A 53966-nucleotide genomic window follows, 5' to 3' on the forward strand; every position below is an offset into this window, starting at 1 on the left:
GGAGGCTGTTGTCAAAGGCTCCTATGGTGTCAGCCTTGGTACCCCCAGCGGAAGGCTGAGTGAAGAACTAACCTCCGGAGCCCATAAGGATATCGAGCTTGAGGTGCACAATACCGGTACCTTACCATTGTCCTCACTGAGTATTTCCCCCCAACTGCCCAGCGGATGGGAAGCGAGTTTTTCGCCCAGCCAGATTGAAAGACTGGATGCGGGGAAGAAGATGACTGTCAAAGCAACACTAAAAGTACCGGATAAAACTATTGCCGGAGATTACAGCGCCACCTTTAGCCTTGGAGGAAATAACGCCAACGCCCAGGCCGCCTTTAGGATCTTTGTCAAAACTTCCGTGCTTTCAGGCTGGATCGGTATCCTGACCATCGCCCTGGCCGTTCTGGCCGTCTATCTGCTGATCCGTAAATACGGTAGGAGATAGGCCATCACTTTTTGGGAAACTTAAAAATCTTAATCCGGAAAGATGGAATTTATTATCGATCTACAGAACCTGTGCAAAAGCTATGGTTCACATATCGCCGTTGATAAGCTCAACCTGCAGATCCAGCGTGGCGAAATATTCGGACTGCTCGGCCCGAACGGTGCAGGTAAGACCACAAGCATACTCATGATGCTCGGGCTCACTGAACCCGATAGCGGCTCGGCCACCGTTTGCGGGCACGATGCGGGCCGCGAAGCTATCGAAGTAAAAAGAAAGGTAGGCTATATGCCCGATAATCTGGGCTTTTATCCCCAGTTAACGGGCCTGGAAAACCTGGTTTATATCGCAAGGCTGAACGGAATGGCCGAAAAAGGTATAGCTGAACATGCAAGGGATGTAATGGAAACCGTGGGGTTAAGGGCAGCTGCGGATAAACCGGCTTCAAGCTATTCACGTGGCATGAAACAAAGGCTGGGACTGGCAGAAGTGCTCATCAAAGCGCCTGAACTGATCATTCTGGATGAGCCCACGCTGGGAATCGACCCGGCCGGGGTAAAGGAGTTTCTGGAACTGATCAGCTCGCTCCGGGAGGAACAGGGGCTGACTGTGCTGCTTTCCTCACATCACCTCCACCACGTTCAGCAGGTGTGCGACCGGGTAGGGATATTCGTTGAGGGAAAGTTGCTGGCAACCGGCGATCTGGATACCCTTTCCTCCCGGCTTTTCGGAAACACGGGAATAGAAACCCTTATCCGGCTGACCCGCATACCGGAGGATGGAGAGGCCCTCACAGGTATTTTCAGCACCTGGCCTGAAATTAATAACCTGACTGTAACGGGGGACAGGCTGCAATTTAATACCGCCCAGGACATCACCCCGAAACTCATCCGCAGGATTATCGAACTGGGAGAAGACATCCAGGCGGTAAGCCGCAAACAATACGGACTGGATGAAATCTATGGGAAATATTTCGAAAACAACACAAATTTCAAAGTGGATAATGAAAGCATTAAGCGCAGGCCATTATTTGGCAAAAGACAAAAATAAATCGGGGAAAGCTCACCAGCCCAGTCCTTTTAAGGTGATGGTAGGGAAAGAAGTGTCGGACCATGTGCGCAGCTGGCGTTTTATCCTGCTGCTTGCCCTTGTGGTACTTACTTTTTTTGCCTCACTGTACATCTCCATGTCCAACATCCGGGCATCTTTTACCAATTCCAACGACCCGGACCATGCCTTTTTGTACCTCAAGCTGCTCAGTGCAACAGATGGCTCGATGCCACCTTTCCATGTGCTGATGGGTTTCCTGGCACCGTTGCTTGGCATCACCATGGGCTTTGATGCCATCAATTCCGAGCAGAACAGCGGTTCGCTTACCAGGCTACTGGCTCAACCAATATACCGTGACAATATCCTGCTTGCCAAATTTTACAGCGCAATGCTGATCATCTCCACACTGTTCATTTCCCTGACACTGCTGATGATTGGCGGGGGACTGCTGTTTACCGGGGTAAGGATCGAACCCCAGGAGCTTCTGAGGATCCTTGGCTTTACCCTGCTCACAATGGTTTATGTCGGCTTTTATCTGAGCCTTTCCATCCTGTTTTCGGTTGCTTTCCGGCAGGCAGCAACTTCTGCCTTGACTGCGCTTGGTATCTGGCTGTTCTTTACCGTATTTTATCCAATGCTGGTCAACCTGGTGATCAGGGCCTTTTTACCCGATCCGGCATATCTCAGCCAAAGTCAGATTATGGGCTATAATGAGCTGATCATGGATATTATGCGCATTGCCCCGGGCCAGCTCTACAGCGATGCTGCAACCACGATGCTTATGCCTTCCATCAGAAGTCTTGGTCCGATGAGTATGGAGCACCTTTCCGGCGCCATTCCCTCACCGCTTCCCTTCAGAGAAAGCCTGGTAATTGTCTGGCCACAGCTGAGCGGACTCTTGGCCGGCAGCATTGCCTGTTTTGCCCTGGCCTATTATATTTTCATGCGCAGGGAGATCAGAAGTTAACCAGAGAAAACTCCGGTAAATTATTCCCGGAAAAAAATGGTATTCCCGGAGAGGCAGTATGCTAAACCTGCCCCAGGCTACCATTAACCTTTTGGGGATAAAGCAAAAAAACAACAAAACAATTTACCCTTTTCCGGCTTATTATGAAAAAGCATACAACAAACCCATCCCAATATGAAACGCGTAAAAACATCCCTGCTTATCCTGAACCTATCCGCCCTCATCCTTACCATAACCATCAACTACCTCTCCAGCGCAGGGCTGCTGAGCGGAACCACGATCAGGGAAATCTCAGCAAAATACAACAATTACTTCACCCCGGCAGGTTACGCCTTTTCTATCTGGGGACTGATCTATCTTGGTCTGCTGGGTTTCACCTGCTATTCGCTGATCAATAGGAGAGATGCCCATATTGCAACAATCCTGAACAGGATCGGTCTTTTATTTTTACTTTCATGCCTGGCCAATTCCCTTTGGGTCATCGCCTGGCTCAATGGTTACCTGGGTCTTTCGGTTACCATCATGGTCCTGTTGCTCGGCAGTCTAATTGCCATCATCATCCGCACCAGAATGGAACTCGATCCCCATCCGCTCAAAAGCTACCTTTTCATCTACTGGCCTTTTGCCATCTATGCAGGCTGGATAAGTGTAGCACTGATTGCCAACATTTCAGCCTACCTCACCAAAACCGGCTGGAACGGCTGGGGCATTTCACAGACCCAATGGGCAATTACCATGATTATCATCGCCGGACTCATCAACATCACCATGGTCATCATCAGGAACCTGCGCGAATTTGCCTCGGTCGGCATCTGGGCACTTTTTGCCATTTCGGTCGCCAACCGGGCAGACCATCTCCAGGCCATCCGCTATGCCTGTTACCTCACCATAGCAGTCCTGCTGGCCTGCATCATCTGGAACGGCGCGCGCAGCAAAGCCCGGTCGGTCCATAGCATGTAAATTTAATCCGTGAACGATACTCCGGAATCAAAATATGCTGCATCCGCCTATTAAAGGCATAAAATTTTAAAGCCGCCCGGAAAAAGGCGTTCAGACTTTTCTGACAGGCCCAATTTTTGGCTGTCCATATTATAGTGACAGAAGGTGCTAAAAAACTTTCAATAATGGACAAATTAAAAAACAAGGTTGCCTTAACCGCGGGCGGCAGCAGTGGAATCGGTTTAGCGGGAGCCAAGGAATTTATTGCAAACCGTGCAAAGCTTGTCACTTTCGGAAGTAACCAGCAATTCCTTGAAGAAGCAACGCCAGTATTGGGCCGATGGCTTACGCGGTCCGTGGCGATGTGAATAACCTTTCCGGTCCGGAAAAATTGTATGCCCGAACAAAATCAAAATCCGGTGGGATAGATACTGTTTTCATAAATGTGGGACAGGGGAAGCTGGCACCGATTGCCGAAACCTCAGAGGGCCTTTTTGATGAGCTGACCAGTGTCAAGCTGAAAGGGGCATTCCAGTCATTTTTTTTCGGTGTTCCTTGCCCCATTTGATCATATGGAGGATAATATCGGCAAAGGAATGGCAATAGTCGGTAGGCGAATATTCGACCATGACAAGACTTGTTGGGGTTACCGTCCGCTTGAGCAGCTGATTGGCCTCCATTTCACCACGCGAATGCTCTCGCGTGAACTAAAGGAAATCTGCACACAAACTTCTGCAGTGTAAGTCCAGCGTATTTACCTTGTCCTTAACAAATTCACCTAATGGATGCGATCGTATATTTGCTATAATTTTGAAATTGTCGAAACAATCTGGCACTTGGCCTGTTATGGCTTAAAAAGACATTATGGAACAGATAGGGAATATGCTGGCATCGGTGGCATGCAGTTACGATGAGGATTTTGGGGAAATTACCTACGGGCATTTTGATCCCAATGGGAAAAAGAATCAAGATAGTACGGAGGTAGAACATGGCGAAGCTCTGAACTGATCTTTAACATCTTTAATTTTCTAAAAAATATTTCACACGGGATGATAACCCGCGGATAGGGTACATGTGCACGGGTTTTTTAAACCGTACCGCCTTATCACCGGGTCAACTGACCAGTTGGCTTCCTACAGCTATTCCGGGTAATGCTATAACCTTACACTTTCTCAGTCAGTTTTCAGAGCGGTTTTGGCCATGCTGAAAACGGGCATTTACAGCGGCTGTGGTGCGCTGGGGATAAAGTGCGGCAAAAAAAAGGATAACCAAATGAATGGTTATCCGCATTTAAATTAACGCTATCAACTTATTGTTGATGTAAGGCTCTCACCCCTTACATTTATTAATACACAAAAAATACCTAAAAGGTTTTCAGTGCAACAAATTTATCTGCATTCCGGAAAAAAAACAAGAGCGGTATCCTGCATGGACACTGCCCATAAAAGCAGTTTAAAAACGAAAACCGTTAATAAGGACCTTTTGCCTTAAAGCCGGGCAGATGCCAGGATTTAATATCATTTTTTGCTGTTTTTGCCCTGTCTATCCACTGCGGCGCTTTTTCTTTTAGCCCATCAAGTTTAGCATAACCCAGGGCATCTTTTTTGGTCAGCTACCTGATCGCTTCAAAAATCGCGGTGCCTATTAGTGCATTTTTATAAATCCTGTAATCTTATGTCTTTACATCTTAATATGGCCAATGTCCATTTAGTTTGCTTTACCGCTTTTTCGTTTAACAATCACGAATGATGCCTGCCTTTTAAAGCTTATGGTAAAAAGAACTCAGCTGACTTTCATGGCTATGCCAGCAGTGAACGGCCTATCCGGTTTTTGGACCTGGCAGCTATGCGAAAACCACCGGTAAAACGGGGATGGTGCTGATCTCGGCAAAACATCCTGACCAAAACAAAATGTGTTTACCGATGTATTACTGTTATGTTTGAACTCTCCGGCGCTGAAAAAAGGCTACTGATCAATGCAAGTCTGGGCCATCGTATTGGATATCGGTATGCAGCTATTCTCAATAGGCTGGTTCCATATCTCTGGCTAGCCTGTCTTGTTACTTTTATCTGGATACTTGATGTTTCGGGAATACTTAAAAGTTCTCTCGGAGAGCTGTTTTTCAGCTGAGATAGCGTTTCTGACCGATTGTGCAGAGACTGGATCTCAAACGATAAATGCCAGAAAAAAATAATAAACTGAAATCCGGTTATATTGCGCCAAATATCCGTGCGTCATTGAAAACTGGATATGACTATATTTTTGACCCGCTCCCAGATGGATGATTTCGATAAATGTGAAAAATACGGACAGCTGATTTTCGATGTACATGCGGGAAGCGTTGCATAGAGATCCAATGCTGTCCGTTTACTGCTTAAACTATCTGTTTTGTCTGATCCGGGAAGCTACTTTGCAGTTTCAACAAAAAGTGACAGGTTTAATGGATTTTCGCACGGGCAATCCAGGTATCACCGGGACCGCTACGTACTGGAAGGGGACACTGGCAGTCAGACACATCAGGTATAGCGCATTTAATGACAGGCCGGGTCCCCGGAAAATAATTAAAAAGTTCAAAAAAACGCCGTTAGTATCCTTTATGCCATAGACCAGGGACGGTGGGTTAGTTGTTATCAATTTTCCAAACAGTCACAGAACTGCCGAATGTGTACCCAAAATTGACATAATCAATGCGTTAGTGGAAAATTGAAAACAATTTGGCTAAGATTTGTATTTCAATGGTGTCAGCAGATAACATGCAGTTAACGCGTATAGATATAAGTCGGGAGAAAAATGGTGAAGTTGAAATCTCAGAAAGTCTTTGACCTGGAGTATTTTTTTGAGGCTGTGCCGGACCTATTGTGTATCGCCGGGTTTGATGGGTATTTCAAAAAAATCAACCCTGCCGTCTGCAGGGTTCTTGGCTATTCAGAACAGGAACTGTTGGCATCACCGATCAAGGATTTTATCCATCCGGATGACAGGGAGCGGACAGCGGAAAAACGGGAAGCTTTACTACAGGGCCGTTCACTGCTGAACTTTGAGAACAGGTACCTCAGCAAGGAAGGATCGGTGATCTGGCTGAGCTGGACTTCTGTACCGATCGAAAAGGACAGTCTTGTTTTTGCCGTTGGAAAGGACATTACTTTCCGCAGGCAGCTGGAGGAATATGACCGCATATCCTCCATTCTGGGTATGATTAAAGAAGACCACAATCTGAGGTTCAAATACCCAAAATCAAACATAGACAGGACATTTATTGCTGTCAAGGCTGACGAGGATGAAAAAAAAGTTGGTGGGCCTTCCCAGTCGGATCAGCTCTGGCTCAACAGTTTTGAGAAGATCGTCCGGGAAAATGCCGGTAGGACAGCGCTGAATCTGGAATTGATCAGTGACGCTCTTGCCCTTAGCCAGAGGCAGTTATTCAGAAGGGTACATGGCATACTTGGGATCACACCCAATAAGCTCGTCCGGATCATCCGCCTCCAGCTCGCCTGGGAAGCGATCGGTTCAGGCAGGTACCGCACGGTGAAAGAAATTTCAAGCATAGCCGGTTACAATTCCAGGGGACATTTTAACAGGTTGTTTTACGAGGTCTATGGAATACATGTTGCCGAACTGCTGTAGCACTTGGCAGCTTACGTTAAATTTTAAACCCCATCATTATAATCTTAAAAGCATAACAAATGGCAAAGCGTATATTAGTGATTGATGATGATCAGGACATTCTGACCATTTTGGATATTATCTTTGCTGAGGAAGGATATGATGTTGTCGCGCAGCGTACCGGCGCCAGTACCGATCAGATCAGGCTCATTTCACCTGACCTGATTCTGCTGGATGTCCGGATAGAGGGTTTTTATAAGACCGGTGACCAGATCTGTGCCGAAATCAAAGGGGAGGCTGAACTTACAGCTATTCCGGTACTGTTATTCTCCTCAGAGGACGATGTGCATGAGCGTGCTGGTGTATGCGGGGCAAACGGTTACATCAATAAACCCTTTGAACTCAACAAACTTCTGGAAAAAGTAAAAGAATTTATATCTTAGTGGCATAATGCGCTACGATGTCCCAAAAACCCGGAAAATCCCGTTCATGGAAAAAAATAGATCTTGGCTCTGATAGGCTAAAAGTTTTTTTTATAAAACATCTGGACCGTATTTACGGTGCTAAGCTGCACCTGGTTTCCAAATTGCCAAAACTCGCCGGTGAAGCGGAGTTTTCTGATCTCAAAAGTGCCATCCTCGAGACAGTTCAGGACGTTGAAAAACAGCTTGCAAGAATGGAAATGATCTATTCCCTCCTAGATGCGGAAGTTTCAGACGGAAGTATCCATGGAGTGACAGGTCTTATCCAGGACGCCTTCGAAGCAATCGGCGAACAGACCGGTGAGCCCGAACTGCGCGACCTTTCTATAATTTTCTATCTGCAGAATATCGAAAGTATCGAAATGGCCTCTTTCCAGATCCTACAGATGGCTGCGGTCAAGCTTAGGAACAAACATATCAGCCAGTTGTTGAAGGAAAACTATGATGAGGCCAAGGCAGACCGGACATTGCTTCTGCTGATCTCATCCAAATATATATCGAACTAGCGTCGAAGGATCTGGAGCGATAACTTCATCCTTGCTGAATCTATCTGTTATTCCAGGGGGAAAATGCCGGAACCGCTACATCCAATAGGCATTGATCCTTAGCCGGATACCCGGCCCTGACCATAATGCGCCAGAGAAAACTTAGGCCACCTGAACGGGCGGACCCGGAACTTTTTTCTTCCGGTTGACTTTGAACACCCCCAATGTGTAAAGCTTCAGTCAACCGCGTTATCGCCGACTGTTATACCCTAGGCCGTCCGATTCTATTTCTTTGCCGCCTTTGGTGCCAGGGTCAGAAACATCCTCTTGCCCTCGAGCTTAGGGAGCAATTCTACCTTTCCGACCTCTTCCAGGCACTGTGCAAATTTCAGCAGCAGAATTTCGCCCTGGTCCTTGTATACGATAGAACGGCCCTTGAAGTGCACAAAGGCACGTACCTTTTCCCCGTTTTCCAGAAACGAAACCGCGTGTTTAAGTTTGAACTGAAAATCGTGCTCGTCGGTATTCGGACCGAAACGGATATCCTTGATAATGGTCTGCTTGGCCCTGCTTTTGATTTCCTTTTGCTTTTTTTTCTGTTCGTAAAGGAATTTGCTGTAATCGATGATGCGGCAGACGGGTGGGATGGCCTTTGGGGAGATTTCAACCAGATCCAGATCCAGCGCTCTGGCCATATTGAGTGCCTGGGTGAGCGGGTAAATATCGCTTTCAACATGCTCCCCCGTCAGGCGGACCTCCGCAGAGGTGATCAATTCATTTATTTTATGTTCCGCTTCTTTCTTTTTGAAGGGCAAGCGTGGCCCCCTGTAAAATCCTGCTTTTTTTAATGCCAAATTTGAAAAGTTTTAATGAAAAATTCTGTTACCCGGAGCGGTTAAAAAGGATGATTAAGATAATATAGCATTTTACCTGGGAAAATCCAAGCCGATCGTGAAATCATGACATTATAAGTACGTTCAAGCTATGCATTTTAGGCATACATGTGGGAACTGTTTTGAGACCCTTGGGAGTGGTTATCCGCTCTTAACCTCTTGTGATACTACTTGTATTCCATTTTTTTCAGTTCTCGGCACTCCTAAGCGCACCGGGGTAATTTTCCCACGGACTCCAAAATCTGGATTTTGATATCATTTCACGGCATTGGGATTGCGGTTTACGGCGTGTAGTGAACAGCCGATGCGCGGCATGGACCGGGCCAAACCTGCTTGCCAATTCCGATTGGTGAACCAACTGTAACTTAAGGAAGCTTCAATTAAACCGGTTGATGATCAGTTCGGGCTTTAAACGTATCAATTAAGTTCCAAATTTCAACTGTACTCTGACACCTTAAAAAGTTCTCACCTTTTCTTTCTGATCATACTTAGGAACACAGGAGTAATGCCGAGATAGGAGGCTATATGTTTTTGCGCAATGCGTCGTTCGAGTTTAGGATAAAGGTGCTGGAACTGTCCATAACGTTCCTCTGCGGATCTGGAAATGATCGAATTAACACGACGCTGGTATAAGCTGAATCCATTTTGTGCCAGGATGCGGAAAAACCGCTCCAGCTTGGGCACCTCTATGTACAGTTGTTCCAGTGATTGATAACTGAAATACAGAAGTTCGGTAGCTTCCAGGGCAGCGATGGTATAATAGGCCGGCACCTGGCCCGAAAAGCTGGCCATGTCGGCAGCCCACCAATTTTCGGGACAGAACAGCACGTTATGTTCCGATCCATTTTTATCCTGGGTGTACACACGCAGACAACCGCTGTCGACAAAGTAGAGATTCCGACATATCTCGCCGGTTTTCAGCAGCAGTTCATCCTTATGCAGACATCTGGTCTGCACAGCAGAGGTTATCTGCTGCAGTTCCGGCACATCAAGTTTAATGTGGAGGGCAAAGTTTTCCAGTAGGCGATCAAAGATTGTCATCCCTACAATGTAGGCACAAATCCGACTATCTTGATCATCTTATTTTCATCATCATATTCCACATAGTCTGTGCCTTTGAATTTGCCTAAACCAGGAATGTTGATGGTCCAGGAATAATAACAGTGTCTGTCAAAATATTCTGGCCCGGTTAATAGCGAAAAGGTACGTCCGGGTATCTTTTCATGTGATGACATCACCAGATCAACAAATGCCTCAATTCCGGTCACTAAAGGTGTGTTCCTGTCCTGATAGGTGATCCCATCCGCTAAAATAGCTACAAATGCGGTTTTAACCTCTGCTCTGGTCTGCTCATTCCAGGCGCTTGTGTAGCGGTCAACTGTTTCTTTCATATTTTCCATGCACCAAAATTAGGGACTTAGGTTTAGCTAAAAATTAAAGTACTTTAATAAATGAAAAAAATGATGCTATATATCCGGCTTCAAAGTAGTTTACCCTCCGTGGATAAGCTGCGCGCCCGGGATGGTATAATGGAATCTATCGTGTTTTAAATCCTTGGGAGAACGTTTTTCACGATCATTTTGATCCTGGGCAGCAGGCCGCTGTCGGTGGAAGCGGATCCGAGCAGTGAACTGACCAGGGTGAGCAGTTCATCGATGTTGAAGGGTTTCTCCAGGATGGCATCACAGCCATATTCAGCCAAGGAAAGCAGGATTTTGGTATAGGCCGATGTAATGATAATAGGGGTCTGTTCAAAGCCGTCCATTCCCCTGATGGCCCCGCAGAGTTCCCCGCCGTTCCAGTCAGGCAGCATATAGTCGATGATAAAAAGATCGGGCTTAAAACTTTCGGCTATTGCGGTGACTGTTCCCGGGCGGTCGCAGCCCCTGCACTGGTAACCATCGTATGTAAGGATTTCGGTAAGGGTTTCCAGCAGGACCAGGTCATCCTCAACAATCAGTATTTTTTTGCACTCCATGGAGATTGCCGTTTTGTTTCCTTGTATTTTACATTAACACCAAATGGTGCCTTTGGTTTTTAGTGTGCTAGATCAGCGGACCGATATCTTTATTTTCAAGATGGGCGATGCGGAAGATTTCCTTTGATATCAGTGCAATGTTTTCCCTGAGTTGCTCCAGGGAGCAATGCAGTATACCGCAGGGCACGGGCAGGCCCATAACCTCTTCCAGGAATTCTATTTTCAGAGGAAGCCTCCCGGATTTCCCGGGATGGCCAGATAGTTTTGAAAAGATTTCGTGGGCTTGCTCGCGGTCTCCCCCCAGGCAGAACCTGCCATAGGTGATCTGTCTTCCGCCCGGCCCCTGCAGGCTGATATCAATGGTAAAACGCTTATCCATGGTCTGTTTTTTTAATTAGGTTTACTGGGTTGGCAAATAAGAAGTGCCGCATCCCGCGGCACCCTGAATTACTGTATTTCGATCTGTCTGGAGACCGCCCTGGCTTCTTCCTTTTTTGGGATATCAAGGCTGAGTACGCCATCTGTGTAGCAGGCCCGGACACCTTCCACATCCGCGCTTTCGGGAAGGCTAAATAAACGGGTGAATGGATAATAGCTGAATTCCCTGCGTTTATAGGTTTGTCCACCAATACTGTCCGCATTTTTTCGGTCCGCCGAAATGCTGAGTACCTCCCCGTACAGGGAAACCTTGAAATCTTCTTTTTTCAGCCCCGGGGCCGCCAGTTCGATGTGGTAGGCTGCGTTTGATACCGAGATATTGGCTGGGGGAAGGCCGGCCTGGTGGCGGTCAGTGAAAAAGGTGTCGGCCAGCACCGGTCCGATGATTTCGTTAAAGCCCGGCAATAACGGACTGTTCTTTGTTTCGGGATTGAATTTAACCAATGTCATAGTTTTTCTCCTTTAATGGTTTAATAATAAATGGACTATAAATCAATTAATTTTCTGTTGACCTTCTCACTCAAAAGATATATCCCATAGGGATCAAGTGCTGTGCCAATGTGTTTTAGACCCAATGGAGGGGGATTTTATGAAATTTTTTCATTTTTTCTGAAAAATTTTCAGTTCTGGTGCTGAAAAATTTTCAGTGGCATATCCGCGCCTGCCAAAGCGCGTGAAATTAAACTTTCAGTGGACGGTGAAGGCGGCAGTCTGCCTGCTGTCCGCCTGTCCGGTCAAATGCACATTGTTCAAACATCAGGCAGAAATCCTTTTAAAAAAGCTGCCTTTCGGGGTATCTTTGCGGCATGACAATGCAGGAAGTAAATGATCTGGAGGAATGGTTTAAGAATGTTGAGCTGCCCAAGCCGCCCGTGATGCTCTTTCTTGGCACCGAGATTGCCGATGTGGACAGGTTTCTGGAGGTCCAGTTTACCTCGCTAAGGGTGGATCCGAACAGCAAGACCAATGGGCCTGTTTTATACCGGCTGAAGGCTTTCAAGTTACTGATCGAATCCAATCTTTAGGTTTACCTATCCTTAGTGCCGGAACAACTGTTGCCCCCAAGGGTTTGTTTACAGAAAAACGGTCGGCAATCCTGGCTAATTACTGTTGGAAGTATATGGTTTCTGTATGCATCAGGAAAAAGATAAAATTAACGGGCATGGATAACAGTAAGAAAGAAGAGAAAAGGGGCAGGACAGGCCTGGTGCCCAATGAAGAAATCAGTGGCAGTGATGTTGATAAAGCCTATGATGAAAAAGGTGATTTTGGAAAGGGGACACCCTCACAGGTCCCTGGCTAGGGAACCCATTGACGTGAATCTATCTGCCTGCCCAGTTCTTCGATCCAGTTTTTCCTATGGTAATGGCCGCCACTGTGGTATTCCCATTTTCCGCCGGCTTTCACGATATTAAACAGGATATTACCCGAGCTTTTGCGGAAGCTGAAGATCCTTGCCGTCGGGGTATGCAATATGAGTAGCACGCAACCCAGGCGCCTACTTCCAAGACCAGTGTAAAAATATCCGGAAAAATCCATTGGAGCCATATGGTATGGGGTATAATAATCAACTGGATTCATGGCTACCGGGCCGCTTTCTTGCAATCAATATCTTACCGCTTTTATTATCATTTCCACTTGGGGATCAGTTAATCCACTGCGCGGGAAAGGTTATTGTTGACCGTGGCAAGGAGGTGGAAAATATCAAAGGGTTTGGAAACAAAACCGTCCGCCATCGAATATTTTTTTATCTCGTTGATGTCCGCATGAGCGCTCATCATCAAAACCGGTATTGCCCTGCTTTCGGGCGTGTTTTTGAGTATCTTGCAGACATCCAGACCATTCCCGTCAGGCAGCATCACATCGAGCAGGAAAATATGCGGAAGGCTTCCACAGTCTGCGTCCATAAATTCCCTTACCGAAGCAAATGTCCTCACCTCAAAGTCCTCCCAGAAAAGCATTTCCAATACCTCCCTGATCCCATGGTTATCCTCAAGTATGCTTATTGTTCTCTTCATCATATAAATGGTCAGGTTTCCCTATATAGACCATGGGTTCGGGCTTATGTTTTGGAAATAAAATAAAAGGAGTTGGAAATGGGAAGGGTGGGCTAAATTCCGCAGTAGTATACGGATTGCCAACCTTTTGCGCCCATTTATTCCAGAGTCTGATCAGCACTTTCCCGGACCTGATCTTCCGGGAGAACTCCGTTTTTCAGGAGTGAGGTACGGATCCTGCTGAGTGTTTCAAGCCGCATACCCAGAAAGGAGGCAATATATTTCAGGGGAATCCTATGGATAAGCTGTGGGTAGGCAACCAGAAAGCGCTCGTAACGCTTTTTCGCTGTCGGCAGCCTGCAGATGAAAGCTCGCTCGGAGGCACCCTTATAGTATATTTCGGTCATTTTCCTGCCCACATAGTTCGCAATGTGGAAATGGTCGTACAGGTAACGTGACATTTCATGCGGAATGGCTATGGCCAGTACCGGATCGATCGATTCGATATATTCTTCGGAAGCCTGCTCGGTCCAAAGGTTGCGGATGCTGCCTGCAAGTTCATTTTCCACCGCGATCCAGGTGGTTATCCTGTGCCCCCCCGATTTGATATACCCATGTACAGCACCTTTGATGATAAGGAAAATGTACCTGTTGCGCTTCAGCGGGGAGGCAAGGTGTTTACCTTTGGCAAAGATAACGGGAAAAGTTTCCCTGTTTATGATCTCCTCAATTTCCGGAGTCAGTTCATGGAATGATGTGAAAACGGCAATCAATGGTGAAATGCCCCCAAAGTTTTCCCATTTGTTTTCTCCAAATTCGTTCTTTAAGTTCATGCAGGTTCGGTATAGGCAGCTATAACTGCCACTTATTTTTCTAAAAGTTCCAATCTAACAACCGTTTTAGAACAGGGAAAATAGTGTAAATGTTTGGATCGATAAGGTGGTTTTTTGGATTCTTCAGTCACAAGCTATACTAGGGGTTACCGTCCCATTTGAGCGGCACTTTTAAATGTGGCGTGCGAACGACTAACAGTTGAAGTATGGGCAGCGTCCTAAAGCACTTTTTTTCCAGACAACCAGGTCAATGACCTGCTTGGATACCGCAGTGACATGGTGGGGGCGGTATAAGCCCACCTGTGCGTGCAGTTTTAGCCCATGCTGATCTGCGCATATTTTACGGGCAGCCTGGTTTTGTTGGCCGGGCAGAGATCCACAACTGGTGGAGCTGCATTCGCAAAAAAAAAATACGATGACGGAACTTTAGGCCTGTTTCCATCGAATAGTCCGCTGCCGCTGCCTTAAGCCGAAGCTCTTTAGCGTGTATGGATAGGGGGTAGGCCTGCATATAGGCAGGGGTAATGCGGACAAAATCATGCCCGCATTACTGTTAGCTTATTATTTATTTAGGTAACCTGTTGTCCGTTCGGTACATTCAGGACCCTTAGTATCACATTTAAGCTGCACCCCTGATCAGACGGAGTACCACTGCGATTACCGCTATGACCAATAGGGCATGGATAATCCCGCCGGTATAATATCCCCCAAAAAAACTGATTGCCCATATAATGACAAGTACGACTGCGACCAGATAAAGTAAATTTCCCATGTTTTCAAGATTTAAGTTGTACTGATAACAGGGATAATCCATTTTGGTTTTAACAATCTTCCGCATGCCACTTGTTCTTTACAGGAAAATTGACCAGTGAAAATATAAATGCAGAATCACAAACCGATCGGCCTGATCCGGTGTTCTACAGGTATAAAAGCATTTAACAACCGGCCGTTGGGAAAGTGGCCGGAAGGGTACGCTGGTACACTGCTTACCGGGGCTGCCATCGGGATTTCCCTGATGGCGTTTATTCTGGGGGGTCGCCAAAAGCGTAGGAAGCATTTAAAAAACAAAACTTCCGGATCAATATCCAAACTGAATATGGAAAGGTACATTTTTGATATAGCTACATCCGATGGAATTAAACAGGCCATTGTCGAGGGAAGTGGAGAGTGTTACAGCGTAAAGCTAGAAAATTCCTTTTTGGGTACAATGTGGCAGGATCCCGGGCAGGGTATGCAGTGGAAAACTGAAGATGCCCCAGTTCAGCAGTACCTCTGGGAAATTGCAGGGGCACTGTCCGAGGCTTTCTCAAGGAACGGATTTCCCACGATACTGAAAGGCGCCTATCCCGAAATCATCCAGACCGCATGGAAAAGCAGCGAAACGCTTGAAGTTACCCTTGATCCTGTTACCGACCTGGAGGTATTCAGTACATTTCTCCGTGACGAGGTAAGTAATCTGGTTGATTTTGAGGAACAGCTGGATCTGGTGGTCAAAAAGAAGGGAGATGCCTATTTCAAATTCATCGGAATCAACCGATAGGCAGGGACAGGAGGAAATTATGCTATGGTATAACGGGGATTACCCTCCATCATATCAAGGCAGTAAGCTCTCAGATATCAAAGAATACCTAAAAACCTAAAATTATGGCAGAACTACCGGATTTGGAAGTGTTTTCCAGGATCCTTCCGCGGCGCTACGCAGGTAAGGTGCTGGAGGAAATTGATGTGGAAGTGGCAAAGAAACTCAACGTCACGGTCAAAACACTAAAATGCAGTAAATAACCTTTGGTCCGGATTATCGTTACGGTCTTAAAATATGGTCGTCGGAAAAACCGTATTTCATTGGTTAGTGGATAAAACAGAATGCTCAGCGTTATGTTTAAGCTTGATCGGGCAAAAGTTAAACAAAACCGCCATTATACTCCAGACCAACACCATCCAGGTTAAATTTTTGTTACAAAAGCGAAATAGAAAAGATATACAATGACCGCGTTTAAACCCGCCAAATATCGGCCAACTGAAGCTTTAGGGAACTTTTAGCAAGGACTAAGATATCAGCCTATCCACTACAGCAACCAGATGGTCAAAGTCGAAAGGTTTGGAGATGTATTCGCTGGCCCCTGCAGCAAGGGCAATCTCCTTACCGTCACGGCTGGCCGACATCACCAGTACCGGCAGGGAAGCTGTTTCCGGTGAATTCCTGACCGCCTTTAGGATCTGGTCGCCGGAAATCACCGGCATCCAGAGGTCCAGCACCACAAGGTCGGGCCGGGTAGATTGTATCAGACCAATGGCATTCATGCTGTTCTGCTCTGCAATAACGGTATGACCGGTATCTTCCAATATCATTTCCAGTACATCCAGAATCCCCTCATCATCATCACAGATCATTATTTTTTTATTCCCCATCCTGCAAAGCATTTTTTTTTGGTACCGTAAAACTGAAAGTTGATCCATTGCCCACTTCACTCTCCACCCATAGGGTTCCCCCATGGTTTTTGATGATCTGGTCACAGATATAAAGTCCTATGCCCATGCCCGGAAAACGCTTCTGAATGTCCCCTGCACGGAAAAAGCGCTCGAAGACCTTCTTTTTATCCTCTGCGTTCATGCCAAGGCCAAAGTCCCTTACCGAGACCTTAACATAATCACTCACATTTGAAACCTTCACCTCAATGGTCTTTGATTCGGGAGCGTATTTAATGGCATTGGAAAGCAGGTTGTTGATCACCTGAATAATATGAGAGTCATCGCCGAACACCTTTGAATTTGCTTTCCCTTCCAGATTAATCTGATGGTGGTGGGATGAGGTACGGATCCCTTCAATGGCCTCAGTGAGCATCGCATCGAAGTCAAAATAATTTTTATGCAGTTCGATGTTGCCCGTCTGGATCCGCGAAACGTCCAGAAGTTCCTCAATGAGATTGTTCAACCGCTCAACATAAGAGGCTACCTTGCTGAGTGTACTGTTGAATTTCACGCTTGCTTCCTTTGGCACGCTGCGCTGGAGCACCTGGATATAGCCTTTGATCGTGGTCAGGGGCGTTTTAAGCTCGTGACTGGCAATAGATAGGAAATCATCTTTCCTGCGTTCGATCTCTCTGCGTTCGGTAATATCTTCAATAGCAAGCAGGATCTGGTCCTTATACTGCCCTTCAAGTTCAATCCTATAGGCATTCAGCAGCATCAGTTTTTTTCCTATATGAGGGAAATCATGCTCTACCTCAAAATCAACCACAGGATTATTGGTCGGCAGGATCTTGATTAAAAGCTCTTTCAGCGAAGGAATATCCCACTGGTGGTTACCCAGCTCATATAAAGGTTTTCCAACAGTTTCTTCCGAAGATACCTTGAAGGTATCCAGAAAGTGGTGGTTGGCACTGATTACATTAAAATCCGGGTCAAGCACTAGCAGCCCTTCGCGTACCGTTTCTATGATACTCGACAAAAATGATTCACTCTCACGGAGCTCCGCGGTACGCTCTTCCACTTTTTTTTCCATCAGGTGTTTCTGCTGCCTTAAGTCCTGTTCCGCTTTTTTGCGTTTGGTGACTTCATTCTGCACACCGATGAAATGGGTTACTACTCCCGAGGCGTTTTTCACAGGGGACATATATAGCTCGTTCCAGAAAAGTTCGCCGTTTTTCCTGTAGTTACGGATCTCCACTTTGCAATCGGTTCCGTTACGGACACATTTCGCCAGTATTTCCCGTTCCGGCTGCGCCCTGTCGTCGCGTTGCAGGAACCGGCAGTTATGGCCGATGATTTCTGCCCTGTCATAACCAGTCATCAGCTGGAAAGCGCGGTTGCAATAAACAATAGGGTTATCATCCTGTAGATTATCGGTAATGATTATCCCGGATATGGATGCATCAAGTGCCTGGGTAAGGAGTTCGAAGTTTTGGGACAGGGATTCCCCTGAAATATTGAACCTGCCGTTTTTAAAGTTACTCAAGGGTATGAAGAAAATTTATTTTTTAATATTATCTGTTCTCTACAAAACTATTAAACATTCACCGTTAAAAAAAAGTTTTCCTACCCCGGAAACTACTAAAAAAAACATGGAACCCAAAAATGGGAGGCGATTTGTTTTAGTAACGCTTTAAATAAACGTTATCCCGCACCAAAGACATATATAATCTAAATATCTAAAAATTCAGTCATTTGATTGACAGACCCTTGAACCAGCTCGTAATGGTGAGGCCTGTAATGGTGAAGGTTGTCCAGTCAGGTTGCAGATGGTTGATTATCTTAATGGTTTCAGCTTATGCTTTGTTATTAAAACAGATGGTGTATCTTTATGATATTGATTTCTACCGATAGCATCCATTACCCATTTGAAAAAAGTTCTTCGTCCACTTGAAAAGCCGTTTCTCATCGCATATATTTCCATTTGGTTGGCCGTGTATGTGCTTTCAAGATTTTTTCTGGAGATTTATACCGATAATGCCCCATTGTGCGTATGGATATTTTCGCTCATTTTCGTAATCCCGATTAGTTGCTATGCGGCTGCAAGGACAGTGGTAGTTAAAAAGGAAAACTGGTACGGTGTTATCGGTTATTTTATTATGTATACCGCACTGTGGCTGCTCACAATCAATTACATTATCGTCAATGGTGATCTTTGATCAGTTCAGCAATCAACCGTAAAGTCCGTAATAGGGCAATGGTGACCGATGTGCGAAAGGTTTTTTATAAAAGCGGCTTTGACCATACTTCAGTAACGTTGAAAATGGGGGACAAATCGATTACCCTGCAGGGCAGGCCTTATATCTACTTTTATCTTAATGGTAGGGAGCACATTTCCATGACTTCAGCTCATTCTTTTTTAGGAAATGCATATGTCTATACCGATGGAATATCCAGCAAAGAAAAGCTCAGGGCCAGATGGCTGCATCTTAAAGACCAGGTGCACCGCTTACGGGTTTTGGCTGCTATCATCCTCTCCATAATACTCACCGGATTTTTATGGCCCCAGAGAAAGCTGACAAACGGTCAAAGGATTTCTGCGAAAATGGGGTTCTGGAAGATGATGGGTATCGTGATGGGCATTCTCCTTGCCCTCGCAATCTTGTTTTACATCGGGCTTTTTTTGTATATCAAGTTCTTTCCTATTTGATGCTTACTACGTAAAGGATAGCGATTCCGTTCCTTTTTTGTGGTAATGATAATCAGTCTAAATATTTTCTTATCCGGACTTGAAATGCGTCCACCGATTTTATCGACCCGGCTTAAACAGGATTGTATTACCCTTTGATTATTAAAAGACCACATACCGCCAATTTTTCTGGGTTATTTCAAATTCAAAAAAACATTATCCGTTTCTGTTTGTCGCTATGGTATGACAGAGTATACCGATTATTTTTCCAACCTTCAGCTTGCGGGCATCGTATTTGTATTTTTTGGAATGGCGCTGGTCGTCCTGGCAAGCCGCAGAAGACGTCTGCGTGGGAGGATTCAGGGCCTGCGAAGGTTCGCTTTGACTGACAGGGCCCCGTTTACCAGAAAAGCAGAAATGCTGATCCTGCGTTTCGGCCTGTTTATGGCAAGCGGAGGCGTGCTACTGATTATCATTATGGCCTTGCGTCAGGAAACGCAGATTGGCTAAGGGTGATCGATAAGGGGAAATATTTATTCCAAACTTGCTTCTACCACAGTACAACCCCATCCGAAAGGATAAATCCGGCCAAGCCCAGAGCATGTGGACCCCATTCAGGCTGTTTCCGGACGGGGTTTTTCCATTCTTGGAAATTCAAACATCAACTGCCCGTTATCTTCATAGATATAAGTGAGCTGGCCGGTGAGTTGGTTGGATACCGGATACTTGGCACCCATCTTCTTCAATGATTCAGTGAGTTCTGAGATCAGGTTATAAACCTGATTGCGGTATTTAGTGCGTTTCCACCTAAAATCTTCGATGTCGTTTTCGGTGATACTTGCATCGATATCGTGTCCCAGTCCGTGCATCTTCCCCAGAAGTTCCAGATAGCGGTCGAACTGCTGCTGTATAGTTAATTGACTCATAGGAATAATTAACCCAATTGCACCTAAAAAGTTCTAAAGAATATCATTTTTGACGCTTTCAGGTGGTAAGCGGGGGAAGTTTTGGGAAAAGAAAATATATGGAGCTGAATGATAGGTTATTAAATGGCCTGCTGCTTCTGAGCTTGAATATGTCTGTAACGATTTCAAATAATCACCGTCTTTGACTTGTACTTCAGGCTTTTATTTTTATATGAAATTTTTAACCCGTACCTCCGCTTTCGTAATCTTATCCAGTCTTTTCGGTTCATATTCGTACACACAGCAATTATCCGTTTCTGACAGTATCGATGTTTTCTTGAAATGACGATACCAAGAACCAAATTTCAGTTTAAAGAAGTAGATTGCAACAAAATCAGCGATATTAAGAATTTAAAAATGAAGTTATTTCAGCAGATCAGCCGTTTTTGCTATTGTTTAATCCTGTTATCCAGCAGTAAAATAGCCCTTGCACAACAAAAGCCTGTTAGGGTGGAGATAGATCCAAAAATACAATATCAGACCATCGATGGTTTTGGTGCCTCTGATGCCTGGACCTGCCAGTTTGCCGGTTTATGGCCTGATGAAAAACGCAGTAAAATAGCTGATTTGCTTTTCAGTACAAAATTATCAAAAACAGGGCAGCCTGTTGGTATCGGATTAAACATCTGGCGTTTTAGCATAGGCGCTGGCAGTGCAGCCCAGGGGCGAGCAAGCGATATTGGAGATGAATGGCGTCGTCAATTGGCTTTCTTACAGCCAGATGGTAGTTATGACTGGAATGCAATGCCCGGACAAAGCTGGTTTTTAAAAGCAGCTAAAACACGTGGTGTAAATCAGTTTTTGGGCTTTGTAAACAGCCCCAATGTGCTGTTTACAAAGAATAAAAAAGCCTATTCAACCGATGGTAATTGCAACCTCGATTTTGATCAACTGGATGCATTTTCGGCCGATATGGTAGCTACGGTAAATGGTTTGAAAAAAACAGCAGGTATAACGCTCAATTATTTAAGCCCTGCAAATGAACCCCAATGGAAATGGAACGAACATAACCAGGAAGGCTGCCCTTATACCAATGCCGAACTGGCTAAACTATACAGAGGTGTTAATGCTGCATTTTCCAAAAGTAAGCTTCAAACCAAAATCCAGATAGGCGAAGCCGGTCAGCTGGATTACCTGTACAACAATGGCAATGCAGCAAAGGGAAATCAGGTTTTTGAATTTTTTAACGCATCATCGCCCAATTATATAGCTAATCTTTCCAATATAGATCAATCCATTTCAGGGCACAGTTATTTTACCACCAGCCCTAAACAGAAGCTTATCGATGTACGCAGAAAAACTGCCGATGCAGTAGCGACTATAAAAGGTTTAAAATATTGGATGTCGGAATATTGTGTATTGGGTGACGATACACTCAAAGGGGAAAAGCGCGACTTAGGTATGGTTACCGCGCTTTTTGTAGCACGGTTAATCCATCATGATCTTGTTTTATCAAATGCTTCGAGCTGGCAGTGGTGGCTGGCCGTATCGAATGGGGATTATAAGGATGGTCTGGTTTATATCGACAGCAATAAAAGCGATGGCCAGGTGTACGAGAGTAAACTGTTGTGGGCTTTAGGTAATTATAGCCGTTTTATTAAACAAGGGAGTAAACGTGTCGATGTTAAGATGCCAGAGGAAAACATTGATCAGTTGTATATTTCCGCTTATATCCATCAAAATAACCTCGTTACAGTTGCTGTAAACAATACAGCGAAAGATATTGAGCTTGATATGGTGGTAAAAAATGGTAAAGAGACGAAGGTGGAAACCTATGTAACTTCCAATGAGTACAGTTTAACGCCCTATAAAAAATATAAAAACACCGGCAAAATCCTTATCCCGGCTAAATCGGTTACGACCATAGTAAGCAACTGATGCCCTGGTAAACGGTTTTTCAATCCGGTTAATATTGTCCAAATTGATTTGATTTAAAGTGCCAAAGGCCTGCAAAGGTTGAATTTGTCGTTTATCATCGACACGTAAATTGCTGTGTAGTGTTCAGTTCTCATGTGGTGCCTTTTTTTCAAGTGCGTCGGAAAAAAACTCACTGGCCCTGGCAAATCCAGGGCTAATTTGAATATTATCGATATGCGGTATATTTGAAATAAAATCCCACTGGTGGGAAGGATGGGGTGCAAGGGAAACAAAAGCGGATATTTAAGCGAATATGAAAGAAATGTTACGGGCACATATAGAGAAAGTTGTGGAGCTGAGCGATGAGGAGTATAGCTTTGTAAGGAGTCACTTTAAGGTCCGGAATTTCCAGAAGGGAAGCTTTTTAATCGAAAAGGGCAACCCTGTCCGCAACGCATACCTGATTATTTCAGGGCTGACCAAACTGGTGTACCATAATGCGGATCTCAGAGAGCACATCATTTCATTTGCAATGGAGGATTGGTGGGAAACCGATTATCCTGCATGGTTTGTGGGTGGCGAGGCGACGCTGAGCCTGCAGTGCATCGAAGATACGCAGGCCTACTTGCTGAGCCTGGAGGACTTTCGGATGATCTGTTCCAAAGTGCAGAAAATGGAACATTTCTTTTTGGAGAAAGCCAACCGCGGCCATGTCGCTTCAATGGAACGCATATTATCATTTTTAGCCTCAACGCCCAGGGAAAGATATGAGCTCTTATTAAAAAAGCAGCCCGCTTTAATGCAAAGGGTTCCCAAGGCCATGCTTGCTGCCTACCTGGGTGTATCGCGGGAAACCTTAAGCCGTTTGTGGCGTAGCGAGCAACAGCGCTGAAGAATCAAAATGTGATCCACCTCACAAAAATAATTTTATCGTCTTCTCAATTTTACCTCCATAAAAAATAAGATTATGGTAAAAAGAGAAATCAATCCCTGGACATGGCAGGATGAGAGAAGTTATGTGCAAGCAGTAGAGGTAAAAAATGTTGAAGGTACGCTTTATGTGGCAGGACAGGCGGCGGTGCACCCAGATGGCAGGTCCAGTACGGCAGATATGCGTTCCCAGCTTAGCCTCGCCATTGAAAACCTGGAAACGGTTATTGGTGAGGCGGGATATGCATGCGGTAATATTGTAAGGCTGACCGTATATTCAACATCATCGGATGAATTTATGGACAGTTGTTTTGATCTGCTCCAGGCATTTATGGCAAGGCATGGGGTGAAGTCTGCAATAACGTTAATGCAGGTAGTAGCGCTGTTTGAAACCTTGAATGTCGAACTGGAAGCTACGGTAGTGAAATAAAATCAGTCTGGAAGTTGGCTGCTTTACTAAAAGAAAGCGGCCAGTTTTGATTGATCGGACTTGTGGGTAATTGGATTTTTATAGCCCTGAGAGTTTGCGGTATGTCTTTAGAAGGGGTCATTGCGGGATAAAGGCAATAGCACGTAGCCATGCCAGCTGCAATTGTTTGCGGGGCAGTGACCAAAACATTTTTGAGCTTTACCCTGTTAAAAAAGGAGTACTAAACCATATACCATGAAAATCAGTTATCAGGATCTCAGAAATAAAACCGTTGTCATTACCGGAGCATCCAGCGGGGTAGGCCTGGCTACAGCAGAAGCTTTTGCCAGAGCAGGATGTAAATTGATCCTCGCTTCCAGGGGAGAAGAAGCGCTTAATAATGCTGTTGAACGCTGCAGGGCATTAGGCGCGCAAAGTTTGGGTGTGCCGACAGATGTTTCGGAGTATGAGCATGTGGAAAATCTGGTTAACCGTGCATTGGAGTTTACCGGATCTATTGATTACTGGGTGAACAATGCCGGAGTGATGGCCAGCGGGAAATTCGAGGAGATACCTATCGAGGTATCGCATCAAGTGGTAAAGACCAATCTTTTTGGTTATATGAACGGTGCGCATGCGGTGATACCGGTTTTTAAAAGGCAAGGTTACGGTGTGCTGATCAATAATGTTTCCATTGGTGGCTTTATGCCGGCACCTTATAGCGCTGTATATTCATCGACCAAATTCGGCATTAAGGGAATGATGGAATGTATACAGGGCGAACTATCTGATGAGGCTGATATCCATGTATGTAACCTGTATCCGCAGATCCAGCGTTCGACCGGAAATATGCATTCGGCAAAATATTCGGGGCTTGATTTTAAGATCCCGCCATCTGCGGCCGATCCGAAGGATACTGCGAAGGCATTATTAAACCTGGCATTGAATCCGAAAAAGGATAAGTTTCCGGATTTTAATTCCTGGGCATTGAAGACCATGCATGATATATTCCCCAAACTGCTGGTCAATACCGCATCGGCTGGAATGCGTGTGCTGATGAAACTCAAAGATGGGGCGCCGACAGATGGTAATGTATTGCGGCCTTCGGGATTTCCGCACAGGATTTATGGTGAGACACTGCTTCCGGTGCCTTCAAAAAGGACCAAACTCGTATTGGGGCTTGGGGTATTGGCGGCGGTGGGTCTGATATTCGCGGGTAAAAGGGGATAGGCTATCATAGAAGGATTGCCGGGTTTTCAGGATGTTTTTTATATGCGGGTATGCCGTTCACTGATGGTCTCTCTACCGACGCTACAGAATTAAATTTTTCTTTTTTTTAAGATCAGGTTTATTTTCATAATATCCTATCAGCTAGTTCCTGTAAAAAAGCCGGTTTTACTGTTTTATATCTTCGCGATGCTTATTTCTGATAAGCTGCGTAATTTTGGGCCACATGTTGAGGATTGTTATGGCTGAGGTAAGCAAGATCCATTTTACCATCCGCATTAGGTTTGGCCTGTGGAGCTTGCATTTTCCAAAAGCCCGGGCCTGACTTGTGCCCCGAACAGTTATTGGAAATTTCGAATGATTAGACCGGAACAGGCTTATAGATGAACTTAGGCAATGACCTTGAAATTGTGTAAAGCCCGGTCCAGCATCGAAATTATCTAATGACCCCTTCCAGGTGGAATTATAAACAGTTCAAGGCTTCGGGCCTAAAAGATGATAGAATACCTGGGTGGATCGGGGTTACTTTATTTGTGTTATCCAAGCGGTTTATGAAATTCAAATATTTTGTGGGTGTTGATATATCAAAACTGAAGCTCGACCTGACACTTTTATCCGGCAATAATTTCCTGGTACATAAGTGTATTGAAAATGAGGGACATGCCATAAGGGATTTTATTGATGAACTTATGAAGGTTAGGGGGCTGACATTCAATAATACTGTTTTTGGGATGGAGAGCACTGGGATTTACTCCTCGAAACTTGTGGGATTTCTTCTCGGGAAAAAAGCCAATATCGTTGTCGAAAACGCCCTGCACCTCAAGAACTCCTTTGGTTTGATCAGGGGGAAAACGGATAAGGATGATTCTGAAAGAATTGCCATGTATCTTTACAAATCGAGGACTGAGCTCAGGCTTTTTGCAGTCCGCAGGGATATCATCGACCATCTTGCCGGTTTACTTACTTTGAGAAGAAGGCTCATTGGTTTGCGTCTCTCGTTGTCTGTTCCGTTGAAGGAGCATACAGGTTTTGTCAAGAAGGGACTCATATTGGAAAGCAACCGACTCTGCTCAGGGAGTATGGGTGCATTGCTGACAGATATAAAGGACATAGATGCATCCATTGACGCGACATGGAAATCCGATGAACGCCTAAGCCGTTTAATGGAGATCCTGCTGTCCATTCCCTGCGTAGGCCCGGTGATCGCCCTTCACGTGATTATCGCGACCAATGAATTTACCACAATTACCTCGGCCAAACGTTTTGCCAGTTACTGTGGGGTTGCGCCGTTCCGTTACCGGTCGGGAACAACGGTGAGCAAAAAAACGCAGGTTTCAAATGCTGCAAATAAACGGATTAAATCGTTGTTGCACACCGCAGCAATCCTATCGATACGGTTTGTACCAGACCTTAAAGAATACTACTACAGAAAAGTTGGAGTAGAGGGCAAGAACAAAATGGCAGTCGCCAATGCGATCCGGTTCAAGATCATTACCAGGATGTTTACCTGTGTTTCCCAGGACAGGCTTTATCTGCAGAAATATGTTCCTAAACCAGGGAGCCGGCGCATGCAGTCGCCATTAGTTGAGGATCATCTACATGATGTTTGTGGTTAAGGGTTGTTTGTCACCTGGACAATAAATGCCTAAATGGCGGAAAAATTGGTTTAGGGAATTTGACCGGGATTGTTATTTTTGTGGGACAACATGACTTATGCAGGAAGAGATCAAGGCAGTTTACGGGGATATTGATATTTACTTATTTGACCAGTTATTAAAGGGAACCTATTCGGGGTGCAGATTTGTGCTGCGGGTTGTGGGACGGGAAGAAACCTGGTTTACTTTTTAAGGCAGGGGCTTGATGTTTATGGGGTGGATCTGGACACGGAAGCAGTTTCACACTGCAGGGAGGGAGCAAGGAAGCTTTCGGGTTCTGGAACATCCCGTGTATAAAAACAATATCTTTCATAGTGATGTATTTTATTGAATAACATGGCAGGAGCTTTTGGGGTTTGATAAAGCCCTCACCCTACAGGAATATTCCATTTAATTTCTATAAAGCGGTAAATCCGGTCAGTCAGCGGAATAATATATGTTTTTGTTATCGTCAATGTAGAAGCTGTAGGTTTTCTGCTGGTAGTGGAGGCGGTATGGGCTTATCTTTGACGCACCGATGCTTTCAAGATAAGGGCATAGTGGGGTAAAGGCTTTCTGCATGCATTCAATTGTTTTTTTTAAGCGGTCCTCGGCATCCGGAATCTGTTTTTCAAGTGCTGCAGCCTTTAGTTTTCGGGTTTATCCTCTTCAGCTTCTTTAAGTGCCGGCTTTAATTCCATATCGATAATCCTGCGCTGCTCCAGCGCTTTTTCCTTTTCTTCCAAATATGCAATAGCAAGTAAATTGTCTTTCATACTTTTTTGAACCCTGTTTTTTGGAGTGGTTTGCCGGAAAATATGTTGCAGGACTTTGTCTGGCGGGATGAGCGATACCAGCCTAGGGTTAGTTTTCACGCTCCGCCAGGCTTTAGATACCGGAAGCCGGGGGACTAAAATAACAGCCGTTGAAATATATCAGGGTACTGCCCCGGTTTTACCTGGTATCGGTCCGCCGGTGGGGCAATTTTGTACTGTCGCCAAGGCAATGGGGCCCGGTGAATAATTCAGGATTATGTTGGCACAATTTACATGGGGACAGTTTTTATGCTGTTATGGGGCAGTAAGCCTGCTGTGGTATCTGGGACTATTGTTTACCGCATACCGAAAAGAGGCATTGGAAATGCTGGGCATGGATGCGGATGCAGGCCATAGAGAGGGGATCTTAAAGTTTAAGTCAGGGGAAGAAAAGCCCGTAGGGCATCGATCAGGTGATGCTGCTATGGAAGGAAAGGTGGAGGATTTTGAGGCTGGGATGAGGACCGGTGCGGAACGGGTAAAAGACAATAGTGGAGAAGTTCCGGAAAAGGACCAGGACGATGGGCTGATGGGCAAGGTGATGCCGCAACAGGGGCTGGAGCGGATTGAAACAGGATGTCCTGCGTTTGCACAGGCCGAAAAGGAGCGTGATGGGGAAATAGTTGAAGAGGCAGGTCAGGTGTTAGGTGGCGGGCTTTATGAAGACCTGGTTGGAGGGATCAGGGAAATCTATTCCATACTGGCGGCCAATGATGGGAATAAACAGGACTTTTTCGGGATGGTTTCGCAGCTAAAGGAGGAGATGGGACCGGTGGGATCAAGTCCTTGTATACTGAAGGTGAATGCTTTTATCAGGGATAGTGCACCCTTTGCCATTAGCAAGCAGGAACTGGAAAGTCTGTGGGACTGACCACAAATGCCCGTTTCATAATAAGTTTCAAACCAATTATCGTGAGTAGAATATTTTCTGACCAGGTTATTTCCTGGTGTAAGGAGAAAAGACCGATTGAAACATGTTTGGGACTTGGGTGAAAGCAGGAAATAATGCAGGGGTGTAAGGTCCTAAACGCATGATTAGCTTTTGAGACCAGGTTGATACCGGGTTTAAGAACAGGGGTAAAACGTTCGGTAGATAGAAATAAAAAACAACAAAATTTTTAAGGATAACATTTAGGTTTTGAGAAATGGGATATAGGTATAAGGTGAGGAAAAAGCAAAAAAGGGGATATTTTTTAAGGATGATCTACATTTTCTCCATGCTGCTTTTTGTGGTGGCAATAGGCGTACAGGCGCAGGATGGGAATGCAGGGATACAGGAAGCGGCGAATAAGGTGAAGGGGTATTTTGATACAGGTTGTGACCTGATGTATGCCATCGGTGCAGTGGTCGGGATCATAGGCGCTGTCAAGGTCTTTAACAAGTGGAATGCGGGAGAGCCGGATACGAACAAGGTGGCGGCGGCATGGTTCGGGAGCTGTATATTCCTGGTGGTAGTGGCCACGGTGCTGAAATCATTTTTTGGGATATAGTGATGGCCAGGGTATTTCAGATCAATAAGGGTGTTTCGAGGCCGATTGTTTTTAAGGGTTTAAAAGCACAGTATATCGCATATCTCGCTTTGGGGCTGGTTTTGCTGCTGATTGCTTTTGCGGTATTGTATATATCAGGGCTGTCGCTGTATGTGATCCTTCCGGTGATATTGGGATTGGGGACGCTATTGTTTTATTCGGTGTTTGCACTGAGCAGAAGGTTTGGGCAGTATGGGCTGATGAAGTATCTGGCGAGGAGGTCGCTGCCGAAGGTGATTGTTTTCAGATCGAGGAGGGCTTTTACTTCGCTCAAAAGGAAGATATAGCATATCGATTTCTGCTAAAAGTATAGCTTATTTTTTTATTTACTGGGTTTAGACTTGGTGCCAACCTATAGCAAAAAAAAGGTGAATTCCCGGATGATCGTGGGACTAGGTTGGAACCTGGTTTTGACCGGGCAAATAAAGGCAGGATTAAGGTGAGATGAGGGGATGGGACTGGGTTAGTACCTGGAATAATACCAGGCAAAAAATTAATAAAAGTTTAAAGGCATTTAAAAAATGGTCTCATGATCGAATCAGCAAACATATTTCCAATTTATAAGATCGAAAACGGTTGTATCCTATCACGCAAAGGCGACATCACTTATGCCTACGAGCTGAAACTGCCTGAAATATTTTCGCTGTCGGCCAGTGATTATGAGGCTTTCCATGAAGCGTGGGTGCGGGCGGTACGCGTGCTGCCGGAATATTCTGTGGTACATAAACAGGATTGGTTTATAAGGGAAAAGGTGGGTGCGGATTTTGATGCCTGTGGTGAGGGGTTTTTATCACGGTCATCCGAGCGGTATTTTGCCGAAAGGGAGTATCTGGAACACAGTTGTTTTTTGATGCTCAGTAAAAGGCCGGTGGGTAAAAGGCTTTCGAGTTCTGCTTATAGTAATATCCTGCGCAGGAGCCTGGTTCCTGTTGAGGTTGTGGACAAGGTTGCGGTTGAAGATTTCAGGGACAGGTGCAGTCAGTTCTGCCAGATTTTGATGGATAGCGGTTTTGTGGAAGTTAAGGCGCTGGGGGATGATGAACTGGCGGGAACTGCTGTTCGGCCTGGGTTGCTGGAAAGGTATTGCTTTTTGCTGGGCTGGAATGAAATGAGCGTAGTGCGCGATATCAGGGTGAAAGATGGACTGATGGTAGGAGAACTTCCTGTTGAACTATATACTTTGGGTGATGTTGAATCATTGCCGTCTATCTGTGGCAGCAGGATCGATTATGATGCCTACTCAACCGATAGAAGCCGTTTTTCGATTGGTTTTGCCGCACCCTTGGGCCAGCTGCTGGATTGTGAGCATATCTGCAACCAGTATGTGTTTGTGGGGGATGCGCAAGAAACGATCAAACGGCTGGAGGCGAAGAAGTTGAGGTTGGGTTCACTGGCAGGATATTCAAGGGAGAATGCAGTGGCCAGTGATGCGGTCAATGATTACCTATCTGAGGCGGTAGCGATGTCGAGGATACCGGTGAAAGCGCATTTTAATGTCCTGGCCTGGTCAAGGGATATGGCAGGGAGAAGGGAGATCAGGAACAAGGTAGCTTCCGCTATGTCACGTCTGGATGCGGTGGCAAAGCTGGAGAGTGATGGTGCAGCCCAGATCTGGTTTGCGGGGCTTCCGGGCAATGCGGCTGATTTTCCGATGAACGACAGCTTTGATACTTTCCCAGAGCAGGCGGCTTGCTTTTTTAACCTGGAGAGTAATTGCCGCTCGTCACTTTCCAGCTTTGGATTGCGTATGGGGGACCGGCTTTCAGGGCGGCCATTGCATGTCGATCTATCGGATGAACCGATGCGTAAAGGCTGGATCACTAACCGCAATAAGTTCATTATCGGTGGTAGCGGTAGCGGGAAAAGCTTTTTTACCAATCACATGGTGCGGAGCTATTATGAGAAAGGCACCCATGTACTGATCGTTGATGTGGGACATAGTTACCGTGGGCTTTGCGATCTGGTGGGCGGCTATTATTTTACCTATAGTGAATCCGATCCCATTGCCTTCAATCCGTTCTTTTTGGGAGAAGGAGGATTGCTGGATACCGAAAAGAAGGAAAGCCTGAAAACGTTGCTCCTTTCGCTATGGAAGAAGGAAAATGAGGAGTACAGGCGTTCGGAGTATGTGGGCTTGAGTAATGCGCTGACCATGTATTTCGAACATTTATCGGTCTCAGCTGATGTTTTTCCATGTTTCAATAGCTTTTATGAGTTTTTAGGGAGCGGTTATTCCAATGCGCTGAAAGATCGTGGTGTAAACAGCCGAGATTTTGATATCCAGAATTTCCTTTATGTGCTTGGCCCTTACTATAGGGGTGGTGAATTTGATTATCTATTGAACGCAAGGGAGAATCTGGATCTGTTACAACAGCCCTTTATTGTCTTTGAGCTGGATGAGATCAAGGATCATCCGATACTGTTTCCGGCAGTGACACTGATCATTATGGAGGTTTTTATTTCCAAGATGAGGAAGTTGAAAGGTGTGCGCAAAATGATCCTGATCGAGGAATGCTGGAAGGCAATTGCAAAGGAGGGTATGGCGGAATACATCAAATATCTTTTTAAAACCGTGAGGAAGTTTTTTGGGGAAGCGGTAGTAGTGACGCAGGAGGTGGAGGATATTATTTCGTCTCCCATTGTAAAGCAGGCGATTATCAATAATGCGGATTGTAAGATCCTGCTGGACCAGAGTAAATACCAGAACAGGTTTGAGCAGATTCAGTCATTGCTGGGCTTATCGGATAAGGACAGGTCACTGATCCTGTCGATGAACAGGGCCAATGAGCCTGGAAGGAAGTATAAAGAGGTGGCTCTTGTGCTGGGAAACCATTCGCAGGTGTACCGGACAGAAGTGTCGGTCGAGGAGTACCTGACTTATACGACAGAGGAATCGGAGAAAATGCGCGTGCAGGAGTATGCGCAGCGATATGGATCGATGCGTAAGGGGATAGAAATGCTGGCGAAAGAGATGTGTGAAGATAGTTAATGGCCACTATTTTAATCGAAAGGCAATTTTCATTTAATGACCAGGATTTAACGGGGTTTCTTTTGGGCGGATGAAGGAAACCAGGTTTAAACCAGGTAAGAAATAATAAAGATGATGATTTAAATATTGAAAGATATGAAAGGGAATTTTTTATGGCCAGGAATAATGCTGGGATTAGTTCTAACGGCGTGTAGCGCACTAGTAGGTAAAAGTGTGCTCGAGGGTACTTACGTTAACCACAGTCAAGGAAAATACAGTATTGCCGATGATACGCTAGAGGTAGAGAATGGTGAAGGCAATCTGGTAATGATCCACCGCAGGACTGGTTTCAGAAGGTTGACCGATGGTAAACCGGGCAAAAAAGAATATGAAACAGAGGAATGGAAAGCGGTATGGGACAAGGATGAGGGTGTTTTAAAGGAACTACGGAAGGGTAGGCTATTGTATCTGGATCAGGATTCAGCCGGACTTGTGTTGGGAAAACGGGTTTACAGGAAAGTAAAGTAAGAATTTAAACAGGATGGTGTAACATGAATTGGATCAGGAAGATGAAAAAGTATATGGTGATCCTGCCGGTGAGCGCGATGACGCTGTTTGTGTCGGTGCCTAAAGGTGCCAGTGCGCAGATTGCGGTGCTGGAGGTTATCAAGGCAGGGGTTAAAAAGGTGATCAAAGCGGTGGACCTGAAAGTGCAGCGTTTACAGAACGAAACGATCTGGCTGCAGAATGCGCAGAAGGTGCTGGAGAATCAGTTGTCGAAGCTGAAGCTGACCGAGATCGCGGATTGGACGGAAAGGCAGCGGAAGTTATATGCGGAGTATTACGAGGAGTTGTGGAAGGTAAAAGCGGCCATCAGTTATTACCGGCAGGTGAAGTCGCTGACGGAAAAGCAGGTGGAGATTGTGAATGAGTATAAATGGGCCTGGGGGCTGTTTTCTAAGGATAAACATTTTAAAGTGGATGAGCTGGAAAAGATGGGGCAGGTGTATTCGGGGATATTGGAAGAGAGCCTGAAGAACCTGGATCAGATCCTGCTGGTGGTGAATGCCTTTAAAACACAGATGAGTGATGGGGCGAGGCTAGAGATTGTGTATAAAGCCAGTGAACAACTGGAAGATAACCTGCGTGACTTAAAGCAGTTTAATACACGGAATGCGATGGTCAGTATCGAGCGTGCGGCATCGGCAGATGAGGTGGTGGTACTGAAAGAACTGTACGGTGTGCAGTAATAGATTGAGGTTTGTTGCAAAATATTAATGATATGCCTGGTGGATCTGGGTTCGTTTCCGGCACAGTAAAAGCGATAGGATGGGCAGCGTGCGGATAATGAGCCCAGTGAAATCCAGGTCAATAATGGTCAAGCTGGTGTTTAGCTTATTGATTGTATAGGCTTAGGTATAAGTGTTTTTTGATATGCAAGGAGTAATTAGCTGATCAATAATCTTTAGCGAAACATTCAATGTCTTGCGATCAGAATTTATGCTGAGTTTTTGATATGCCAGGAGAAATACTGGTTCTAAAATGGTGGAAATAATATGAGTGGAAAAATAGGTTTGGGTCAGGAACCGGGTTTAAAGCCAGGTCATAAAAAAAGAGCAATAGGGGTTGGTTGCATCCTATTGGTATTATTTAGCATGAGTGGTTGGGCTTACGGCCAGACCTTCGGGGAGTTTTTTAACCAGAAGAAAACACAGCGGAAATACTTTGCTGAACAGTTGGCTGCAATTCAGCTATATGCGGGTTATATCAAAAAAGGTTATGAGATCGGCCGTAACGGAATCCAGGCGGTAAGGGATATTACCAGTGGTGAGTTCAGTCTGCATAATGCTTTTATTTCTTCGCTTTCAAAAGTAAGCCCGGTGATATCCAGGCATCAAAAAGTGGCAGAGGTGATTGCCATGCAATTGGAAATGGTGTCCGTCTTTAGGTCGCTGGCAAAGCTGGATAAAATCGAGCCCATGACAATGGCCTATGTCGCATCAGTTGGTGGTAGCATGCTGGAATCGTCGCTGTCGGATATAGAGGTGTTGATAGTGATTATCACCTCAGGAAAGTTGGAATTGGATGAAGAGGAACGCCTTAGAAGACTGGATGAACTGCGTGCATCGGTCGAAGAAAAGTGCCGTTTTTTAAGGTGGTTTCGTGATGAGGTAATTTCACTTAATCATCAAAGGGATAGAATGTTGAAGGATGCCAGTACAATTGGAGGTTTATATGAAAGGTAAGAAATTGGTTTGGTTTGAGGTGTCTTATGGCTGGGCGGAGTGGTCCGCCGCCCGGCATAAGATTAGGGGATTGCTGTCATTTTTTTTGATGGTATTGTTTGCGGGTGTTTTTGTGCCGGGTAAAGCCAGGGCACAAAGCGTGGAGGTTGAGCAGCTATTGATCAATGTCGAGAAATTGACCCAGTTCAAAAACATACTGGAAGATATGAAGAAAGGCTGGGAGGTGGTATCCAAAGGATATCAGGCCGTGAAGAACATTTCTGAAGGGAATTTTTCATTACATGAGGTCTTTCTGGATGGGTTGATGCTGGTGAGTCCCGAGGTCAGGAAGTACCATAAGGTAGCAGATATTATTACGGCGCAGGGGCGGATTGTGAAGGAATATAGGGCTGCCTTGAAGGCCTTTAGGATTTCTGGGGTATTCAGGGATGGGGAACTGGATTATTTTGCCAGGGTGTATGGTGGATTGTTTGAGCAGAGTGTGGCGAATCTGGATGCCTTGGTGACCGTGCTGACTGCCTCGGAGCTGAGGATGAATGATGATGAGCGCCTGAAGGTAATCGATAGGCTGTTTGATGAGATCGAGGATCAGCTGGGTTTCCTGCGGAGTTTTAACGGGCAGGTCGTGCAGTTGAAAATGCAGCGGGAGCGGGCAAAGAAATCTATTGAGGGGATGCAGTCGGTGTATGGGCAGTAGTTTGCCTGCTATTTATTCTCTTGTTTTTTCTCTTTCTGCTCGGTTTAGACTTGGTTCCGGTATGGAGAATGAAAGGGGCTAGGTTTGAATCCTGGTCAATAATATTTAATAAAAAGGTATGAAAAACATTTTTACGCTTGGACGGAGTAGGGCTCCGCTCATGGTGCTCATGCTCATTTGTATAGCGACGGTTGCGAATGCACAAGGTGTGGCGGGTACGATCAATGGCATGCAGCCAGTATTGGATCGGGTCTATTCAGAGATGTTGCCGATGTGTTCACGGCTGATCGGAGTGGCAAGGGGGCTTGCAGGCTTTGGTGCCATGTGGTATATCGCTCACCGGGTATGGAGAAACATTGCATCGGCAGAATCGGTGGACTATTATCCGCTGTTGCGGCCTTTTGGACTTGGGATGTGCATTATCATGTTTCCTACAGTAATTGGGATCATGAACGGGGTATTGCAACCTACGGTTTCTGCGACAGGACAGATGGTTTCGGATAGTAATAGAGCAATTGAAAGGTTGTTAAAAGCAAAGGAAGAGGCGATCAAAAAGAGTAAATACTGGCAGATGTATGTTGGAGAGAGCGGAATGGGGGATTCGGATAAGTGGTATAAATATACCCATCCCAAAGATCCTGGCCGTGATGAGGAGACTTTTTTGGATGGGCTGGGCAATGACCTGCAGTTTTGGATGGAAAAACAGAGTTATAATTTTCGCAACTCGGTGAAGACCTGGCTCAGTGAGGTGTTAGAGGTGCTGTATGCAGCAGCTGCATTGTGTATCAATACCATCCGCACTTTCTTTCTGATCGTGCTGGCGATACTGGGCCCATTGGTATTCGGTTTTGCGGTCTTCGATGGCTTTCAGCAATCGCTTACGATCTGGATAGCGCGCTACATCAATATCTTTTTGTGGCTGCCAGTGGCAAACATCTTTGGGAGCATTTTGGGGAAGATCCAGCAAAACATGTTAAAACTTGATCTCTCGCAGATCGAGGCGCAAGGCGATACCTTTTTCTCCGCTACTGATACCGCATACATGGTGTTTCTCATTATTGGTATTGTAGGCTATTTTTCTGTTCCAAGCGTGGCCAATTACATTGTCAATGCCGGTGGTAGCAATCCCATTTTGAGCAAGATGAATGCTATTGTCACTGGTACGATTTCAACAGGGACTAAAGTGGTTACGGGGGCTGGTGGCATGGCTATGGATGCTTATGGGGATATGGCGCGTAGGCAGGCCGGGGGTTATAGTTCGGATGCTTCGGGCGATTATTTTAAGGATAATGGTGCAGGGTCGGCGCAGCAGAAAAGGATTTGAGGTAAAAGCTAAAAAAAAAGGAGGAGAGATGAGCTTTGAGCAGTTGAGGAATATCGACAGCGCTTTTAAACATGTAAAGGCTTTGAGTATCGGTGCTATTGTGGTCAGTTTTTTATGCATGGTATTCTGCATTTACAAGAGTTACCAGTTGGTGGGTAAATCAGCAGAGCGGATTTATGTACTGCATAATGGTAAGGTGCTGGAAGCATTGGCAGCGGACAGGAGGGCGAACCTGCCAGTAGAACTGCGGGATCATATCCGCACCTTTCACGGGTATTTCTTTTCGGTCAGTCCTGACGATGGGGCGATTAAAAGGGATATGGATAAGGCGCTTTACCTGGCGGACGAGTCGGCAAAAAAAGAATATGATAACCTGCGCGAATCCGGTTTTTATAACCGGATGATTGCGGCCAATATTTCACAGGAAATCGAAGTGGATAGTATTGCATTATCGCTGGATAATTACCCTTATAAGTTCACCTGTTTTGCCACTGAAAAATTGGTGCGCAGTAGTGGCATTTCCTATCGCAAACTGGTGACGGCGGGAGAGGTCAGGGCGCTGGAAGATCGGAGTGATGAAAATCCGCATGGCTTTTTGATCCAGAAGTGGCAGACGCTGGAGAATAGGGATGTGGTGCAGAAATAGGGATGCTAAGATCGTATAGTTTACAGATATCTTGTTTGATAACAATTTATTGGGTTGTCATAATTGAAGTAGATTATGTTTGTATGTTTTGTATGTGGCTGATAATTAATATTTTATTTTGTAAATGTGAAATGTTTTTTGCCTGGTTGGACGTGGGAATAACCCAGTCAATCCTGGTGAATATAAGTCGTAAGATATTATATAATAAATAGTTAATGTGTTTAATAGATGGAGAAAAGTAAGCAAGATGTTTTAAGAGAGAATCCTATGGCTGACCGGGCCAGTAATCATTTGGGTAGCATTATCCGGTCGTGTTTGCTTCGGTTGGAAAGACGATTTGCAGACTATTTAAATCGTAAATGCCGAGAGGTATCGGGAAGGATTTTGCTGTTCGGACTAATCGCTTTTTGTGCGTTTGTAACATTAATCTGCCTGGGGCTCGTCCTGGGCAGGATCAAATAAATCAATAAAAGAATAGGTATGGAAAATCATGGAAAGAGGGATGCCAGGAAGATTTTGCTGGCGCTTCCCCTATTGGGCTTGCCGTTTATGGCGCTGGGCTTTTATGCACTGGGCGGTGGTAAAAAAACGAGGTCGGATGTGGTTGCTGCCGGGATCAACACTACTTTGCCCGATGCGAAGCTGAAGGAAAAGGAATCGGAAGGAAAGATCGGTTTTTATGAGGTGATGCAGGCCGATTCGGCTAGGCGTGTTAGGGAAAATGGCTTTGGAGAGCAGGTATCAGTGACTAATAGTGGGGAAGCGCAGGCCAAGGAATTGGAAGATAAATTGGGGTTGCTGCAAAAGTCACTGGCAGCACCAGCCACTGGTACCGAAAGGGTAGACAGATCGCGCAATATTGAGGTGCCAGGTATGAAAACAGATGTGGACCGATTGGAGCTGTTGATGAAAAGCATGCAGGATAAAAAGACCGAGGATCCGGAAGTGACCCAGCTCAATGCGATGCTGGAAAAGATCATTGAGATCCAGAATCCCGGCCGAGTAGAAAGCGCAGCGCCGGTTGTTAAGGAGGGTGAAAAGCTGTTCGCTGCTATTCCTGCCCTGATTGCTGAGAAGCAGAAAGTGCGGGAAGGTGCGGTGCTGAAATTGATCTTACTCGATAGTACTGTTCTTAGTACTTTGATGGTGCCGGCAGGGCATGAGCTGTTCGGGCTTTGCAAGATTACCAATCAGCGCTTGCTGGTGGATATCAAGACGGTGAGGCTTGGAAAAATGATATTGCCCGTGGACCTGAGCTTGTATGGGCTGGATGGGATTCGTGGTCTTGAAACTGGTGAACCGGTGGTGGCCCAGTCGGCATCAGCTGGAGCAGACGATGCAGTGCGCGGTCTGCAGCTTTTGGGGATGGACCAGTCTGTGGGGACGCACCTGGCCAGTGCGGGCATTGATGCAGCCAAGGGGCTGGTCAGCAAAAAAGTGGGTTCGGTGCGGGTCAGGATACCAGGGGGCATACAGGTGCTGCTCAGGGATAACACTAAAAAATAATTAATGAGATTTCTAACCAAAAATAAATGATGATGAACGAAAACAATATCAGGGGGCTAAAGGAGGAACTCATAGCCCTTGGTTTCAGTCAGGAGATTGGCGACAGAATGCACGAAAGTATCGCGCTCGGTATCAGTTCTTTTACCTTGCGTGAGCAGTTGCAAGGACTCAACGGTCCGGTGGATCTGGACCTACATTTCCGCCAGTCCAATAAATCTGAATATTACTATTTCAATAAGTTCGAGGCTACGCAGAGCAAAGGGTGGAGCTTAAATGAAGGGGAACAATATTTTGTAATAGCCCCCTTAGCAGAGGGGAATCTAGGATTAAAATTACAGACACCAAGGGTGGCAGAGGCATTACAGGAGTTTAAAAGGCACGAACAGACCGCGCAGCTAGGTTTTGGCCAATCACTGGAAAAAGCGCAGCTGATCGTAGAGCGGGTAAATGGAAAACTCTCTGAAATACCAGCCGAATTTATTGCCACTTACCGCAATCCGCCTGTGTCCCAGACCATGTGGGTGGATCGGGGAAAAGGGTTTACCGCCCAGCATGCCGTAAACCTGATAGAAGGAAGGAGCGTTTACCGGGATGATCTGATGAGTCAAGCCGGTACACCCTACAAAGCATGGGTAAAACTGGATTTGGATGGTGAGCGAGATAAATACCAGAACTATTCGATGAATACCTATAACGATCCTTCATATGGCTTTGATCTCAGGGCGTCATTGGGCAGTTATCAGATCAATGGGATGGAAAATAAGACCATTTCAGATGGGATCATGGAAGCCCTTCGTAATGGTGACCGCGCACTGGTATCCATTGAAAAGGGAGGTAAGCTGGAACCTGTCTATCTGGAAGCAGCCCCGCGCTTCCTGCAGTTGAACCTATACAATAAGGAGGGAAGATCACTCAAACGCGAGGATTACCAGAAACAATTGGCGCCACAGGTCGCGAAAGAAAAGAGTAAACACCAGAAGCAGTCTGTTAACCGCCAGATGGGGATTTAATAAAATTTATTACTTTAGCTGGCTGCAAAAGGCAGTGAGACCTATTGTTAAACATTTAATCAAAATCAAAAAATGGAAAAATTTGAAAAAGTTAAGGAGCTTGTAGCAGCTGTTGAGGCAGATGCGGTAAAGTTTTATGAAAATGGCAATGCGGCCGCAGGAACGCGTGTGAGAAAAGGTATGCAGGACCTAAAGAACCTTGCGCAGGAAATCCGCGCGGAGGTGACAGAGAAAAAGAACGCGAAATAAACATTAACTGTTTTGGGAATAGATGCCTTGGCCTGATTATAGGCCAGGGCATTTTTTTTGCATTCTGGTAATTGTCCTTATTAGGGACCTTAAAAAACATAATTATGGCCATTGTCATTTATGAGATCCCCGACATTGCGGCCTCATGTTGTAAAAAACAAACCGGTTGGATTTTTAATTTTACCGATCTGATGCTATATTCGCACCAATTAACACTCTATCATGCCAATCCCAGTTAATCTAAAGGAAACCCCTGCCCAGCTCTTTAAGCGCCTTCAACAGGCTGACGATAATCTCAATGGCCAAAATATCTCCAAGACAATGTCTTTTGGGTTCAGTCCATCCACTGAAATCAAGAACCTTTTGGAACCGGGGCCGGTCAATATTGGGGGGATTGAGTGGGATTTCGAATGGAACAACGGCATTAGATCCCTTGTAAGACAGGGATTTTATAAAATAATAGGTACCCCATTTGTGAGAGATATTATCGATCTTGAAACAGGTGAAAAAATACCGACATGGAGCAGTGAGGTGATCTATTGCCCACATCACAGCCATCATCATTTGTATTTCAGGTTCTTGGCCAATATAGGCCCGATGTTAAATGTGGAGGCTATTGGCTACGATTTTAGGGCAGATGATTTTAAAATGGTGACCTCCAAAGCATATCCCGATAAAGCTGCTTTTTTCAAAAAAATGTTAAATAAAGTATTTTATGTATCCCAACAACAGTATGTAAATGGGAGATCAAAACAAACCGTCTGGTTCGTATTTAAATAAATCAACTAGAGTAGGCCACTGCTGAAAGCATTTGGTATTACAAAGAAAGATAGCTTGAATCCCTCTCAAATTTTCACCATGCCAAATAAACATAAATACCAGGAGCATAACTTCGGAAACGGGTTTGAAACCCACAATTCTATTTTGGATACTGTTCCTTACGATCCTGAAGTAATATTCATTGGTACCTATAATCATGGTTGGTCGTGGAATCCATCGGACTTTTTCTATGGTCGCGGTATGTACATGTGGACAATACTTGGTAATCTATTCCTGAATAACGGCAACCATTGGACCGCGCCGAGGACCGCTTTAAATGATATACCCAGCCTTGAAACGATTTTCAATATATGTTCAAAAGGAAAGATTGTTTTCGCTGATATAGTCAAAGGTGTAAACGAAGACGTTTTGGCAATAGAGCTAGAAGGTGAAAGGTGTGTGCTAGTAGACAATGAATACCGGTGGGAGTCGAGGTTAATTGGAAATAAAAAAGTTGGGGAATACTCAGATACCCACTTGGATAATCTTGCTGCCAGTGGCTACCTGGATGATAACGTAGGGGCAATCAATGATTACATCAATAATACAAAATCCATCAAACATGTTTACTTCACGTTTAAATCAGGTGCTTGGATTGTCGAGAAGTTAAATGCTATCAGAGGTGGAATAAGAGAAGGGGTATCTGCAAATCCTATATTTTCTCCTACTGGAAATGGGTTTGGAACAAATATCGGGTTTCCTTTTAATGAAAGAGCTTGGAGCCTGGCACATTGCTGGGTACGGAACGGGCTCGGACATCACGTAGATATTGACAGGCCCGGATACGGACATCTGGATCATCAATGGCTAATTGAGGCAGGGGTAAATCCTGATCATTTTTAGGATGCTGGACCTAGCAAAATTTACCGATTTGGAACTGATCGATATGTTTATCCAAATCAATAGGGAATTCAAAAGAAGGCAGTTGACCAGGAGTGGTAATTTTACAGGTGATTATGGAGAAAACATTGCTTTAAAATATTTCTCTGCCCATAAGGATTTACCCAATCTGGTTTTGGAAAAACAGGGCAACCAGCACGTTGATGCCCGTGACGGACAGGGAAACAGATATGCAATCAAGACGATTACCGGTAAAACCACGGGCGTTTTTTACGGCCTTAACCCACCAAAGTCTTTGAAGCCTCACAAGATCATATTTGATTATGTGGTAATTGTGAAGCTGGATAAAAATTTCTTGCTTGAGAAGGTACTGCTCCTGGACTGGAGTGGCTTTATTTTGAATATGGGATGGCATAAGACGATGAAGGCCTATAACCTAACACTGGGTAAAAAGCTGGAACAGTATTGTAAAATCTACTATGGAACACCAATTGTCGGGAGGCAGCAGGATTAATTTATTTCAAAAAAAAACATACGGATGCAGGGTTATTGGAAATATTACGATCCAAAATTTGATTGGAAAACCAGATCTTCTATTTTAAATGCCGATCTAAAATCAACAATTAGAATGTTGCAAGAGCAGGGCTTTTCGGCGGAAGAGTCCCTCAAAATATTTAATTCCGGATATGTCGGTTTTGAAAATGAGGATATCATTGTTGATAGGTTTTATGGCGGAGCATTTTCCTCTTATGACAATATCACCAGATTCTCGATCACTGGGATCAAAAATAATATTTTACGCCCACCAAGTTCCCGGATTAAGGTGCAAAAGGTTAAATCTTTCGACGATCTGAAGGTAGTCATTGCGAATTCTGACTATACAAATGGAAAAGTTGTTTTTCGTGGTCAAAACCAAAACTACTTTGTTAACAGGGAAATTAACAATCCTTATTACACTATTGAGGATTACGGGGAAATTTCACTTTTACCATCCATTTGGAGAAGGATGTACGAGGTAAACCCCCAGTCATTTACCGATTTTTCAACGTTGTCATTACTTGAATGGACGAATATTTTTTACTCGGCTTTTGATTTAGACGAGATTGAAAAACGGCACAAGCAATTGATAGAGGAGGGGGAATCAATATTCACCATGTCTGAAATGGAAGATTGTAGTGATAAACTTTTAAGAGAATTCGGGAAGTTCAGGTTAGATATCTCGATGGGAATGAATCATAATCTAGCAACCAAATTAACTACACTTTTGCAACATTATGGACTTTATTCTCCCGTTCTTGATTTAACTGAATCTTTAGAGGTTGCTATTTTTTTTGCAACACACAAATATGAAAGAAAAGCGCCATATTCTACATACCAGTTCATTGGTTCCAATAATAGGCAGTCCGTTATATATTTACTGAGATTTGATAGACGTGAAATGGAAAGGCACGATGAGCGTGACAATTTTTTAAAATATTTAGAACCACAACGTCCAATTAAACAGAAATGTGTGATATGCCAAAGTGACCAATATGCTATTAACCGGCCAGCGTGTTTTATAGAGAAGGTGCTGGTTTTGGATTTTGATATTGAAAAAAATATTTCTGGAATAACTGCAGAAGATATTTTTCCGAATCACAAAGTGGACAAATTTCTAAATGCTATATATGATAAATCCTTTAATAAAGAAATGATTACGCGATTTTGATAACTAATGCCTGTTCTTATGACGGCTAATATTGTCAATGGAATTATTTGAAATTCCTACCTCCAGGAATAACTGATGCTGTTATGCTTGATTTTTGCTGGCTATCTTTACTGCCTGTGGGATATGGTGCAGTCCGTTCGTCCGACCTGGAAAAAGACACTGCCGGGAAATCGCTGTTTTCTTCCCTGTCGATTGATCTGAGCATAGCAGTAAGGTCAAAGCAGCGTTTGACAATCACATGGATTACTTCCCCTTCGATCTGCAATTTGCCCTCAACCATAAGCAGGCGGGATTGGATGATCTCTTTGCGGTATTTTTCGAACAGGTTTTCAAATACAACCAGATTGTTAAAACCTGTCTCATCCTCTATCGTAATAAAACATACCCCTTTAGCCGTTCCGGGCCGCTGACGGACCAGGACCAGTCCGGCTACCTTTACGGTCTGGCCATCTTTTGCGTGGGCTAGATCCTTTGTGGGAAGGACGCGTAAGAGGTTTAACTGCTCACGTACGAAACTGACCGGATGTGCCTTTAGTGAAAGGGAGGTTGAGGCATAGTCCTGGATCACATGTTCACCTTTGCCCATCAGGGGAAGGGTAGCCTGAACTTCCATAGTACTTTCTGAAGGCTGGTTTTCAAAAAGGGCCACAGGGCGGTCTGCCATTGCCGAAACTTCCCAAAGGGCCTGTCTTCTGTCCAGACCAATGGAGCGGAAGGCATCAGCATCGGCAAGTCTTTCAAGGGCAGACAGGCTGACCCCAACATCCATCAGCTGGTTGATGTGACTGTAAGGAGATTTCCGGTTTATCGTTAAAGCCTCCATATCCTCTTGCCTGATGCCCTTAACCTGGCGAAACCCCAGTCGCAGAGCATGGTAGTTGCCGGATTTTTCTTCGAGTACATTATCCCAATAAGAATGGTTGATATCAACCGGCCTTACCTTTACGCCGTGCTTTTGCGCATCGATTACGATCTGCGCAGGCTGATAAAAACCCATGGGCATGCTGTTGAGCAGGGCGGTAGCAAAGACATCGGGGTAGTAGCACTTTAACCAGCAGGAAACATAGACCAGTAAAGCGAAGCTCGCGGCATGGCTCTCGGGAAATCCATAACTGCCGAATCCTTCAAGCTGTTTGAATACCCTTTTGGCGAAGTCTTCTGTATAACCTTTGCTGGTCATACCTGTTATGAGTTTTTCTTCAAATTTGGTGACCATACCTTTGGCTTTAAAGGTGGCCATGCTTCTGCGGAGTTCGTCCGCTTCAGCAGGAGTGAAGCCTGCGGCAACAATGGCGATTTTCATGGCCTGTTCCTGGAAAAGCGGAACGCCGAGTGTGCGGTGCAAGATTTCTTCAAGTTCTTTGGAAGGGTAATCTATCTTTTCTTCACCATTACGCCTTCGAAGATAGGGATGAACCATGTCGCCTTGGATGGGGCCGGGACGGACGATGGCCACTTCGATCACCAAATCATAAAACTTTTTTGGCCTCAGGCGTGGGAGCATGGACATCTGGGCACTGCTTTCGATCTGAAATACGCCCAATGTATCTGCGTGACTAATCATTTCATAAACCTTTGGATCTTCCTTTTCATTAATCTTAGCCATGGTCAGGTCCAGGTTGTAGTGCTGCCTGGCCAGATCGAATCCTTTGCGGATACAGGTGAGCATGCCCAGGGCAAGCACATCAATTTTGAGAAATCCTAAAGTGTCGATATCGTCCTTGTTCCACTCGATATTTGTACGGTCTTCCATTCGGGCATTAAGAATGGGGCAGAGGTCAGTCAATTTGCCCCTTGTGATCACAAATCCCCCTGTATGCTGGCCGAGCTGCCTTGGAAATCCCATCATCTGCGCGGTAAGGCTGAGAACTTTCCGAAGTAAGGGGTCATTGGGGTTGAGTCCCTGTTCGGTCAGTTTTCCGCCCTCAAACCATTCATCGGTAAATTCCCAGATCGAGCTAGAGAGGCGGTTAATGGTATCGACCGATAGTCCCATCACTTTGCCTACATCACGGATGGCACCTTTTTGCCTTTGCTGGGTGACGGTGGCAACAATGGCTGCACGGTCCCTTCCGTATTTATTATAGATATATTGGATCACTTCTTCCCTGCGTTCATGTTCAAAATCCACATCGATGTCAGGCGGTTCGTTTCGGGCCGAAGAGATAAAGCGTTCAAACAGCAGGTCGAATTTGGTGGGATCGACAGAGGTGATACCCAGGCAGTAGCAGATGGTGGAGTTCGCGGCAGAGCCACGTCCCTGGCATAGGATTTTTTGCTCCCTTGCGAACCTGACAATGTCATAAACGGTAAGGAAATAGGAGGCATAGTTCATTTCCTTCACGAATTTCATTTCGTGGTTGATATTGTCGGTTACTTTTTTGGGCAGGCGTTCACCAAAGATTTCATGTGCGCCTTTGTAGGTCAGGTATTCCAGTTCCTGTTGCGGGGTCCTGCCTTCTGAAGTGATTTCTTCCGGGTAGATGTATTTTAGGCTGTCAAGACTGAAAGTGCATTTCTTTGCGATTTGTACGGCATTTTCAAGCGCATCGGGATATTGCCGAAACAGTCTTTTCATTTCCTCTTCCGGCTTTAAATGCCGTTCAGCATTCTGGAAAAGCAGGAAGCCTGCGTTGTGGATGGTGCATTTTTCCCTCACGCAGGTCAGCACATCCTGAAGTTCCCGCCTGCGGGGATGGTGATAGTAAACATCATTGGTAGCGGCCAGAGGAATGCCTGTTTTTTTGGAGAGCTGGGACAACCGGAACATTCTTTTCTGGTCTTCCCCCTGATAGCTTCTGCTAATGGCCAGGTAAAGGTTTTCGCCTAAACCATCTTTGTAGCTTTGCAGGTCAGCATAAAAGCTGGCCTGGAAATCAAAACCATCGGAAAGACTGTCCGGGGGTAGGGCAATAAAAATAATCCCCTTAGCATGTTCAAATACGTCCTTTTTGTAAAGTTCACAGCTCCCTTTTTCGGTGCGGAGATTGCCGGTGCTAAGCAGTGCGGACAATCTGCCGTAACTTTCCGTGTCAGTTGGATAGGCTAGCAGGGAAGGGCCGTCCATCAGGTTTAACCTGCAGGCGGGTATGATCTGGAAATCAAATTTTCTGGCAGCCGCATGCGCCCGAACAATTCCTGCAAGGGTATTGTGATCGGTGATGGCTATTTTTTTATAGCCCATTTTTATTGCTTCACCCACCAGTTCCTCCGGATGGGAAGCACCGCGCAGGAAGCTGAAATTGCTGGTGACCTGAAGTTCGATGTATTCCATTGCTTTACTGTTTTTTTATGTGCTTTTATGCGAAAAATCCGTGGATGAACCAGGCTGAATTTTCAGCGGCATAATGGCCAGAACGGAAGAGCCAGTACCTGTTGCCTTTTTCATCTTCTACCGTATAATAATCACGGTGTTCCCCGTCTTCCAGCCACCAGGCCCGTTCGAGTCTTTCCGGACCATCTGCCTTTTTGATGCTGTGACGCACACCCCGATAGATGAAGAGCATGGGCGGATAATCGGGGATGGGTGCGGTTACCTCGATACGTTCTGGCCTGGAAAGTAGTTGGATAGGTCGGTTCAAGGGATTATGGAAAGGGATTTCGTTGGATTCAGTTAAATCCTTTGCCTGGACTACAGCGCGTTCCGGCCAGTAATCCGCCTTTGGCAGATAGCGGTGGATGGTACTTTTGCCGACTTTTCCTGCCACACGGTCGAGCAATTCAGCCAATGGCTGACTGTCAAGGCCAGCTAGTCCGGGCCACATCTTTTCCTGTTGGCGTTCCATTTTTTCGGTTTTTTCAGCGGTCAGCGTGAAAAGCTCTATGCCCATCCCTGGAGCAATGCCGGAGATATTCAGTGCAAATAGTTTTAATAAATGTTTGGGATCATAACTCGGGCGATTGGTGCCAATAGCGGTTGAAATTACTTTTCCATCTATCCGGTAACCTTTGAGTATAGCTTTTCTCATGCCCAAGCCATCCTTTTTTAGCGTTTGGCAGAGTTTTTCGAGCAGCTTTTCAATCGCAATTTCAATGGCTTTGGCTGTGCGGATAGGCTCCAGGCAGGCTAACCGCTCTTCGTATTCCTGTATCAGATCTATTGGGGTAAACGCTTCCGGCTCATCGCCCATGGCCTGCGAGATTTTGATGAGCAAAGTTTCTCCAAACCTTCGGCGAAGGATACTGCGTTGCATATTGATAAAGCGTTCGATCCTATTCAACCCCAGTTTATGCAGTTTTTCATTTATTTCGCCCGGTATCCTGAGTGAAGCAGGTGGAAGGGCAAGTAATGCCGTATTTTGTTGGTAAGGTTGGATAATTTCAGCCCCTTTTCCATAACGGGACATGGCCCAGGCAGCACCGATGGTATCTGCGATGGCCGCTTTTACCCTGTAACCTGATAAGGCAAGCCTGCTGATGATATGTTTAAGGTAGGCTGCTTCGCCGCCCCATAAATGGCTGCAACCTGTAATGTCAAGCAGGATACCATCCTCATCTGTTGAAGTGAGCGGGGTATAACGGATCGCCCATCTGGCCAGGCCTTCCAATAGTTTTTCTTTTCTTCCCAGTTTTTCATCAAAGACTTCCAGTTCATGAACCAGTGCCCGTGCATCGGCAAGTGGCATGCCTTTGTTGATGCCCTGAGCGTTGGCGTTTTGGTTTGCCGCAATAACCATCATGCGGCCATGGCTGGCCCCTACGCATACCATAGCGGCATCTTTCCATTCAGGACGGCGGATGGCCATCCAGTCCGTTAACAAAAACGGAAACCATATATGCATAAATCGCTTTGCCATATCTATCCGGCCTGCAGTTCCTGGAGCGGTAAAATCCTGGTGTTTTCTGTTTGTAGCGGCTCAAAGGTGCTGCCTGACCAGCAGATATCAAAACTGCAGCCCTGTCCGTTACGCACCTTTAACAGTTCTGCCCTCCAGCTGGGCTGGCCGACACCGGGCATTCCTTCAGGAAGCACACTGGGCAGCGGACTGATCTTCCACCTGGCCAGGCAGGTAGTATTGGAAAGCGTTTTTGGATTTTCCCTTAAAAACAGGGCAGTGACCTTACTTTTTTCGATTACCAGCTGGAACCTTCTGGAGGTTGCAAAATTCAGGTCAGGGATTTCTGAGACCACTGCAGCGAGCCCTTCGCATTTTAACGCTTCCTCGGTCACCCATAAAAGCTCCTTTTCATTTTGCAGGTCAATAAAAATCATTGATCCGGCTTGAATTGAAAACCTTTTAGCAGCGGGTGGGAAGAATTTCCTTGTTGCGCTGATCCAGATGCAGGGACTGCCGTCCTTCATCAGCGAGGATAACAGGCCACTGATAAAGCCACTGCCTGCAGCGGCCTGTTCCCGGCTTTCGCAGATGAATTCATGGATGCCTTGTAGGGGGAATGCATGGCCTGGAAAAGCAGCGGCAAAAAGTTCAAGACCGGAAATATTCTGGGTATTTTTGGAAGTGGCTTTATAGCCCTGCATGGAAAGGATCTGCTCCCTTAACCCTTCAATGACCTGTTTTTTTGCTGCCTGTTCCATAACCAACCACCTTTTTTGTTTTTACATGGACAAATATAATGCTAAAAATATTAGTATTTTAAAATTATTTTGCACATTTGTATAGGATATGGAACAGTTGAGCTTTTTTAGGGAATCAGGACAGACGCCAGGGCTACCGGCTGATGTGCTGCAATATATTCCCGGATTTATACCGGATGGAGAAGCGATTTTTTTGCTTACAAGTTTTATTTCTCGAACACCCTGGAAGCAGAAAATAGTGAAAATGTACGACAAGGAAGTCATTACGCCCAGGCTGTCTGCCTGGTATGGTGATCCTGATGGAACGGATTACAATGCATTAGGTAAATCGGTTCCTTTGCCATGGACCGAGGAACTATTGAAATTAAAAAAAATGGTTGAAAGGGTATCGGAAATCAGCTTTAACAGTGTATTGCTCAATTATTACAGGGATGGACAGGATTCGGTGGCCTGGCATAGCGATAATGAAACCGTGATGGGATCGCATCCCGTTATTGCATCGGTCTCCTTTGGACAGGTAAGGGGATTTGATATCAGGAGAAAAACTGACCAAAGTGAAAAATATACTGTGCGATTGGAGCATGGCTCTCTATTACTGATGAAAGGTGACTTGCAGACCAAATGGGAGCATAGGATTGCAAAATCTACCAAGGTAATGGGGCCACGGGTTAACCTTACTTTCAGGAAAATTATAGGATCTTAAAACTATTATTGTCAGCAGAAACCTGTTTTCGGTCAAAATGCTTTGGATTAATTTATCAGTTCATCATCTTGGATGGGACAAGAGGAAAACATGCCTTGTATGCTAGCAGGAGGGTTGTAGTGCTTTGCAATTAAAATTATTCTGCTTGATAGCCAGTTTTTTAGGTTTTTGCACTTGCAGGGATGGGGAATGAAATTAAATTTGCGGGATGACTGTAACGGTTTTAGCTATACTGGAGACTGATTTTATCCCACAGAAATCATTAGCAAAAATAATGAACGACCGGCTTGAAAGGGCAGCAAGAGATCTCGAGCAGGTTCACTTCAAGGCTCTGTCGGGTCGTGGTTTTTCAGGGGAGGACCTTGTGGTCTACATCAGTTATAATCCCAAATATAAGATCCGTTACTGCATTGTTAATGATGTTCCTGCAGATATCCAGTATTTTGTGGCAGAGACCTGTGGCAGGTTGGGTTATATCCTTTGGAAAAGATTAAGGGTAGCGGTCGATGAAGATAGGTATCTGGACTTTTAGCTTCATAACTGCAGATTTGCCTAATGCTCTTTGCGCCCATTATCATTTATATCTTTGGTGAATTGATCAATTTAAGAATCCGCTCGACATCGTCTTGAAGCGCTTGATCATTCCTGTAATAGGTTACAATAAACCTGCCTCCGTTTTCCAGGAAACGGTAGCCTAGGTCAAAATACCACTGGATTTTTTTCTCTGCATAAACCTCATAGGTGGGATCCTCTATCATTCCGAAATGCTCCCAATGATATACGATTTGGCTCTTGATAACAAGTATGGTAAAGTCGGGAATCTTATTATATCCCTTGATTTCAAAGGGCCTTTCATAATAAAACTTTAACCCATCCTCTTCCAGGAGTCTATTATAAATGTACTGTTCCTGATGGGATCTTACCGCCCCGCCATCGTTAGTGGCTATATTCCTGCCGGATTTAAAGTATTTAGCGGTAGGTGTTACTGATTCTGAATGCTGTGCTGTAGGTGCTTTGATTTCCTTCCGGTAAAACCTCCACTGATAAAACTTGGGATTGGACACATCGACATTACAATTGCCGATGATCTGGCGAAGTATACCCTGCTGATGCATTGTTTTTAGGAAATGGCCGAAAAGCGCCGCCGTAGGAAATTCTTTTTTGATTGCTTTGTTCCGGCGGGCAAAATCATAGACATCTGTTGAACGGGCAACAATAATCTGACCGGTCGTGTTGAAAAACTCGTCAATCTCCCCGGATATAATTTTCAATAAACTTATTGCTTTTGGTAAGTTCATAACAAGTGGTTATCGTGGTTACACTTGGGCCCGATACATTAAAGATCTATTTGCCGCTCATTTTTGACCAGCAGGATTTTTCCATTTTCGACCTCCAGCCAACCATATTCGTAACAGAAACGGTAGATATTCATTTCCTTGCTGAATACGCTGGTACAGTATCCAAAGTGGAAGCCGGCCTCGATAAGATCAGTCTTACTGATAATGAGTTTGGTTTCTTGGTTTAACCGTTCCCTTAATATCTGCCTGTTGTGACGGAGCATGCGGTGGATCTTTTCCACGAACGCCGGTTCCTGCCAGCCACTTATTCGCTGTAGCTGTCTTTTGTTTGCGTTTCTGCAGGCATCGCTGCAGAAGCGTTTGTCTGAGCGGCCTTTAAAGGATAGTCCGCATACTTCGCATAGGCGGTATCCGGTCTCTGCTACATTATTCTGCTGTGTTTGTTCTGTCATGAATTATCCGGTTTTTACCCGGTAACCATGCTTGTTACGGCTAGCAACCGAGTATTGGTTTGATCCATTCCCAACTTTGCCCTGTACTAAATACATAAAGTTATGAAAAATAGGATGATAGCAACAGAATCATTTCGTTCAGGAAAGGACATTTATTTTTTTGATTACATGGAAGCTGTGAACGGAAGGCATTATCTGCGTATTGCCAGGATGGAGAACTGTCCTGACGGACCATCAAAGAAGACAAAGGTGGTAATTTTTGAGGACGTGATACAGCCGATGATTGCCGCATTTGCCTATCTACTGCATTCGGGTGCATACGCAGAAAATCAGGAGGAGAGGCCCAAGGATATTCGTGAAAAGGTAAAGGAAATCAGGGCGCTAAGGGAAAGCATGGATCCTGATATGCCCCTTCGCGAGCGGCTTGGCCTTTATGGGGCAGGAACACTTACCGAGCATGAGCTGGTTTCGCTGCTGTTAGGTCTTGGAACTACATCGGATGAGGCCACCCACATGGCGGATGAACTGTTCGGCCACCTTGGTGGTAATATCGCAAAACTGATCGGTATGACCCAGGCTGACCTGTGCAGGATGCCTGGCATCGGGATGGCAAAATGTTCGGTGATCCTTGCAGCTATGGAACTGGGCCGGCGTTCCTTTCTTGCGGCACCCATTACCGGTAGTCCTGTTGATTTCCGGTATTCCCAGAATTGAGGACGCTGTCTTTACCTGCGCTTTTTTTTAAGAGAGAGATTTGTCACCCGGAGAAAAAAATAAAATAAAATGATGCAAATATGGTGACCTCCGCCCAGCTGCGCACGCATAATTGTCCCGCTGCGCGGTCCCACCCTCCGGGACTTATAGTGCTGCGCTGGGCTTATAAGGTCACGGCCGGGATCCGGCATCTTTTATTACATTTTTTCCTCAGGGAAACAAATTTTTGGGGATGGGATAAAGGATGAATTAATCAAAATTTTTAACTAAAAAACTTTAATCATGGAGATTACAGGAAGATTGACCGCAGATGCCGTAACAAGGATGGTGAGCGGGGACAGAAAAGTAACCGGTTTCAGACTGGTAGTAAATGACAGCTATATGAGCGGTGGGGAGAAAAAGGAAGTGGCAACATTCGTAGAATGTTCCTACTGGCTTGGGACAGGTATTGCGCCCTATCTAAAAAAAGGTGGTGTTGTGCAGGTTTGTGGCCGTATTGGCGTGAATGCGTGGATTTCAAACGATGGCGAGGCCAAGGGCAGCATTACCATGCATGTTTCAGACATCAAAATGTTTTCTGCTTCTGCACCTGCTGCGGCTGCACCTGCAGGTAATTCGCGGCCTTTGATGATTGCGGATAAAGCGGATGAAAACGGGGATTTACCATTTTAAAATTTGAGGAGGAAATAGGGATGGAAAATCTGGAAAGGGAAATCGGGGAATTTAGGGAGGCTTTCTGTCCCTATGGATACCTCGATATTAAAATGGCGGTCGAGGCTGCACTGGCCTCAGGCTATGATGGAAATTGGGCATTTGAACAGATAGAACGGTTTTCGGAGGAATGCTGCACCAAAATCGCTGACATTGATCCCTGTTACGTGGTAATGGATGCCATTATGCAGGAGGCAAGGAACGAGATTGACAGGCTTACAGGCTTTGATATTACGGGCGATGCATCCTTTGAGGTGTATGGGAATTATATGTGTTCGGGCTATGACTTGAAAAGCGAAGATATCGGGGCTTTAAAAGAGGTGCTAAAGGAATATCAAATCTCTTCGGGCGATCTCTCGGATGTCGCGATTTACTGGTTGGGTATGGTAGAGGTTGATTTAGGGGAACTTTAGAACATTGTTGAACCACAGGGAGCGGTTTTGCTGCTCCCTATTAAAAGAAAATATCATGGGTATTATATCAGAAAAAACAGAGCGGAAAGCACTGCTTGAAATGGCAAGGACATTGCGCTTTTTTGAACGTTTGGAATTGCTGCATTTATCAGCAGGGGACAGCGTGCGTATTGCACATGCCGAATATATCATCAGAGATATTATCGGCAACAACGGATACGTGGTAATGTTCAGCGGGAAAAAAGGGACTAAGATTGTTAAATTAAATTTAAGATCATGAGTAGTCTTTTTAGTGAAATCAAAAGCCTGCCAAGCAAAGGTGGATGGAAGATCAATATTGTTTTTCAGGGTGAGGAGAAAATAATAGTATCGGTGCTTATTGAAACCGACATTAAGGGTAGGCCATTACCTCCGATGTTGTTAAAAGGAGGAACAGACGAACTGGAAAGGGCTTTTTTTGAGGTAGTGGCCACCCCGGTTGCCAATACTATGGAGTTGTTCGGTAGACGACAGGAATATGATGAAGAAAACGAAAATAAAGCCGAAAGTAAACAGACTGTATCCTGCAATACAAAAACGGATGGTGCCCCTGCTTCGGAACAAAAGTTTGAAGAGGAGACTTAATGCTGGTTTTATTTAAATTGTCTTCGGGTCGTCTGAGAGATGGCCCGAAGACCTTGCGTTCTGCGTACACTGGGCCTTTATGGTACTGTGGGACTATGGCAATAGTATGGGTTCGGGAATATCATTGTTTTTGACACATGAAAGAGAGCCTTCGTAACCGATTCGGTAATATCGACATCTATTTATTTGACCAGCTTTAAAGGCGGCTTACGACGGCTGCCGGTTTGTTCTGTCGCCTGGTTTCTGACATCAGGATTGAGAATCTGGTACCTTCGATCGGTAAGGGGAAATATATCTTGCCCGATGGTCTGAACGCTTTCTGGTCAACCGGGAAATGCTATTAAGGTTTACAGGCAGCTTGCAGCAACCTTGCATGAACCCATCAAGACAACCAATGTACAGAACCTGCGTTCAATAACCACGTAGTGTCTAAGGAAATAGTTGGGAGATAAAAGTAAAAGTGAGAGGACTGACTATTCGTAAACTGTTTGGTGAAAAAACACGGACGGTTTTCACCGTAGCCCATTTTTAATTAACACTCTCGGTAATAAGGATAATAAAGCTGGGGCTAATCTGAGAAAAGTGCATTCGTTTTCTATTACAGTTAATGGAAATAAATTTAAGGCCATCTAATCGCCGTTGAGCGAAAGTTTTGCACATCATTTGCATTTTTATCGTTTTGGCGTAAATTGGTATCCAATCTAGATTACGCAAATGTTGGAAATTTTTAAATCCGTCACGCCCTATGTCACGCTGGTCATAGGTTTTTTTCTCTCTATGTTCACCGGTATTTTTCAGGGCTGGCGACAGGACCGGCGTAAGATACGGCGTTTGCTTTTTCATCTTCTCGAATTCCGTTTTCAGTTTCAGCAGGAGACACGTATGAAACAAGGGCTCATCACATTACGCCCCAAAATCCTGGAACTGCTGAGCCGTGAGATCG

General features: G+C 45.2%; 67 protein-coding genes (2 of these 67 running past the window's edge). 47 read left to right on the forward strand and 20 right to left on the reverse strand.

The genetic code is table 11. The annotated features are described in order from the left end of the window. The 6 genes from ACTJKC_RS02445 to ACTJKC_RS02470 all read left to right on the forward strand — a co-directional run. Positions 1 to 433, forward strand: the 3' portion of a protein-coding gene (locus tag ACTJKC_RS02445; RefSeq protein WP_440789952.1) for a COG1470 family protein. It extends 422 nt beyond the left edge of the window; the window shows 433 of its 855 coding nt (coding positions 423-855); the start codon falls outside the window, past its left edge; its stop codon occupies positions 431 to 433. Positions 434 to 475: 42 nt separating this feature from the next. Beyond that, the gene (locus ACTJKC_RS02450) at positions 476 to 1480 is read left to right on the forward strand and encodes an ABC transporter ATP-binding protein (RefSeq protein ID WP_440789954.1); all 1005 of its coding nucleotides are present in this window, start codon (positions 476 to 478) and stop codon (positions 1478 to 1480) included. Beyond that, complete coding sequence (locus ACTJKC_RS02455; protein WP_440789956.1) at positions 1434 to 2447, forward strand: ABC transporter permease; 1014 nt, start codon at positions 1434 to 1436, stop codon at positions 2445 to 2447. The genes ACTJKC_RS02450 and ACTJKC_RS02455 overlap by 47 nt, the downstream gene beginning before the upstream one ends. 174 nt (positions 2448 to 2621) lie before the next feature. Next, a complete protein-coding gene (locus tag ACTJKC_RS02460) occupies positions 2622 to 3407 on the forward strand; it encodes a hypothetical protein (RefSeq protein WP_440789958.1) in 786 nt (261 codons plus the stop codon). A gap of 164 nt (positions 3408 to 3571) precedes the next feature. Then, positions 3572 to 3754 (forward strand): hypothetical protein, encoded by a 183-nt coding sequence (locus ACTJKC_RS02465; protein WP_440789960.1) that lies wholly within the window; start codon positions 3572 to 3574, stop codon positions 3752 to 3754. Then, positions 3727 to 3954, forward strand: a complete 228-nt coding sequence (locus ACTJKC_RS02470; RefSeq protein ID WP_440789961.1) for an SDR family NAD(P)-dependent oxidoreductase — start codon at positions 3727 to 3729, stop codon at positions 3952 to 3954. The genes ACTJKC_RS02465 and ACTJKC_RS02470 overlap by 28 nt, the downstream gene beginning before the upstream one ends. Here ACTJKC_RS02470 and ACTJKC_RS02475 read toward each other — a convergent pair. Beyond that, positions 3899 to 4066, reverse strand: a complete 168-nt coding sequence (locus ACTJKC_RS02475) for a winged helix-turn-helix transcriptional regulator (RefSeq protein WP_440789963.1) — start codon at positions 4064 to 4066, stop codon at positions 3899 to 3901. The two genes, ACTJKC_RS02470 and ACTJKC_RS02475, sit on opposite strands and share 56 nt — an antisense overlap. A gap of 184 nt (positions 4067 to 4250) precedes the next feature. On the opposite strand from ACTJKC_RS02475, the gene ACTJKC_RS02480 reads away from it, so the two are divergent. From ACTJKC_RS02480 to ACTJKC_RS02495, 4 genes are all read left to right on the forward strand, one after another. Further along, on the forward strand, positions 4251 to 4394 hold the full coding sequence (locus ACTJKC_RS02480) for a hypothetical protein (RefSeq protein WP_440789965.1): 144 nt from the start codon (positions 4251 to 4253) through the stop codon (positions 4392 to 4394). A gap of 1782 nt (positions 4395 to 6176) precedes the next feature. After that, entirely contained in the window at positions 6177 to 7010 is an 834-nt protein-coding gene (locus ACTJKC_RS02485; RefSeq protein WP_440789967.1) for a PAS domain S-box protein, read from the forward strand. A gap of 59 nt (positions 7011 to 7069) precedes the next feature. Next, positions 7070 to 7432, forward strand: coding sequence for a response regulator (locus ACTJKC_RS02490; RefSeq protein WP_440789969.1), 363 nt, complete (start codon positions 7070 to 7072; stop codon positions 7430 to 7432). A 17-nt stretch (positions 7433 to 7449) separates the two neighbouring features. Beyond that, entirely contained in the window at positions 7450 to 7977 is a 528-nt protein-coding gene (locus tag ACTJKC_RS02495; RefSeq protein ID WP_440789971.1) for a DUF892 family protein, read from the forward strand. A gap of 263 nt (positions 7978 to 8240) precedes the next feature. On the opposite strand, the gene infC is transcribed toward ACTJKC_RS02495, so the two are convergent. From infC to ACTJKC_RS02525, 6 genes are all read right to left on the reverse strand, one after another. Continuing rightward, positions 8241 to 8810, reverse strand: coding sequence for a translation initiation factor IF-3 (gene infC / locus ACTJKC_RS02500; RefSeq protein ID WP_440789973.1), 570 nt, complete (start codon positions 8808 to 8810; stop codon positions 8241 to 8243). A gap of 504 nt (positions 8811 to 9314) precedes the next feature. Further along, entirely contained in the window at positions 9315 to 9890 is a 576-nt protein-coding gene (locus ACTJKC_RS02505) for a Crp/Fnr family transcriptional regulator (RefSeq protein WP_440789975.1), read from the reverse strand. Positions 9891 to 9892: 2 nt separating this feature from the next. After that, positions 9893 to 10240, reverse strand: a complete 348-nt coding sequence (locus ACTJKC_RS02510) for a hypothetical protein (RefSeq protein WP_440789977.1) — start codon at positions 10238 to 10240, stop codon at positions 9893 to 9895. Between the two features lie 155 nt (positions 10241 to 10395). After that, positions 10396 to 10827 carry a response regulator gene (locus tag ACTJKC_RS02515; protein ID WP_440789979.1) on the reverse strand — a complete coding sequence of 144 codons (432 nt, stop codon included), beginning with the start codon at positions 10825 to 10827 and terminating at the stop codon, positions 10396 to 10398. 67 nt (positions 10828 to 10894) lie between these two features. Continuing rightward, entirely contained in the window at positions 10895 to 11206 is a 312-nt protein-coding gene (locus ACTJKC_RS02520) for a hypothetical protein (RefSeq protein ID WP_440789981.1), read from the reverse strand. A gap of 68 nt (positions 11207 to 11274) precedes the next feature. Then, positions 11275 to 11715, reverse strand: a complete 441-nt coding sequence (locus tag ACTJKC_RS02525) for an Hsp20/alpha crystallin family protein (protein WP_440789983.1) — start codon at positions 11713 to 11715, stop codon at positions 11275 to 11277. A 362-nt stretch (positions 11716 to 12077) separates the two neighbouring features. On the opposite strand from ACTJKC_RS02525, the gene ACTJKC_RS02530 reads away from it, so the two are divergent. Both ACTJKC_RS02530 and ACTJKC_RS02535 read left to right on the forward strand, forming a co-directional pair. Further along, entirely contained in the window at positions 12078 to 12290 is a 213-nt protein-coding gene (locus ACTJKC_RS02530) for a DUF6965 family protein (RefSeq protein WP_440789985.1), read from the forward strand. Positions 12291 to 12427: 137 nt separating this feature from the next. Next, a complete protein-coding gene (locus ACTJKC_RS02535; protein WP_440789986.1) occupies positions 12428 to 12568 on the forward strand; it encodes a hypothetical protein in 141 nt (46 codons plus the stop codon). Here the strand turns inward: ACTJKC_RS02535 and ACTJKC_RS02540 are convergent. From ACTJKC_RS02540 to ACTJKC_RS02555, 4 genes are all read right to left on the reverse strand, one after another. Next, positions 12565 to 12846: a hypothetical protein gene (locus ACTJKC_RS02540; protein ID WP_440789988.1), complete on the reverse strand. Its 282-nt coding sequence runs from the start codon at positions 12844 to 12846 to the stop codon at positions 12565 to 12567. The genes ACTJKC_RS02535 and ACTJKC_RS02540 overlap by 4 nt on opposite strands. Before the next feature lie 68 nt (positions 12847 to 12914). Continuing rightward, complete coding sequence (locus tag ACTJKC_RS02545) at positions 12915 to 13286, reverse strand: response regulator transcription factor (protein ID WP_440789990.1); 372 nt, start codon at positions 13284 to 13286, stop codon at positions 12915 to 12917. Positions 13287 to 13420: 134 nt separating this feature from the next. Beyond that, positions 13421 to 14095 (reverse strand): Crp/Fnr family transcriptional regulator, encoded by a 675-nt coding sequence (locus ACTJKC_RS02550; protein WP_440789992.1) that lies wholly within the window; start codon positions 14093 to 14095, stop codon positions 13421 to 13423. Between the two features lie 619 nt (positions 14096 to 14714). Then, positions 14715 to 14867, reverse strand: a complete 153-nt coding sequence (locus tag ACTJKC_RS02555; protein ID WP_440789994.1) for a lmo0937 family membrane protein — start codon at positions 14865 to 14867, stop codon at positions 14715 to 14717. Positions 14868 to 14975: 108 nt separating this feature from the next. Between ACTJKC_RS02555 and ACTJKC_RS02560 the strand changes: the two genes are divergently transcribed. Both ACTJKC_RS02560 and ACTJKC_RS02565 read left to right on the forward strand, forming a co-directional pair. Beyond that, on the forward strand, positions 14976 to 15635 hold the full coding sequence (locus tag ACTJKC_RS02560) for a hypothetical protein (RefSeq protein ID WP_440789996.1): 660 nt from the start codon (positions 14976 to 14978) through the stop codon (positions 15633 to 15635). Between the two features lie 104 nt (positions 15636 to 15739). After that, the gene (locus tag ACTJKC_RS02565; RefSeq protein WP_440789998.1) at positions 15740 to 15877 is read left to right on the forward strand and encodes a hypothetical protein; all 138 of its coding nucleotides are present in this window, start codon (positions 15740 to 15742) and stop codon (positions 15875 to 15877) included. Between the two features lie 264 nt (positions 15878 to 16141). On the opposite strand, the gene ACTJKC_RS02570 is transcribed toward ACTJKC_RS02565, so the two are convergent. Next, positions 16142 to 16504, reverse strand: coding sequence for a response regulator (locus ACTJKC_RS02570; RefSeq protein ID WP_440790000.1), 363 nt, complete (start codon positions 16502 to 16504; stop codon positions 16142 to 16144). Next, the gene (locus ACTJKC_RS02575) at positions 16494 to 18050 is read right to left on the reverse strand and encodes a PAS domain-containing sensor histidine kinase (RefSeq protein ID WP_440790002.1); all 1557 of its coding nucleotides are present in this window, start codon (positions 18048 to 18050) and stop codon (positions 16494 to 16496) included. Before ACTJKC_RS02575 ends, ACTJKC_RS02570 begins: the two co-directional genes overlap by 11 nt. 669 nt (positions 18051 to 18719) lie before the next feature. Between ACTJKC_RS02575 and ACTJKC_RS02580 the strand changes: the two genes are divergently transcribed. Further along, complete coding sequence (locus ACTJKC_RS02580; RefSeq protein WP_440790004.1) at positions 18720 to 19214, forward strand: hypothetical protein; 495 nt, start codon at positions 18720 to 18722, stop codon at positions 19212 to 19214. A 222-nt stretch (positions 19215 to 19436) separates the two neighbouring features. Next, positions 19437 to 19703 (forward strand): hypothetical protein, encoded by a 267-nt coding sequence (locus ACTJKC_RS02585; protein ID WP_440790006.1) that lies wholly within the window; start codon positions 19437 to 19439, stop codon positions 19701 to 19703. Positions 19704 to 19807: 104 nt separating this feature from the next. Here ACTJKC_RS02585 and ACTJKC_RS02590 read toward each other — a convergent pair whose 3' ends face one another. After that, positions 19808 to 20119, reverse strand: coding sequence for a hypothetical protein (locus tag ACTJKC_RS02590; protein ID WP_440790008.1), 312 nt, complete (start codon positions 20117 to 20119; stop codon positions 19808 to 19810). A 396-nt stretch (positions 20120 to 20515) separates the two neighbouring features. On the opposite strand from ACTJKC_RS02590, the gene ACTJKC_RS02595 reads away from it, so the two are divergent. From ACTJKC_RS02595 to ACTJKC_RS02620, 6 genes are all read left to right on the forward strand, one after another. Next, positions 20516 to 22036, forward strand: a complete 1521-nt coding sequence (locus ACTJKC_RS02595) for a glycoside hydrolase (RefSeq protein WP_440790010.1) — start codon at positions 20516 to 20518, stop codon at positions 22034 to 22036. A gap of 292 nt (positions 22037 to 22328) precedes the next feature. Continuing rightward, positions 22329 to 22907, forward strand: a complete 579-nt coding sequence (locus ACTJKC_RS02600) for a Crp/Fnr family transcriptional regulator (protein ID WP_440790012.1) — start codon at positions 22329 to 22331, stop codon at positions 22905 to 22907. Positions 22908 to 22982: 75 nt separating this feature from the next. Next, positions 22983 to 23375, forward strand: a complete 393-nt coding sequence (locus ACTJKC_RS02605; protein ID WP_440790014.1) for a RidA family protein — start codon at positions 22983 to 22985, stop codon at positions 23373 to 23375. Positions 23376 to 23609: 234 nt separating this feature from the next. Then, positions 23610 to 24584, forward strand: coding sequence for an SDR family oxidoreductase (locus ACTJKC_RS02610; protein ID WP_440790016.1), 975 nt, complete (start codon positions 23610 to 23612; stop codon positions 24582 to 24584). Positions 24585 to 25132: 548 nt separating this feature from the next. Then, positions 25133 to 26197: an IS110 family transposase gene (locus tag ACTJKC_RS02615; RefSeq protein WP_440790017.1), complete on the forward strand. Its 1065-nt coding sequence runs from the start codon at positions 25133 to 25135 to the stop codon at positions 26195 to 26197. A 177-nt stretch (positions 26198 to 26374) separates the two neighbouring features. Next, positions 26375 to 26533 carry a class I SAM-dependent methyltransferase gene (locus tag ACTJKC_RS02620; protein ID WP_440790019.1) on the forward strand — a complete coding sequence of 53 codons (159 nt, stop codon included), beginning with the start codon at positions 26375 to 26377 and terminating at the stop codon, positions 26531 to 26533. 329 nt (positions 26534 to 26862) lie between these two features. On the opposite strand, the gene ACTJKC_RS02625 is transcribed toward ACTJKC_RS02620, so the two are convergent. Beyond that, on the reverse strand, positions 26863 to 26991 hold the full coding sequence (locus tag ACTJKC_RS02625) for a hypothetical protein (RefSeq protein WP_440790021.1): 129 nt from the start codon (positions 26989 to 26991) through the stop codon (positions 26863 to 26865). 496 nt (positions 26992 to 27487) lie between these two features. Here ACTJKC_RS02625 and ACTJKC_RS02630 point away from each other — a divergent pair, with 496 nt between their 5' ends. From ACTJKC_RS02630 to ACTJKC_RS02710, 17 genes are all read left to right on the forward strand, one after another. Further along, positions 27488 to 27901: a hypothetical protein gene (locus ACTJKC_RS02630; RefSeq protein ID WP_440790023.1), complete on the forward strand. Its 414-nt coding sequence runs from the start codon at positions 27488 to 27490 to the stop codon at positions 27899 to 27901. Positions 27902 to 28229: 328 nt separating this feature from the next. Continuing rightward, positions 28230 to 28520, forward strand: a complete 291-nt coding sequence (locus tag ACTJKC_RS02635; RefSeq protein WP_440790301.1) for a DUF4134 domain-containing protein — start codon at positions 28230 to 28232, stop codon at positions 28518 to 28520. A gap of 2 nt (positions 28521 to 28522) precedes the next feature. Next, complete coding sequence (locus ACTJKC_RS02640; RefSeq protein ID WP_440790025.1) at positions 28523 to 28846, forward strand: DUF4133 domain-containing protein; 324 nt, start codon at positions 28523 to 28525, stop codon at positions 28844 to 28846. A gap of 242 nt (positions 28847 to 29088) precedes the next feature. After that, entirely contained in the window at positions 29089 to 31548 is a 2460-nt protein-coding gene (locus ACTJKC_RS02645; protein WP_440790027.1) for a TraG family conjugative transposon ATPase, read from the forward strand. A gap of 165 nt (positions 31549 to 31713) precedes the next feature. Continuing rightward, positions 31714 to 32055: a hypothetical protein gene (locus ACTJKC_RS02650; RefSeq protein ID WP_440790029.1), complete on the forward strand. Its 342-nt coding sequence runs from the start codon at positions 31714 to 31716 to the stop codon at positions 32053 to 32055. A 23-nt stretch (positions 32056 to 32078) separates the two neighbouring features. Continuing rightward, positions 32079 to 32777 (forward strand): conjugal transfer protein TraI, encoded by a 699-nt coding sequence (locus ACTJKC_RS02655; RefSeq protein ID WP_440790031.1) that lies wholly within the window; start codon positions 32079 to 32081, stop codon positions 32775 to 32777. Between the two features lie 306 nt (positions 32778 to 33083). Then, the gene (locus ACTJKC_RS02660) at positions 33084 to 33773 is read left to right on the forward strand and encodes a hypothetical protein (protein ID WP_440790033.1); all 690 of its coding nucleotides are present in this window, start codon (positions 33084 to 33086) and stop codon (positions 33771 to 33773) included. After that, positions 33763 to 34470: a TerB family tellurite resistance protein gene (locus ACTJKC_RS02665; RefSeq protein WP_440790035.1), complete on the forward strand. Its 708-nt coding sequence runs from the start codon at positions 33763 to 33765 to the stop codon at positions 34468 to 34470. The genes ACTJKC_RS02660 and ACTJKC_RS02665 overlap by 11 nt, the downstream gene beginning before the upstream one ends. 118 nt (positions 34471 to 34588) lie before the next feature. Continuing rightward, positions 34589 to 35794, forward strand: a complete 1206-nt coding sequence (traJ, locus tag ACTJKC_RS02670; protein ID WP_440790037.1) for a conjugative transposon protein TraJ — start codon at positions 34589 to 34591, stop codon at positions 35792 to 35794. Between the two features lie 28 nt (positions 35795 to 35822). Then, positions 35823 to 36440 (forward strand): conjugative transposon protein TraK, encoded by a 618-nt coding sequence (gene traK / locus ACTJKC_RS02675; protein ID WP_440790039.1) that lies wholly within the window; start codon positions 35823 to 35825, stop codon positions 36438 to 36440. Positions 36441 to 36920: 480 nt separating this feature from the next. Beyond that, positions 36921 to 37946, forward strand: a complete 1026-nt coding sequence (gene traM, locus ACTJKC_RS02680; protein ID WP_440790041.1) for a conjugative transposon protein TraM — start codon at positions 36921 to 36923, stop codon at positions 37944 to 37946. Between the two features lie 26 nt (positions 37947 to 37972). Then, positions 37973 to 38956, forward strand: a complete 984-nt coding sequence (locus ACTJKC_RS02685) for a hypothetical protein (RefSeq protein WP_440790043.1) — start codon at positions 37973 to 37975, stop codon at positions 38954 to 38956. Between the two features lie 72 nt (positions 38957 to 39028). Further along, positions 39029 to 39205 (forward strand): histone H1, encoded by a 177-nt coding sequence (locus ACTJKC_RS02690; protein WP_440790044.1) that lies wholly within the window; start codon positions 39029 to 39031, stop codon positions 39203 to 39205. 222 nt (positions 39206 to 39427) lie between these two features. Further along, on the forward strand, positions 39428 to 39985 hold the full coding sequence (locus ACTJKC_RS02695) for a hypothetical protein (RefSeq protein ID WP_440790046.1): 558 nt from the start codon (positions 39428 to 39430) through the stop codon (positions 39983 to 39985). Positions 39986 to 40063: 78 nt separating this feature from the next. Next, entirely contained in the window at positions 40064 to 40867 is an 804-nt protein-coding gene (locus ACTJKC_RS02700) for a hypothetical protein (protein WP_440790048.1), read from the forward strand. Position 40868: 1 nt separating this feature from the next. Beyond that, a complete protein-coding gene (locus tag ACTJKC_RS02705; RefSeq protein ID WP_440790049.1) occupies positions 40869 to 41378 on the forward strand; it encodes a hypothetical protein in 510 nt (169 codons plus the stop codon). A gap of 24 nt (positions 41379 to 41402) precedes the next feature. Then, positions 41403 to 42572 (forward strand): FRG domain-containing protein, encoded by a 1170-nt coding sequence (locus ACTJKC_RS02710; protein ID WP_440790051.1) that lies wholly within the window; start codon positions 41403 to 41405, stop codon positions 42570 to 42572. 43 nt (positions 42573 to 42615) lie between these two features. Here the strand turns inward: ACTJKC_RS02710 and ACTJKC_RS02715 are convergent, their stop codons facing one another. Genes ACTJKC_RS02715 through ACTJKC_RS02725 form a run of 3 tightly spaced genes read right to left on the reverse strand, consistent with a single transcriptional unit; the run spans position 42616 to position 48108 of the window. Further along, complete coding sequence (locus ACTJKC_RS02715; protein ID WP_440790052.1) at positions 42616 to 45846, reverse strand: error-prone DNA polymerase; 3231 nt, start codon at positions 45844 to 45846, stop codon at positions 42616 to 42618. A 25-nt stretch (positions 45847 to 45871) separates the two neighbouring features. Then, a complete protein-coding gene (locus ACTJKC_RS02720) occupies positions 45872 to 47368 on the reverse strand; it encodes a Y-family DNA polymerase (protein WP_440790054.1) in 1497 nt (498 codons plus the stop codon). A 2-nt stretch (positions 47369 to 47370) separates the two neighbouring features. Then, positions 47371 to 48108 (reverse strand): ImuA family protein, encoded by a 738-nt coding sequence (locus ACTJKC_RS02725; RefSeq protein ID WP_440790056.1) that lies wholly within the window; start codon positions 48106 to 48108, stop codon positions 47371 to 47373. An 88-nt stretch (positions 48109 to 48196) separates the two neighbouring features. Between ACTJKC_RS02725 and ACTJKC_RS02730 the strand changes: the two genes are divergently transcribed. Together ACTJKC_RS02730 and ACTJKC_RS02735 are read left to right on the forward strand one after the other, a co-directional pair. Next, on the forward strand, positions 48197 to 48811 hold the full coding sequence (locus ACTJKC_RS02730) for an alpha-ketoglutarate-dependent dioxygenase AlkB family protein (RefSeq protein ID WP_440790058.1): 615 nt from the start codon (positions 48197 to 48199) through the stop codon (positions 48809 to 48811). Positions 48812 to 49019: 208 nt separating this feature from the next. Then, entirely contained in the window at positions 49020 to 49343 is a 324-nt protein-coding gene (locus tag ACTJKC_RS02735; protein WP_440790060.1) for a hypothetical protein, read from the forward strand. A gap of 46 nt (positions 49344 to 49389) precedes the next feature. Here ACTJKC_RS02735 and ACTJKC_RS02740 read toward each other — a convergent pair whose 3' ends face one another. Together ACTJKC_RS02740 and ACTJKC_RS02745 are read right to left on the reverse strand one after the other, a co-directional pair. Further along, complete coding sequence (locus ACTJKC_RS02740; RefSeq protein WP_440790062.1) at positions 49390 to 50109, reverse strand: hypothetical protein; 720 nt, start codon at positions 50107 to 50109, stop codon at positions 49390 to 49392. 38 nt (positions 50110 to 50147) lie between these two features. Further along, complete coding sequence (locus tag ACTJKC_RS02745) at positions 50148 to 50561, reverse strand: hypothetical protein (RefSeq protein WP_440790064.1); 414 nt, start codon at positions 50559 to 50561, stop codon at positions 50148 to 50150. A gap of 102 nt (positions 50562 to 50663) precedes the next feature. On the opposite strand from ACTJKC_RS02745, the gene ACTJKC_RS02750 reads away from it, so the two are divergent. From ACTJKC_RS02750 to ACTJKC_RS02775, 6 genes are all read left to right on the forward strand, one after another. Then, positions 50664 to 51275 carry a UPF0758 domain-containing protein gene (locus tag ACTJKC_RS02750; protein ID WP_440790066.1) on the forward strand — a complete coding sequence of 204 codons (612 nt, stop codon included), beginning with the start codon at positions 50664 to 50666 and terminating at the stop codon, positions 51273 to 51275. Positions 51276 to 51557: 282 nt separating this feature from the next. Beyond that, complete coding sequence (locus ACTJKC_RS02755) at positions 51558 to 51947, forward strand: single-stranded DNA-binding protein (protein WP_440790067.1); 390 nt, start codon at positions 51558 to 51560, stop codon at positions 51945 to 51947. 20 nt (positions 51948 to 51967) lie between these two features. Next, on the forward strand, positions 51968 to 52399 hold the full coding sequence (locus ACTJKC_RS02760) for a hypothetical protein (RefSeq protein WP_440790069.1): 432 nt from the start codon (positions 51968 to 51970) through the stop codon (positions 52397 to 52399). 55 nt (positions 52400 to 52454) lie between these two features. Beyond that, positions 52455 to 52679, forward strand: coding sequence for a hypothetical protein (locus tag ACTJKC_RS02765; RefSeq protein ID WP_440790071.1), 225 nt, complete (start codon positions 52455 to 52457; stop codon positions 52677 to 52679). Then, entirely contained in the window at positions 52676 to 53023 is a 348-nt protein-coding gene (locus ACTJKC_RS02770) for a hypothetical protein (protein WP_440790073.1), read from the forward strand. The genes ACTJKC_RS02765 and ACTJKC_RS02770 overlap by 4 nt, the downstream gene beginning before the upstream one ends. Before the next feature lie 714 nt (positions 53024 to 53737). After that, positions 53738 to 53966, forward strand: the 5' portion of a protein-coding gene (locus tag ACTJKC_RS02775) for a hypothetical protein (protein ID WP_440790075.1). Its footprint extends 518 nt past the window's final position; the window shows 229 of its 747 coding nt (coding positions 1-229); the start codon lies at positions 53738 to 53740; the stop codon falls past the right edge of the window.

The organism is Pedobacter sp. 22226 (assembly GCF_052045455.1).
GTDB classification, from domain to species: Bacteria; Bacteroidota; Bacteroidia; order Sphingobacteriales; family Sphingobacteriaceae; genus Pedobacter; species Pedobacter jeongneungensis.

What these genes read in the sequence shown, in the direction of transcription:
- ACTJKC_RS02450 (WP_440789954.1), top strand. Translation starts at nt 476, where the DNA reads ATGGAATTTATTATCGATCTACAGAACCTGTGCAAAAGCTATGGTTCA.
- ACTJKC_RS02455 (WP_440789956.1), top strand. Translation starts at nt 1,434, where the DNA reads ATGAAAGCATTAAGCGCAGGCCATTATTTGGCAAAAGACAAAAATAAA.
- ACTJKC_RS02460 (WP_440789958.1), top strand. Translation starts at nt 2,622, where the DNA reads ATGAAACGCGTAAAAACATCCCTGCTTATCCTGAACCTATCCGCCCTC.
- ACTJKC_RS02465 (WP_440789960.1), top strand. Translation starts at nt 3,572, where the DNA reads ATGGACAAATTAAAAAACAAGGTTGCCTTAACCGCGGGCGGCAGCAGT.
- ACTJKC_RS02470 (WP_440789961.1), top strand. Translation starts at nt 3,727, where the DNA reads ATGGCTTACGCGGTCCGTGGCGATGTGAATAACCTTTCCGGTCCGGAA.
- ACTJKC_RS02475 (WP_440789963.1), bottom strand. Translation starts at nt 4,066, where the DNA reads ATGGAGGCCAATCAGCTGCTCAAGCGGACGGTAACCCCAACAAGTCTT.
- ACTJKC_RS02480 (WP_440789965.1), top strand. Translation starts at nt 4,251, where the DNA reads ATGGAACAGATAGGGAATATGCTGGCATCGGTGGCATGCAGTTACGAT.
- ACTJKC_RS02485 (WP_440789967.1), top strand. Translation starts at nt 6,177, where the DNA reads ATGGTGAAGTTGAAATCTCAGAAAGTCTTTGACCTGGAGTATTTTTTT.
- ACTJKC_RS02490 (WP_440789969.1), top strand. Translation starts at nt 7,070, where the DNA reads ATGGCAAAGCGTATATTAGTGATTGATGATGATCAGGACATTCTGACC.
- ACTJKC_RS02495 (WP_440789971.1), top strand. Translation starts at nt 7,450, where the DNA reads ATGTCCCAAAAACCCGGAAAATCCCGTTCATGGAAAAAAATAGATCTT.
- ACTJKC_RS02505 (WP_440789975.1), bottom strand. Translation starts at nt 9,890, where the DNA reads ATGACAATCTTTGATCGCCTACTGGAAAACTTTGCCCTCCACATTAAA.
- ACTJKC_RS02510 (WP_440789977.1), bottom strand. Translation starts at nt 10,240, where the DNA reads ATGAAAGAAACAGTTGACCGCTACACAAGCGCCTGGAATGAGCAGACC.
- ACTJKC_RS02515 (WP_440789979.1), bottom strand. Translation starts at nt 10,827, where the DNA reads ATGGAGTGCAAAAAAATACTGATTGTTGAGGATGACCTGGTCCTGCTG.
- ACTJKC_RS02520 (WP_440789981.1), bottom strand. Translation starts at nt 11,206, where the DNA reads ATGGATAAGCGTTTTACCATTGATATCAGCCTGCAGGGGCCGGGCGGA.
- ACTJKC_RS02525 (WP_440789983.1), bottom strand. Translation starts at nt 11,715, where the DNA reads ATGACATTGGTTAAATTCAATCCCGAAACAAAGAACAGTCCGTTATTG.
- ACTJKC_RS02530 (WP_440789985.1), top strand. Translation starts at nt 12,078, where the DNA reads ATGCAGGAAGTAAATGATCTGGAGGAATGGTTTAAGAATGTTGAGCTG.
- ACTJKC_RS02535 (WP_440789986.1), top strand. Translation starts at nt 12,428, where the DNA reads ATGGATAACAGTAAGAAAGAAGAGAAAAGGGGCAGGACAGGCCTGGTG.
- ACTJKC_RS02540 (WP_440789988.1), bottom strand. Translation starts at nt 12,846, where the DNA reads ATGAATCCAGTTGATTATTATACCCCATACCATATGGCTCCAATGGAT.
- ACTJKC_RS02545 (WP_440789990.1), bottom strand. Translation starts at nt 13,286, where the DNA reads ATGATGAAGAGAACAATAAGCATACTTGAGGATAACCATGGGATCAGG.
- ACTJKC_RS02550 (WP_440789992.1), bottom strand. Translation starts at nt 14,095, where the DNA reads ATGAACTTAAAGAACGAATTTGGAGAAAACAAATGGGAAAACTTTGGG.
- ACTJKC_RS02555 (WP_440789994.1), bottom strand. Translation starts at nt 14,867, where the DNA reads ATGGGAAATTTACTTTATCTGGTCGCAGTCGTACTTGTCATTATATGG.
- ACTJKC_RS02560 (WP_440789996.1), top strand. Translation starts at nt 14,976, where the DNA reads ATGCAGAATCACAAACCGATCGGCCTGATCCGGTGTTCTACAGGTATA.
- ACTJKC_RS02565 (WP_440789998.1), top strand. Translation starts at nt 15,740, where the DNA reads ATGGCAGAACTACCGGATTTGGAAGTGTTTTCCAGGATCCTTCCGCGG.
- ACTJKC_RS02570 (WP_440790000.1), bottom strand. Translation starts at nt 16,504, where the DNA reads ATGGGGAATAAAAAAATAATGATCTGTGATGATGATGAGGGGATTCTG.
- ACTJKC_RS02585 (WP_440790006.1), top strand. Translation starts at nt 19,437, where the DNA reads ATGACAGAGTATACCGATTATTTTTCCAACCTTCAGCTTGCGGGCATC.
- ACTJKC_RS02590 (WP_440790008.1), bottom strand. Translation starts at nt 20,119, where the DNA reads ATGAGTCAATTAACTATACAGCAGCAGTTCGACCGCTATCTGGAACTT.
- ACTJKC_RS02595 (WP_440790010.1), top strand. Translation starts at nt 20,516, where the DNA reads ATGAAGTTATTTCAGCAGATCAGCCGTTTTTGCTATTGTTTAATCCTG.
- ACTJKC_RS02600 (WP_440790012.1), top strand. Translation starts at nt 22,329, where the DNA reads ATGAAAGAAATGTTACGGGCACATATAGAGAAAGTTGTGGAGCTGAGC.
- ACTJKC_RS02605 (WP_440790014.1), top strand. Translation starts at nt 22,983, where the DNA reads ATGGTAAAAAGAGAAATCAATCCCTGGACATGGCAGGATGAGAGAAGT.
- ACTJKC_RS02610 (WP_440790016.1), top strand. Translation starts at nt 23,610, where the DNA reads ATGAAAATCAGTTATCAGGATCTCAGAAATAAAACCGTTGTCATTACC.
- ACTJKC_RS02615 (WP_440790017.1), top strand. Translation starts at nt 25,133, where the DNA reads ATGAAATTCAAATATTTTGTGGGTGTTGATATATCAAAACTGAAGCTC.
- ACTJKC_RS02625 (WP_440790021.1), bottom strand. Translation starts at nt 26,991, where the DNA reads ATGAAAGACAATTTACTTGCTATTGCATATTTGGAAGAAAAGGAAAAA.
- ACTJKC_RS02630 (WP_440790023.1), top strand. Translation starts at nt 27,488, where the DNA reads ATGAGGACCGGTGCGGAACGGGTAAAAGACAATAGTGGAGAAGTTCCG.
- ACTJKC_RS02635 (WP_440790301.1), top strand. Translation starts at nt 28,230, where the DNA reads ATGATCTACATTTTCTCCATGCTGCTTTTTGTGGTGGCAATAGGCGTA.
- ACTJKC_RS02640 (WP_440790025.1), top strand. Translation starts at nt 28,523, where the DNA reads ATGGCCAGGGTATTTCAGATCAATAAGGGTGTTTCGAGGCCGATTGTT.
- ACTJKC_RS02645 (WP_440790027.1), top strand. Translation starts at nt 29,089, where the DNA reads ATGATCGAATCAGCAAACATATTTCCAATTTATAAGATCGAAAACGGT.
- ACTJKC_RS02650 (WP_440790029.1), top strand. Translation starts at nt 31,714, where the DNA reads ATGCTGGGATTAGTTCTAACGGCGTGTAGCGCACTAGTAGGTAAAAGT.
- ACTJKC_RS02655 (WP_440790031.1), top strand. Translation starts at nt 32,079, where the DNA reads ATGAATTGGATCAGGAAGATGAAAAAGTATATGGTGATCCTGCCGGTG.
- ACTJKC_RS02660 (WP_440790033.1), top strand. Translation starts at nt 33,084, where the DNA reads ATGAGTGGAAAAATAGGTTTGGGTCAGGAACCGGGTTTAAAGCCAGGT.
- ACTJKC_RS02665 (WP_440790035.1), top strand. Translation starts at nt 33,763, where the DNA reads ATGAAAGGTAAGAAATTGGTTTGGTTTGAGGTGTCTTATGGCTGGGCG.
- traJ (WP_440790037.1), top strand. Translation starts at nt 34,589, where the DNA reads ATGAAAAACATTTTTACGCTTGGACGGAGTAGGGCTCCGCTCATGGTG.
- traK (WP_440790039.1), top strand. Translation starts at nt 35,823, where the DNA reads ATGAGCTTTGAGCAGTTGAGGAATATCGACAGCGCTTTTAAACATGTA.
- traM (WP_440790041.1), top strand. Translation starts at nt 36,921, where the DNA reads ATGGAAAATCATGGAAAGAGGGATGCCAGGAAGATTTTGCTGGCGCTT.
- ACTJKC_RS02685 (WP_440790043.1), top strand. Translation starts at nt 37,973, where the DNA reads ATGATGATGAACGAAAACAATATCAGGGGGCTAAAGGAGGAACTCATA.
- ACTJKC_RS02690 (WP_440790044.1), top strand. Translation starts at nt 39,029, where the DNA reads ATGGAAAAATTTGAAAAAGTTAAGGAGCTTGTAGCAGCTGTTGAGGCA.
- ACTJKC_RS02695 (WP_440790046.1), top strand. Translation starts at nt 39,428, where the DNA reads ATGCCAATCCCAGTTAATCTAAAGGAAACCCCTGCCCAGCTCTTTAAG.
- ACTJKC_RS02700 (WP_440790048.1), top strand. Translation starts at nt 40,064, where the DNA reads ATGCCAAATAAACATAAATACCAGGAGCATAACTTCGGAAACGGGTTT.
- ACTJKC_RS02705 (WP_440790049.1), top strand. Translation starts at nt 40,869, where the DNA reads ATGCTGGACCTAGCAAAATTTACCGATTTGGAACTGATCGATATGTTT.
- ACTJKC_RS02710 (WP_440790051.1), top strand. Translation starts at nt 41,403, where the DNA reads ATGCAGGGTTATTGGAAATATTACGATCCAAAATTTGATTGGAAAACC.
- ACTJKC_RS02715 (WP_440790052.1), bottom strand. Translation starts at nt 45,846, where the DNA reads ATGGAATACATCGAACTTCAGGTCACCAGCAATTTCAGCTTCCTGCGC.
- ACTJKC_RS02720 (WP_440790054.1), bottom strand. Translation starts at nt 47,368, where the DNA reads ATGGCAAAGCGATTTATGCATATATGGTTTCCGTTTTTGTTAACGGAC.
- ACTJKC_RS02725 (WP_440790056.1), bottom strand. Translation starts at nt 48,108, where the DNA reads ATGGAACAGGCAGCAAAAAAACAGGTCATTGAAGGGTTAAGGGAGCAG.
- ACTJKC_RS02730 (WP_440790058.1), top strand. Translation starts at nt 48,197, where the DNA reads ATGGAACAGTTGAGCTTTTTTAGGGAATCAGGACAGACGCCAGGGCTA.
- ACTJKC_RS02735 (WP_440790060.1), top strand. Translation starts at nt 49,020, where the DNA reads ATGACTGTAACGGTTTTAGCTATACTGGAGACTGATTTTATCCCACAG.
- ACTJKC_RS02740 (WP_440790062.1), bottom strand. Translation starts at nt 50,109, where the DNA reads ATGAACTTACCAAAAGCAATAAGTTTATTGAAAATTATATCCGGGGAG.
- ACTJKC_RS02745 (WP_440790064.1), bottom strand. Translation starts at nt 50,561, where the DNA reads ATGACAGAACAAACACAGCAGAATAATGTAGCAGAGACCGGATACCGC.
- ACTJKC_RS02750 (WP_440790066.1), top strand. Translation starts at nt 50,664, where the DNA reads ATGAAAAATAGGATGATAGCAACAGAATCATTTCGTTCAGGAAAGGAC.
- ACTJKC_RS02755 (WP_440790067.1), top strand. Translation starts at nt 51,558, where the DNA reads ATGGAGATTACAGGAAGATTGACCGCAGATGCCGTAACAAGGATGGTG.
- ACTJKC_RS02760 (WP_440790069.1), top strand. Translation starts at nt 51,968, where the DNA reads ATGGAAAATCTGGAAAGGGAAATCGGGGAATTTAGGGAGGCTTTCTGT.
- ACTJKC_RS02765 (WP_440790071.1), top strand. Translation starts at nt 52,455, where the DNA reads ATGGGTATTATATCAGAAAAAACAGAGCGGAAAGCACTGCTTGAAATG.
- ACTJKC_RS02770 (WP_440790073.1), top strand. Translation starts at nt 52,676, where the DNA reads ATGAGTAGTCTTTTTAGTGAAATCAAAAGCCTGCCAAGCAAAGGTGGA.